Origin of the sequence: Burkholderia sp. MSMB1498 (genome assembly GCF_001526245.1) — a bacterium.
GTDB classification, from domain to species: domain Bacteria; phylum Pseudomonadota; class Gammaproteobacteria; order Burkholderiales; family Burkholderiaceae; genus Burkholderia; species Burkholderia savannae.
In genome coordinates, this window is sequence record NZ_LOYJ01000085.1 from 1 (window position 1) to 57,671 (window position 57,671).

Consider the following 57,671-nt stretch of genomic DNA (forward strand, 5'->3'; position numbering starts at 1 on the left):
TTCGCCGTTCGCCGTTCGCCGTTCGCCGTTCGCCGTTCGCCGTTCGCCGTTCGCCGTTCGCCGTTCGCCGTTCGCCGGACGATTATCCGCCGTTCGCGCGCTCGTTCAGGTGCGCGAACGCGTCCGCGAGAAAATCCACGCACACGCGCACCTTCGCCGACGCCGCAAGCCGCGCCGGATAGACCGCCCACACGTTCGCCGGCTGGATCGCGTCGGGCAGCACGCGCTTGAGCGCGCCGCTCGCGAGCAGCGGCCCCGCTTCCCAGATCGAGCGCAGCACGATCCCGCGGCCGGCGAGCGCCCACTGCACGGCGACCTCGCCGTGATTCGTCGACAGCGCGCCGCCCACCTTCACCGTCGATGTCTCGCCTCGCACCGTGAGCCGCCATACGCCGAACGGATGATCGCGCTCCTTGATCGCGAGGCATTGATGCGCGGCGAGATCCGCGAGCTGGCGCGGCATGCCGTATCGCGCGAGATACGCAGGCGAAGCGCACAGCACCCGGTAATTCGTCGCGAGCCGCTTCGCGATCAGGTGATCGGCGATCTCGTCGCCGATCCGGATGTCGAGATCGAAGCCTTCGCCCACGACGTCGATGAGCCGGTCGAACAGATCGAGCCGCACGTTGAGCTGCGGATAGCGCTCGTTGAACTCGAGCAGTGCGGGCGCGAGCACGTGCCGGCCAAAGCCGAAGCTGCTCGAAATCCGCAGCGTGCCGCGCGGGACGCTGCGGGTCGTCGAGACGTCCTCGACGAGATGGTCGACGTCGTCGAGGATCTTCTCGGTCCATGCGTAGACGCGCTCGCCCGCCTCCGTCACCCCGACGCGGCGCGTCGAGCGGTGCAAAAGCCGCGTGCCGAGCTGCTTTTCGAGCAGCGCGACGCGCTTGCTGACATACGCCGGCGACACCGCGAGCTGCTCGGCGGCCGCGCTGAAGCTCGCGAGCCGCACGACGATGCTGAACACGCGCAGGTCGTCGAGATTCGGCGAATTATTCACGATGCGTGGAAAGTCGATTAACCGGATGGCCGATTTTAATCCTTCCAGAAATAAATAGAATGCGTAAATCGACGACGGCGCGCGTCCCGAGCGACCGCGCCCGTCACACCGCCCATGCCGCCCGCGCCCGGCCCAGCCGACGCGCGCGGCTCGACACGAGACGAGGAATCCAGCATGAACGACAAGGCGTACAAGATCGCCGTCATCCCCGGCGACGGAATCGGCGTGGAAGTGATGCCCGAAGGGCTGCGCGCGCTCGACGCGGTGAGCCGCCGCTTCGGCTTGCGCTTCGAATACCAGCCGATCGAATGGGCGAGCTGCGAGTACTACGCGAAGCACGGCCAGATGATGCCGGACGACTGGAAAACGCAACTTTCCAGCATGGACGCGCTGCTGTTCGGCGCGGTCGGATGGCCCGACACTGTGCCCGATCACGTCTCGCTGTGGGGGTCGCTGCTGAAATTCCGCCGCGAATTCGACCAGTACGTGAACCTGCGCCCCGCGCGCCTGTTCGACGGCGTGCCGTGCCCGCTCGCCGGCCGCAAGGCGGGCGACATCGATTTCATGATCGTCCGCGAGAACACGGAAGGCGAGTATTCGGCCGTCGGCGGCGTGATGTTCGAGGGCACCGACCGCGAATTCGCCGTCCAGCAGGCGGTGTTCACGCGGCTCGGCACCGAGCGCGTGATGAAGTTCGCGTTCGAGCTCGCGCGGCGCCGCGCGAAGCGGCTCACCGTCGCGACGAAGAGCAACGGCATCGCGATCAGCATGCCGTGGTGGGACGCGCGCGCCGCCGAGATGGCCGCGCACTATCCGGACATCGCGTGGGACAAGCAGCACATCGACATCCTGTGCGCCCGCTTCGTGATGCAGCCGGACCGCTTCGACGTCGTCGTCGCGTCGAATCTGTTCGGCGACATCCTGTCCGACCTCGGCCCCGCGTGCACCGGCACGATCGGCATCGCGCCGTCTGCGAACCTGAACCCGGAGCGCAACTTTCCGTCGCTGTTCGAGCCGGTGCATGGCTCCGCGCCGGACATCGCGGGCAAGCACGTCGCGAATCCGATCGCGATGATCTGGTCGGCCGCGATGATGATCGACTTCCTCGGCGAAGGCGCCGGCCGCGCCCGCGAAGCGCACGACGCGATCGTCGCCGCGATCGAGCACGTGCTGAAGCACGGCCCGCGCACGCGCGACCTGGGCGGCCAGGCGTCGACGAGCGAAGTCGGCGACGCGATCGTCGCGCACCTGCTCGGCTGATCGCCTTCGATCGCCGCGCGCCGTTTCAACCGCATCGTTTCGTCAGGATTCGCACCATGCCGCTCACGCTGTCCCGCACCGAACTCCTCCGCACCGGCAACCTGATCGACGGCGAATGGCGCCCCGCCGCGTCGGGCAGCCGCTATGCCGTGTCCGATCCGGCCGCGCTCGACGTGATCTCCGAAGCCGCCGACAGCGGCGCCGACGACGCGCGGGCCGCCACCGACGCCGCCGCCCGCGCGCTGCCCGCGTGGCGCGCGACGCCCGCGCGCGAACGCGCCGCGATCCTGCGCGCGTGGCACGCGGCGATCGTCTGGCACACCGAAGACCTCGCGCGCCTGATGTCGCGCGAGCAAGGCAAGCCGCTCGCCGAGGCGCTCGGCGAAGTCGCGTACGGCGCGTCGTACGTGCAGTGGTTCGCCGAGGAAGCGACGCGAGCGTACGGCGACGTCATCCCGCAGCAGCACCACGGCAAGCGGATGAGCGTGGTGAAGGAGCCGATCGGCATCGTCGCGGCGATCACGCCGTGGAACTTTCCGCTCGCGATGATCGCGCGCAAGATCGCGCCGGCGCTCGCGGCGGGCTGCACGGTCGTCGCGAAGCCGGCGGAGGACACGCCGCTCACCGCGCTCGCGCTCGCGTTCCTCGCGATGGAAGCCGGCGTGCCGCCCGGCGTGCTGAACATGATCTCGGCGTCGCGCGAGCGCGGCGTCGAAGCGGTCGGCGACTGGCTCGCCGATTCGCGCGTGCGCAAGATCACGTTCACCGGCTCGACGCCCGTCGGCAAGTTCCTCGCGCGCGAATCGGCGGCGACGCTGAAGAAGCTGTCGCTCGAACTCGGCGGCAACGCGCCGTTCATCGTGTTCGACGACGCCGATCTCGACGCGGCCGTCGGCGGCCTGATGGCCGCGAAATTCCGCAACGGCGGGCAGACCTGCGTGTGTCCGAATCGCGTGTACGTGCAGGAAGGCGTGTACGACGCGTTCGCGGCGCGCGTCGCCGAGCGGGTGGGCGCGCTGCGCGTCGCGCCGGCGACCGATTCCGCGGCGCAGATCGGCCCGATGATCAACGCGCGCGCGGTCGACAAGATCGCGCGCCACGTCGACGACGCGGTGACGCGCGGCGCGCGCGTGCTGACGGGCGGCCGGCGTCTCGCCGAGATCGGCCCGCACTTCTATGCGCCGACCGTGCTCGCCGACGCCGCGCCCGGCATGCAGCTTTGCGGCGAGGAGACGTTCGGACCGGTAGTTGCGTTGTTCCGATTCTCGACCGAAGACGAAGCCATCGCCGCGGCGAACGACACGCCGTACGGCCTCGCCGCCTACTTCTACACGCAGAACGTGCGGCGGATCGCGCGCGTGTCGTCGCGGCTCGAGGCCGGCGTCGTCGGTGTCAACGAAGGTGCGCTCGCGAGCGAGGCCGCGCCGTTCGGCGGCGTCAAGGAATCGGGCTACGGCCGCGAAGGATCGCGCTACGGGCTCGACGACTATCTCGCGATCAAGTATCTGTGCGAAGGCAATCTCGATTGACGCCTTTCACGATGAAACGTGCGCGCGCACGCATGAAATCGCTCACCGAACGGCGCCGTATGCGCGGCGCCGGCCAGGTTCGCGATCGCGCGCGCACGTGATCCGCCGCGACATTTTCATCGACTCCCGAAAAAGCTCACCATGACCGAATCGGCTCCCGTATTTCCTCACTATTCGATCGAGGTCGACTTTCCGAACCTCGATGCGCATCGTGCCGGCAACGCCGGCGTCGACTACGTGCATCGCTTCGATTCGGGCGCGCCCGGCCCGCACGTGATGATCAATGCGCTCACGCACGGCAACGAAGTGTGCGGCGCGATCGTCGTGGATGCGTTGTTGAAGATGAGGTTGCGGCCGCGCCGCGGCGTGCTGACGCTGTCGTTCGCGAACGTCGCCGCGTACGAGCGCTTCGATGCGGACAAGCCCGACGCTGCGCGCTTCGTCGATCAGGATTTCAATCGCGTATGGACGCCCGCGGTGCTGGACGATCCGTCGAAGCGCTCGGTCGAGCTCGATCGCGCGCGCGCAATGCGGCCGTTCGTCGACGAAGCCGACTGGCTGCTCGACCTGCATTCGATGCACGAACGCAGCGCGCCGCTGATCGTCGCCGGGCCGCTCGACAAGGGCACCGCGCTCTCGCTGCGGATCGGCGCGCCGGCAACGGTGATTCGCGACGAAGGCCATCCGGAAGGCAAGCGGATGCGCGATTACGGCGGCTTCGGCGATCCGGCGAGCGCGAAAAATGCGCTCCTCATCGAATGCGGTCAGCACTGGGAGGCGCGAGCGGCGGCCGTCGCGCGCGACAGCACCGCGCGCTTTCTGGTCGCCTCGGGCATCGTCGACGGACAGGATCTGCCCGTCGACTGGTTCCTGCCGCTGGCAAAGACGATGCGAGTCGTGCAGGTGACGGAACCCGTCGTCGCGACGAGCCACGACTTTCGTTTCGCCGATGCATACACCGGCCTCGAGCATTTCGCGAAAGCGGGCGAAGTGATCGGCTGGTCGAACGGCGAGCCCGTCACGACGCCGTATCCGGACTGCGTGCTCGTGATGCCGTCGCTGCGCCAGTTGCGCCCGGGCGTGACGGTCGTTCGGCTCGGCCATCTGGAGCGCGAGGTGCCGCAGCGAGGATGATGCGAACGGCACCGGGCGCCGCCGTTCGGGGCGCCGCCGAAGCGGCGCCCGATCGCATTCGACGCTCGCGACAGGCGGTCGTCGCGCTATGTTTAGCGTTTGGCGTTTGGCGTTTGGCGTTTGGCGTTCGGCGTTCGGCGTTCGGCGTTCGGCGTTCGGCGTTCGGCGTTCGGCGTTCGGCGCTCTACGCGCGGCGTCCAAACATCGCACGACGCAACGCCCCGACGCATCGCAACCACCCGCGCTACCCATGACGAATCGCGCGACGCTTCGGCAACGCACGCCGCTCGATGGCGGCGCGACGTCGCGCGCCGCGCGCCGTCGCTCAAAGCCCGAGGTCCGACAAGCCCGGATGATCGTCGGGCCGGCGGCCGAGCGGCCAATGGAACAGGCGATCCGATTCGCGAATCGGCATGTCGTTGATGCAAGCGTGGCGATGCGCCATCAGCCCGTTCTCGTCGAATTCCCAGTTTTCGTTGCCGTACGAGCGGAACCAGTTGCCCGCGTCGTCGCGCCATTCGTACGCGAAGCGCACCGCGATCCGGTTGCCCGTGAACGCCCACAATTCCTTGATCAGCCGATAGTCGAGCTCGCGCGTCCACTTGCGGCGCAGCAGCGCGACGATCTCCGCGCGGCCCGTGGCGAACTCCGCGCGGTTGCGCCACTTGCTCTGCGGCGTATAGGCGAGCGACACGCGCTCGGGGTCGCGCGTGTTCCAGCCATCTTCAGCAGCCCGAACTTTTTGAATCGCGGTTTCGCGCGTGAACGGCGGAACGGGCGGGCGGATTTCGGTTGAATCGGACATCGTGTTCTCCAGATTGAGGACGTGAAAGGGCCTGCCCGGCTCGCCGACGGACGGCGGGCAGGTCGAGGTACGGCTATTCGAGTGAAGGAAAAGGGGGAGCGTCAGCCGGACCGGCTCGGCAACGTCGCGTCGAGCAGCAGCTCCGCCGCCGCGCGCGCGTCGCGCGCCGCCGATGCATCGCCGCTCACGAGCGCGACGCCGATCGCGCCGTCGATCAGCACGAGCCACTGGCGCGCGAGCCGCGCGACGTGCCGGCGATCCGCGCCGGCCTCGGCCGCATGCGCGTCGAGCTGCTCGCGCACGAACGCGCGCAGGCGTTCCTTGTGCTCGCGCGCGACGACACGCACCGGATCGTCCGGATGCTCGATCTCGCCCGCCGCGTTCAGGAACGCGCAGCCATGAAAATCCGCCTGCTCAAACCATTCGCGCAGCACGTCGAACATGCCGACGAGCCGCGCGCGCGGCGTCTTGCCGCGTTTTTCCGTCGCGTCGACGAACCACGTCATCCAGCGTTCGTCACGACGTTCGAGCGCGGCGGCGACGAGCGCCTCCTTCGATTCGAAGTGCGTATAGAAGCTCTTGCGCGCGGCGCCCGACAGCTTGACGATCGCGTCGACGCCCGTCGCATGAATGCCGCCCGCGTAGATCAGCGTCTCGGCCGCGTCGAGCAAGCGCTCGCGCGCGCCGGCTGCGGCGGGGGAAAGGTCAGGTTTCGTGTTCATGCGTTTACGGTAGAACGATCATTCTCCTTTGTCAACCTCGAATCGATGCGCTATCGTCTTTCGACGCGTTCGACAAACGAGGTTCGGATGAAACCGGCGAGATGGGCGGGATGGATCGCATGCGCGGTTGCGCTCGCGGGCGCGACGGCGAGCTGCACGCCGCTGCGGGTCGTCACGCACAGCGTGTCGACGGCGGAAGCCGCCGTTCCGGCCGGCCGCTACACGCTCGATCCGCACCACTGGAGCATCGTGTTCGACGTCGACCATTTCAAGTATTCGCGCTTCACGATGCGTTTCGATCGCGCGAGCGCGCAGCTCGACTGGCGCGCGGGCGGGCTTGCCGACAGCGGCGTGACGGCGTCGATCGACGCGGCAAGCATCGACACCAACGTGCCGCTGCTCGACAAGCTCGTCGCGGGCGCCGACGCGCTCGACGCCGCCCGCTATCCGCAGATCCGTTTCGACGGCGCGCACTTCACGCGCACGAGCGCGACGCAAGGCACGTTGGCCGGCAACCTGACGATCCGCGGCGCGACGCGCCCCGTCACGCTCGCCGTCACGTTCAATGGCTACGGCCGCAATCCGTTGACGAAGCAGGACACGCTCGGCTTTTCTGCGAGCGGCACGTTCAGCCGCGCGCAATTCGGCGTGACGAGTTGGTTTCCGGCCGTCGGCGACGACGTGCGCGTGCGCATCGAGGCGGAATTCGTCAAGGAAGGCGTAGCGCCGGCGCAATGACGCGCCGATGACGTACCCTCTCACGGCGCTCGCGATCCGCGACGATACTCGATCCTCATGCACCGCGACTCACGTCGCCGTCACGAAAATTTTTTACGACATTTTTTCTTGAAAGGCGCGCTCGCGCCTCCCTACACTTCGGGCAACCGTCGAGGTTTGGGAGGTGTCATGCAACAGCAACGAGCGAAGAACGAACGAGCAATGCATTTCGCATGCGCGAAGCGCGTGGAAGGCCGTGTCGTGCTGAGGCGTTTCGATCCGGCGCACGACTCGTACGAAGAGCTGACCGCGCTGCTGCATCGCGCATTCGCGCGGCTCGGCCAAATGGGACTCAATTGCCCTTGCGTCGATCAGCCGGCCGCCGTCACGCGGCAGCGCGCGCTCGCGGGCGAGTGCTTCGTCGCCGTCTGCAACGGCCACCTGGTCGCGACGATGACGCTTCATACGCGCGATTTGTCGTCGCCGTGCGAGCTCTATCGCCGCGCCAACGTCGCGACGCTGCGCCAGTTCGGCGTCGATCCGGTGTGGCAAGGGCGCGGCATCGGCTGCTCGATGCTCGCGTTCGCCGCGCATTGGGCGGCCGCGCGCGGCTATCGGCGCCTCGCGCTCGATACGCCGCAACCCGCCGCGCATCTCGTCGAGTTCTATACGCGTCAAGGATTCCGAATCGTCGACGTCATGCATTTTTCCGGCAAAGGCTACGACAGCGCGATCCTCAGCAAGTCGACGGACGCATCGCCTTCGTATGGATGGAAAATGCGCGAACTGCCGCTGATACCGACGCCAACGCCGACACCGCTCGGTCGCGTCGCATGAGCGCCGACGACGAAACGCACCGGCGCGACCGCACGCACGATTCGGGCGATTCTGGCGATCCGAACGCGCGCAAGCCGGCCAACGTGCGAGCCGCGATGCGCGCGCGCGGGCTCGCCAAGGTCGTGTGCATCACGATCGCGGTGAGCCAGGTGTTGACGACGGCATTCGCCGGCCTCGCTCACGCATTCGGCCACGACGTCGAACCCGGCCCGCTGCTGCTCTTCAATTTCGTCACGTGCGCGCTCGTCAGTTTCTGGCTGCAATCCGATGCGCAGCGCGCCTATCTCGATGCACGAGCAAGCGGGCGCCTGCGCAAGGCCCCGACCGTCGATACGCTGCCCGACGTTCCGACCGGTTGCCCGAAACGTTGGCTAGTCATCCTGAACATTGAATTGAATCCGCATTTGCTCGACGAAGCGAAATAGAGCACGTGCGCATGGCGTGAAATCGCGGAGCGTCGCTTGGAAATATTGATGCGATGTTTACTCCCGCCACCCGAGTCTTTCGATCGATTTGACACGTGCCGCGCTGCAATGGAGACATGAAGCGCGGCCGAACCGACTGCCGAAGCGGGAGAATCGATGGACAAGCACGCGTATCTGCAAATCAGCCTTTTCGTCATCGTGCTGACGCTGCTCGTCAAGCCGCTCGGGCGCTACATCGCCCGCGTCGCAAACGACGATCCGCCTTGGCCGATGCGAATGCTGCGGCCCGTCGAGCGATGGACGTATCGCGCGGCGGGCGTCGATCCCGAACAGGGGATGAGCTGGAAAACTTACGCGGTCGCGTTGCTGTCGTTCAGCGTGCTCGGCACGATCGCGCTCTACGCGTTGCAGCGTCTCCAGCACAGGCTGCCGCTCAATCCGCAGTCCCTGCCGGCCGTCGGTGCGGATTCGGCATTCAACACGGCCGTCAGCTTCGTCACCAACACAAGCTGGCAGGGCTACGCAGGCGAAACGACGCTCAGCTATCTGAGCCAGATGGGAGGCATCGCCGTGCAGAGTTTCCTGTCGGCCGCCGCGGGCATCGCCGTCCTGTTCGCGCTGATCCGCGCGCTCGCGACGCGCGGCACCGGCTCCGTCGGCAATCTATGGGCCGACCTCACGCGCGCGACGCTGTACATCCTGATTCCGTTGTCCGTGCTGTTCGCCGCCGCGTTCATCGCGCAAGGCACGATCCAGAACTTCTCCGCCTATCGCGCCGTTCACATCGCGCAAAGCGTCACCTGGCAGCAGCCCGCGCTCGACGCCAGCGGCACGCCGTTGCGCAGCGCCGCCGGCCAACCGGTCGTGCGCACGATCACGAGCCGCGAGCAGCTTCTGCCGATGGGGCCCGTCGCGTCGCAGGAATCGATCAAGCTGTTGAGCGGCGACGGCGGCGGCTTCTTCAACGCGAACTCCGCGCATCCGTTCGAGAATCCCACGCCCTTCAGCAACTTCCTGCAAATGCTCGCGCTGCTGCTTCCGGCCGCGCTTTGCTACACGTTCGGCGCGATGGTCGGCGACACGCGGCAGGGCTGGGCGATCTATGCGGCGATGCTCGCGATGTTCGTCGCCTGCGCCGCGGCAACGATGCGTGCGGAGCAGGCGGGCAGCGCGATGCTCACGGCGCCCGGCATCGACTCGCGCGCATCCGTAGCGATGCCGGGCGGCAACATGGAAGGCAAGGAGACGCGCTTCGGGATCGCGTCGTCCGCGCTCTACGCGGCGATCGCGACGGCGAGCGGCGACGGAGCCGTCGACTCGATGCACGATTCGCTGACGCCGATCGGCGGACTCGTGCCGATGGCGTTGATGCAGACGGGCGAAGTGGTGTTCGGCGGCCCCGGCTCGGGACTCTTCGGCATGCTGGTGCATGCGATGCTCGCCGTGTTCATCGCGGGATTGATGATCGGCCGCACGCCCGAATATCTCGGCAAGAAGATCGATCCGCACGACATGAAGCTCGTCTCGATCGCGATCCTCGCGACACCGATCGTCGTGCTCGTCGGCACGGCCGTATCGGTGCTGCTGCCGGACGGCGTCGCCGGCATCGCGAACCCCGGCGCGCACGGCTTCAGCGAGATCCTCTACGCGTTCACGTCGGCCGCGAACAACAACGGCAGCGCGTTCGCCGGCCTCGCCGCGAACACGCCGTACTACAACACGGCGCTCGCGGCGGCGATGTGGCTCGGCCGCTTCGCGACGATCGTGCCGGTGCTCGCGCTCGCGGGCTCGCTCGCGCCGAAGGTGCGGCGCGCGGCCGGCCCCGGCACGCTGCCGACGCATGGCCCGCTCTTCGTCGTCCTGCTGATCGGAACGGTCTTGCTGATGACGTTGCTCACGTATCTGCCGGCGCTTGCGCTCGGGCCGATCGTCGAGCAGGTGACGATGGGCGCCGCGCATTGAATGCCGCGCGAGGCTCGACATGCCGCCTCGCGCGGTTTTCGGATCATCGTTCGCAGTCCGTAGCGCGGCGTGACTCGTGACTCCCGGCCCGGCGTCACACGGTCCAGTCGAGAATCACCTTGCCGCTCTCGCCCGACAGCATCGCCGCGAAGCCCTTCTCGAACTCGTCGACCGGAAAGCGATGCGTGAGGATCGGTGACAAGTCGAGCCCGCTCTGCAACATCGCGACCATCTTGTACCAGGTCTCGAACATTTCGCGCCCGTAGATGCCCTTGATCTCGAGGCCCTTGAAGATCACCTGATTCCAGTCGATCGCGGTCTGCGCGGGCGGAATGCCGAGCAGCGCAACCTTGCCGCCGTGATTCATCGATTCGAGCAGCGACGTGAACGCGCTCGGCACGCCCGACATCTCGAGCCCGACATCGAAGCCTTCGGTCATGTGCAGATCGGCCATCACGTCGCGCAGCGATTCGCGCGACACGTTCACCGCGCGCGTCGCGCCCATCTTGCGTGCGAGATCGAGGCGATAGTCGTTGATGTCGGTGATGACGACGTTGCGCGCGCCGACGTGCTTCGCGATCGCCGCCGCCATCACGCCGATCGGCCCCGCGCCCGTGATCAGCACATCCTCGCCGACGAGGTTGAACGACAGCGCGGTGTGCGTCGCGTTGCCGAACGGATCGAAGATCGCGGCGAGATCGTCGGAGATCTCGGGCGGAATCTTGAACGCGTTGAACGCGGGAATCGCGAGATACTCGGCGAACGCGCCTTCGCGATTCACGCCGACGCCCACCGTGTTGCGGCACAGATGGCGCCGCCCCGCGCGACAGTTGCGGCAGAAGCCGCACGTGATGTGGCCTTCGCCGGATACGCGATCGCCGATCGAGAAGCCGCGCACTTCCTGGCCCATCTCGACGATCTCGCCGACATACTCGTGGCCGACGTGCATCGGCACCGGAATCGTCTTCTGCGCCCAGTCGTCCCACTTCCAGATGTGGATGTCGGTGCCGCAGATCGCGGTGCGGCGAATCTTGATCAGCACGTCGTTGTGACCGACCTCGGGCTTCTTCACGCGGGTGAGCGTAAGGCCCGGGCCGCGTTCGAGCTTGGCAAGCGCTTTCATCGCGAGCCTCCGTCTAAATGACGCCGAGCGTCTTGCCGACGCGCACGAACGCGTCGACCGCGCGATCGATCTGCTCGGGCGTATGCGCGGCGCTCATCTGCGTGCGAATGCGTGCACGGCCGCGCGGCACGACGGGATACGAGAAACCGATCACGTACACGCCTTCGGCGAGGAGCGCGTCGGCCATCCTGGATGCGACCTGCGCGTCGCCGAGCATCACCGGAATGATCGGGTGCTCGCCCGGCACGAGCGTGAAGCCCGCCGCGCTCATCTTCTCGCGGAAGTGCGCGCCGTTCGCGCGCACGCGCTCGCGCAGCCGCGCGCCCTCGTCGCTCGCGAGCAACTCGAGCACCTTCAGCGACGCGGCCGCGATGCTCGGCGTCAGCGTGTTCGAGAACAGATACGGGCGCGAGCGCTGCCGCAGCAGTTCAACGATTTCGCGCCGCGCGGCGACATAGCCGCCCGACGCGCCGCCCAGCGCCTTGCCGAGCGTGCCCGTGATGATGTCGACGCGGCCCTCGACGCCGCAATGCTCGGGCGTGCCGCGCCCGTGCTCGCCGATGAAGCCGACCGCATGCGAATCGTCGACCATCACGAGCGCGCCGTAGCGATCGGCGAGATCGCAGACGCCTTTCAGGTTCGCGATGATGCCGTCCATCGAGAACACGCCGTCGGTCGCGATCAGCTTGAAGCGCACGCCCGCGGCGTCGGCCTCGCGCAGCTTCGCTTCGAGATCGGCGAGATCGTTGTTCTTGTAGCGAAAGCGCTTCGCCTTCGACAGGCGAACGCCGTCGATGATGCTCGCGTGGTTCAGCTCGTCGCTGATGATCGCGTCGTTTTCGTCGAGCAGCGTCTCGAACAGGCCGCCGTTCGCGTCGAAGCAGCTCGAATACAGAATGCAGTCGTCCGTTTTCAGGAACGCGGAAAGCGCCGCCTCCAGCTGCTTGTGCACGGTCTGCGTGCCGCAGATGAAGCGCACCGACGCCATCCCGAACCCGTCCTGCTCGAGCGCCGCCTGCGCGGCGGCGATGAGGCGCGGATCGTCCGCGAGCCCCAGATAGTTGTTCGCGCAGAAATTCAGCACGTGCGCGCCGCCGGCAAGCCGGATGTCGGCCGCCTGCGGGCTCGCGATCTCACGCTCGGTCTTGTAGAAACCGTCCGCGCGAATCTGCTCGAGGGTGCCGCGTAGATGGGCGAGATAGGCATCACGCATCGCATAAGCTCCTGATATGGGCTGCAAGCCTCGGCGCTCGGCCGCGCTCGTGGCGGCGGCAAAGCAGCTTGCTACTGTTATAGTCGGCCGTCGGGTTCAGCGTATTTTTCCTGTATTCCGAACTAAAATTCGAAATACCGAACAACTCTAAGCGAACGGAATTCAAATGGCAAGCTCTTCCGGCGCGCGGCGCACAGCCGCGCCCGCTTCCGCCGGCGTCGCGCCGCCGCGGGTCGGCGAGCAAATTCAGCGCCTGCGCAACGAGCGCAAGCTGACGCTCGACGATCTGTCGCGCGCGGCGGGCGTATCGAAATCGATGCTGTCGGAAATCGAGCGCGACAAGGCGAATCCGACGATCGCGGTTGCGTGGCGGCTCACGAACGCGCTTGGCATCAGCCTCGACGAGTTGTTCGCGCAGCCGAAGGCGCCGGAGACGATCCGCGTCGACGGCCCGCACGACATCCCGACGCTCGCCGGGCACGACGCGCAATACCAGTTACGCGTCTGGGGGCCGATCGAGCTCGCGGGCAAGTTCGAGTGGTATGAGTTGACGCTGCCGGCGCACGGCGCGCTCGTGTCGAATCCGCACGAGCCGGGCACGCGCGAGCATCTGACCGTGCTGAACGGCACGATCGAAATCGAAGCGGCGGGCATCGCGCGGCGCCTGAAGGCGGGCGACACCGCGCGCTACGCGGCCGACGGGCCGCACGCGATCCGCAACGCGGGCAAGAGCGAAGCGAAGGCGCTCCTCGTCGTGATCCATCGGCAGCACGGCGTCTAGCCGGCTCGTCAGCCAGTTGCGCAAAATACTGTATATTCGTACAGTATACGCAAAACAGGAGCCCGCGATGACCGAACAGGATCTGGCCGCGCTCAGCTTCAAGGCTGCGGCGCACGATATGGAAACGATTGTCCGCCACATTGCCGAGCGCTATATCCGGCAAGGCGTGCCGCTGACGTGGCGGCTCCTGCACGCGGTCGAGGCCGAAGCGCTCGCCGATCTCGGCTTCGCGAGCCGGCACGATTCGATGGTGCGCTGCCTGTTCGACCGCCCGGCCGAACTGTGCTTTCCCGAAACCGACGATCTCGTCGACTTCGGGCGGTCGAACGCGCTGCCTGCGGTGTTTTCGTTCGCGGTCGCCGCGTACGAGCGGGCCGCGAACGCGCGGAACGACGCGACGGAAGCGCCGGCGCGCCCCATGCGCGTGTCGCGCGCGTGGGGCGACTGACGCCACCGCGCCCAACCCAAGCCGTCGAGCGGCTCGCGCCTCGCACGCAGACAGCTGGCTTCCGGCGGCACGATGGCTGCCGAATTTGTTCGGCCGCTGACTCGAAACACTTTATCGAGCGAATGCGACACGCTATGATGAATTGCAACTAACGGGATAATAGACATGTCGCTGCCCACCTTGACGAGCCCCGCATCGCCGCCCGACATTCCGAGCGATCTGTTTGATCGCGACACGTCGGATTGGCTCAACCGTCCGGACACCGCATTCGACGCATGGCTGGCCGCCCAGGAATTTCGCCGTTCGTCGGCCGACGTCTATCGCGCGCAGTGGGGCGCGTTTCTCGGCTGGCTCGCAAAACGACAGAAAAACCTCGCGACGGTCGACACCGAGACGATCGCCCACTTCGTCGGCGAACTCCCGATCAAGAAGACGCAAAGAGTCCGCTATTTGAGGCTGATCGAGCGCGTGCTCGACCACGTGCGCAAGAGCGAGCTGGGCTCGACGAATCCTGCTCGCTTCATCGCTCAGGATGGCGAAGCAACTTGGCGTAGCGCGCGAGACAATGAACCAACCAGTTTCCTTGCGCCGGCCGAACGCGCGGCGCTGCTCGCGTATCTGTTTTCCCCGCTGCCGGCGATGGGCGCGGCGCTCTGGAAGGAGCGCCGCGATCGCGCGCTCATCGCCGCGTTCCTCGGCGGCGGATTGAAAACCGGCGAGGCGCGCACGCTCACGATTAGTTGCGTGAAACTTGGAACGACGATGCTGACGATCCCGGCGACCCAGCCGGAATTCACACGCGAAACACATCTTGCATCGTTCGCGATCGCGCTGTTCGACGCGTGGCTCGTCGAACGCCAACGCTGCGGCATTCCGGGCGAACTCGTCTTTCCCGCATCCCAATCCGGCCGGCCAATGCACAAGGCAACGATGCTGCGTGCGGTCGACGCGATCATCGACGCGGCGGACATCGCGCAATCCCGCACCGCGCGCGCCAGTCCGCAAACGCTGCGCAACACGTTCGCGGCCGAGTTGTTCGAAAACGGCGTCGATCCGGAGAAAGTCGGGCAGTGGCTGGGATTCGCGCAGCCGATATCGTCGAACCGGCTGCACCGCGCATGGAGAAACTGGCGAGAGAACCTCGCAAGTGCGCTGCCCGACGCCGAGCCGCTCACCGATGATGCGCCTGCCGCGTCAAGCCAGGCTTGAAGCCGGGATTTTTCACCCCCCGAAAACGCTCACCTTTCGACTCCCGAATTTCCTCACGTTTGAGAAATCCGGACGCATGCCGTCACCGCTTCCGGGCGAAATACGCGGCCGCCGCAAAGCGCGACGACCGCGCTCCCGACGTGTGCTCGCATTCTGGGCAGAGCAATTCGTAGCCGCGTGCGTCGTGTGACAGCTCGGGTTCGCCGTCGCCGCAATTCGGACAGCGCGCCGGCAGCGACACGTGCTGATCCAGTGATGTGCCGATCGCGTCGAACGCCGCTGCATCCAGACTCCCGGCGTCAGCCAGACGCTGAATCAGAGCGGCAATCTCGGGCGTCATGCCCTGACTGGCCCGCAATACCTCGACTTCCTTGACCGCGTCGGCCAATTCGTCGCCTTGCTCTTTCAACTGCGCGTCGAGCCGGTCCGCGCGCGCCTTGGCGGTACTCAATTGCTGCAGGAAATCGAATTCCTTGCGGTTGACGTCACGCAACCCCTGCTGGTAAGTCGACGCCATGCTGCGCAAGGAATCGAGCTCGACGAGCATCGGCTTCACGCGCCGCTCGGCTTCCGCGATCGCGTCCTTGATCTGCTGTGCGTAGTGCTCGGTGTTCTCGCGCAGCTCCGCGTGCAGCGCGTCGATGCGCTCGCGCAGCGCGGCGTTTTGGCCTTGCTCGGTTTCGAGGCGCTGATTCAGCAGCGCGTTTTCGTTTTCCATTCGATGGATCAAGCCCTGCAGCGAATCCTGATGGACTAGGCCTTGCGTCGACGCGGACGCCAGCTGCACCTCGACTTCGGTCAACCGATTCTGTAATTGCTCGGCGCGCGCGTCGCTCCGGCCAAGCGCGTTTTCAAGCGCTTCCTGGCGAATCAGCGCGTCGCGATATTTCTGTTCAGCGGCGGCTACGTCCTCGCTAGCCTGCTGCCGCTCGACATCGAGACTCTCCCGCGCCTGCTTCAATGCCTCTTCATATAGCGTGCCGAGCAGTGCCCCGGCCTTTTCTTCGAGGGCCTTCGGCAAAGCAGCGCCCTCGAGCCTGACTTTGGACGCCGCACGAATGCGTTCCCAAAAGTAGTCGATGTCCTTCGGGATGTCGCTCGCGCTGCCGGTCTGGGTCAGATCACGGACGTTCGCGGCGGACGGGCGGATGCCGAGATCGAAGAACAACCGCTTGCATGCGTGTAGCGACAGTTCTTGCCGACGGGCGCCGGATGCGCGCAACGCATCGAGTTCTTCGCGAATGGTTTGCCGGATCTCATCGAGCGTCATGGTCGTTGTGCTAAATCAAAACGTATCAATCATAACGAAACACGTTTGTTTCAATACGTTTTTGATCTGCTTGTTGTACTTTTGCTACTGCTGAAGCGGGGTTGGGAAATCTCGAGTCCTTTTGCTCACGTTGATGTCCTACATCCGTGAAACAAAGCGAAGAATCGTCATTAAGCCCATGTTTTTAAAAGATTACCGGATAGGGCCCGAATAACGGCAATTGTTTCACGTGCTGGGCGCTGCGGTTCTCGAGGCTTTTCTGGAGGCTCAAGGGGGTTCTGTGGAAAACTCGTCGGGGGCGTCTTGAGAGTATTAGAAGTAAACACCCTTGAACCTTCGTTAAAAACGTTAACGCCACGGGGAAGCCTTGCCCAGCAAGGGATTGCGGCCGATAAGGTGAAGTTATACGGGATATGAGGTGAAAATTTTCGGGAGCCGACGTGATGGGGTTCGGGGATCAGCGTGAGCCGATGCAGGAAAGATCGTGAGCGGGTTCAGGACAGTTTCCCACAGAAGAAATTTCCGAAGGTGAGGTTTTTCAGGGGCTCTGCGATGGTGAAGCCGCGTGGAGCCTGATTCGATCTGTCCACAGTTGGGTGGCCACAGGTGAGGCTTTTCGGGATGGGTGCGAGGTAGCGATTCTGCCCTTCTTTTAAGCAAAGTTGGGGCATAGGTGAGATTTCTCGGGATTCCAGCCTGTTTTGATGTGAGCGTTTCCGGGAAGGAGCGCCTGTAAAGGCCCGTCCGGCGGGGCTTCCGAGCCTGAAATGTGCCAAAGGTGAGGTTTTTCGGGAAACCTTCGTCGACCCAGGAACTAGGGTTGCCGCCAAAGGTGAGGGTATTCGGGCGTTTGATGCGATGGCGTCGATTGAACTCGAGGTGAGCTTTTTCAGGACCAGGAATGCTCCCGAGATTTGGTAAAGGTGAGCTTTTTCGGGAGAAGTTGACGCCTACTTGGTCGCGAACGCCCGTGGATATTGGCGGGCGAGCGCTGTTCACGTGCCCGCTTTTCATCAAAGGTGAGGATTTTCGGGAAATGGCGTCGCGCGAGCGGCATCAGCCCGCTTTGGTAAAGGTGAGGGAATTCGGGAGAAGAAGATTTCGACTGGCGTCTCAGCCATGTTTCGTAACTACTTGATGTAGTTATGTTTTTTGCCATTCGAATGCGATGGTGAGGCTTTTCGGGAGTATCCGGTGCGTTATCTAGTCGGACGAAAGTCGGCTTGAGGTGAGACTTTACGGGGGCTGAATGCCGTCGATCGCCCATGTGCTGGTCCTGTGGCAACGATCGTCGATGAGCTCGATGGATTTGAACGGTGAGCTTTTTCGGGAATAGGCCTGAATGGCGGGACCGGCGACGAGGGAAATATCTCTTTCAGATCCGTTCGACGGGCCTGCCGAAGGGCGGCGGGCGGTAGAAAACGACGACGTTTGGGGCGGTGAGGCGAGTCAAATGCGGACGTTCGCTTTGGCTGCCTGCGGCGCACAGTGAGTTGGTCGCTGCGAGGCGGTGTTTGGGTTTGGGCGAGTCGGAGCGTGCTTGCTCGAGCTATTTCTTTGGCGGGAGCGCCGCGAGCAGGACGTTGCCGCGGGTTGGTTCGGGGGAGTCGATTCGGGTGAGGACGAATGGGCGCCGGCAGTTCATGCCGCATTTCGGTGTCGTACGTCTGCGGCTGATGTGGATCGGTATCGTTTGGTTCGATGCTGCGTGGAAGAGCACCGCCGGTGCCGATGGTGAGCCACTGCGGCAAGGCGAACTCACGTCGCCTGGCGGGCGCCAACGAACGGTGGAATTGACCGTTCGCGTTGCCCAGCTTGGGCAGCGGCAGTCCGGCGGCGGGATTATTCGGATATCGATCGACGTGCTCCGAGACCGGCTTGGGGTGAGGCGCATCGGTTGCTGGTCGCTCACGTCGCGCGTCTTGGATGGTAATTGCCGGTCTCGACGTCTGCCGGCGGACGCCGCCCCATTCGCCGGCGGCTGCGTCCTGCTGATCTGTCGGTTAGTCGAAGCAACCCGTTGCGGCTCACGTTTGGCCCTCGTAGGGCTATTCGGTTAGTTCGAAACGTCCGATCCGCTCACGTTTGCCGGGATTTCGGGTGAGTCGATTCGGTCTGGAGGCGCTCACGCTCACGGCTTCGGGCTGATTGCAGCGCGGACGAAGAGGCTTGCGTTCGTGACGCCGGCGGCGGCTCGTATATCTCTTGGATGGCGCTTTTTCGTGCATGTCGCATTGCGAGGGGTGAGGCGAGCGAAGACGTGCACGCTCACGTTGTCGACCTGCGACGTCCTAACGTGTGCCATGCGTTGACGGACGTCGTTTGCATCGGCGGTGGCTGAGCGTGGTGACGTGCCATGCTCGAGGTCACGCGCGATCGGCTGAGGTCACTTGTCCGATCGCACGGGCGCTCGCGTGATTGCGGTGAGTCAAATCGTCTTCAGCTGCTCACGCGTCAGTCATTTACGTCGAGGGCTGGCGCCGATGCCCGTTCCGTACGGGCGGGCTCGGCAAAACCGCTCAAGCGCGTCGCTTGGGCGGGCTCCGCGTCGTCTGCCGGCGTCAGTCGGACCTCAACGCCCAAAGATCCGAGGCTGACGTCCTGCGAGTCCGCATATGCACATACATGACGCCTGAACTCTTCGGTAGCCGTTTGCCCGACGGATGGTCCGGCGCCATCCCGGGCGGTGACTCGGCCGACATCGAAGCCGGCCGCCTGTGCGCTGCTTTCCGATTCGGCACCGCGCGCCGGCCGCGGAAACGCGCGCGCACAGAAAATTCGTCGTAGCAATTTCGCGACAGGATTTGAGGTGAGACGATACGGGAACAGCCGCGCCGCGAAACGTGCGCGAGAAAAAGCCGGCATTCTCGGTGCCTGCCGCGGCGCGCAAAGGTGAGTCGGGGATGATCGAATTTTGGACCGGTGAGCCTATACGGGAGCTCGCTCGGGTGAGCGAGCGCAAATCGCCGAGCTTCACCGCATATGGTGAGCAAGCCGTTCTGGACGCACATCACCACAGACGCTATCCTTCCGGAAACTTCTCCTCCGACCCGACGCATGGCCACCAAGCGCGCCAAGAAAACCGATGTGGATGTGGTGAGTGCTAGTTCCGCCGAATTGCGTAAGGCCGTCGAGGCAATCGCAATTCAGCCGAAGAACGGCAAGATCACCCTGCTGACTCGCAAGCTGTTCAACGTGCTGCTTGCGGTCGCCCAGCAAGCCGACGATTCCGGCGACACTTATCGCGCGCTGCTGTCGGACATCGTCGCCAACTCCGCGTTCGACTCCAACGACACGGCGCTCGTCAAGGAGCACTTGCGGCGCATGGTGTCGGTGCAGGTCGAATGGAGTACCGGCACATCGAGCCAGAAGCCCGGCCGGAAATGGGGGATCTCCACGCTGATCGCCGACGCCGAAATTCTCGAAGATCCGGCGACGCGGCGCGTGTGGGTTGAATTCTCGTTCGCGCCGAAGATCAAGAAAAAGCTGCTCGACCCGGTGCAGTACGCCCGCCTGAGCCTGCAATTCCAGAGCCAACTGCGCAGCAGCGCGGGGCTTGCGTTGTACGAAATCTGCGTGCGCTATCTGACGAACCCGAGCCATCTGACGATGCGCGAGCCTTGGGAATGGTGGCGGCCGATTCTGTCGGGCACGCCGGATACCGAAGCGGGCGACGAGGCGAAGCGCGAATACAAGTATTTCAAGCGGGACTACCTGCGTCCGGCGATCGCCGAGGTGAACGCCGTGACGAACATCTTCGTCGAACTGGTCGAGCATCGCGAAGGGCGCCGGGTCGCCGAGATCCAGTTCCGCGTGTCGGAGCGAAAGCAGCCGATGCTCGCCCTCGACGAGCATCCGAACGTGTTCGACAGCACGCTCGTCGACCGCATGGTGAAGATCGGCATTCCACTGAAGGAAGCGCAAACGCTTTACGCAGACAACGAGGAAAACCGGATTCGCGCGGCGCTCCAACTGACCGAGCAGCGGGTGCGCAGCACGACGTTGCCGCCTATTCGCAGCGCGCCCGCCCTCTTCAAGGACGCGCTGAAGAAGGGATATGCGCCGCCCGTCGATACGGTCGAAACGCCTCCGCTCGGAGGCAGCGGCAAACTGGCCGCTGCTGCGGCGGCGGCCAACGCCGGGCAAGCGGACGATCCGAAGGCGCGTCTGCGCAGCGAGTACGACGCGTACCGGCGCAAGGAAGCGAAACAGCTGTACGAGGAGCAAGGCGACGCGGAGCGGGAGGTTGCGCGCGAGTCGTTCGAATCCGACGTGTTGCCCGCGCTGGGCTCGCATCTGCGCGACGATTGGCGCCGGCGCGGGCTCGAGTCGAAGCTCGTCGAAACGGCCTTCTTCGACTGGCTCGCTCAAAAGACTTGGGGCGAACCGACCGACGGCGATCTGCTTGCCTTTACGCTCAGCCAATCTCGCGCGGCTTGAGCGATTGTCGATCGATTCGCGGATTCGACTTCTTCGGTAACGAGCAACAAAAAACGGGGCCCGCTGGGCCCCGTTTCTTTTTGACTCACGCGTTCAGTTCGACAACAGCATCTGCTCGAGTTGCTGAAGGATTTCGTCCCGCTTTTCTCGCGTCAGGCCGCGCAGCCGCAGTTCCAGTCGATCTTCGCCGTACGACTTCAGATCGCCGACCGATACGCCGTTTAGCTTGATCTCGTGCCGTTGCGCATATCGTTGCCGGCTCGCGGGCTTCGGGCTTTCCTGCGAGGTCGCCCTTCCCTTCACGATGTCGGCCACCTGGCGGGTGCTGAGATCATCGGACAGGATCTTGTTGATGAGGCGCAGCGTTGAGTCGGTGCCTCGCGCCGTATGGTATCGGCCGACTTGATACGCCATGTTCGAACCAAAGCGATCCGGTCGCGCGACCATCTCCTGCATCACGGCCTCGGGCAGTTTGCCGATCGAGAGCGCGACGGCGACCGTCGATTCGTCGAGTCCGAGATGCTCGGCCAGTTCCTTCTGGCTCTGAAAATACTTTTCCTCGAGAAAGCGCTTCCAGACGATCGCATTGTCGAAGACCGTTTGCGAGTCGCGCTGGACGTTGAGGTCGTAGCCGAGCTTGTAGCTCTGAATGCCGATCGGCAGATCGATGACGATTGCCTTGACCGATTCCTTGTTCGCTTCCTTCAGCGCACGGACGCGGCGGCCGCCATCGCTGACGAAGTAGGAGCCGGGATTGTCGTAATCGGGGATGACGTGAATTGCTTGCTGCTGCCCTTGCTTTGCCAGATTGACGGCAAGTTCCGCGATCGACGATTTCAGATAAAAGTGCCGAGGATTGAAGGGGCTCGGCTTGATCGTCTTGAGCGGCAGTTCGATCACCTGGCCGGGCTGATAGCGATTCTCGATTCGCCACGTGCGATAGTGGCTCGATTCGTCGGCCGGATCGGTAGGAGGCGTTTCGACGATGGTGACAGGAATGTTTTTCTTCGATGATTTGCTGGCGGGAGCAGCGGGTGCGGCTGAGTCGGACTTGACGAGACCATCGATCGCGTTGAGCCGGTCGAGCGCCGTGCGCTTTTCGCTGGTTGTGATGTCGGGGCGCGCTTGGAAGCCTTTGGCGAATTGAGAGGGTTTCATTCAGGGTCCTTTATGCGCATAAAGTCAGGGCAGCATCGCGCCGATCTCGTCGGCACATGCACGGATTTCCGCCGCTGCGAGCTTTGCGCCGCGGTCGTTCATTTGCAAGACGGTTTGGCCTAGCGCCATCGCTTGTTTATAGGCTTCTCGCGTGGGAATTTGCGTCCTGAGGAGCGGGAAGCCGAGTTCTTCGAGTGCACGCTTCAATTCGCGCGTGAGCATCCGCTTCTCTTCGGTCTTGTTCAGCAGAAACACGGCGCGAAGATCCTCGTTCATCACCTGCGCTTGCTGAATCAGTTTGACGAGGCCGACGCTCGACCAATAGTCGGCCGGCGACGACGAAGTCGGGATCACCGCGATCGTCGCGGCGAGCAGTACGACACCGGACACCTTCTCGGTGATCGACGGCGGGCAGTCGACGATGATGACGTCGTAGTCGTTGATGAATTTCTTGATTTCGCGGTGAATCTGGCTGCCCGCTTCGGCGAGGTTGACGACGGGGAACGGGATGCCGGTGTCGCTATCTGCGGAGGCGCTGGACCAGTGAACGAGGGTGTTTTGGCCATCGGCGTCGATTACCAGAACGCGTCGCCCTTTTTCGTGGAATGCGGCGCCGAGGTGCATCGCAATGGTGCTCTTGCCGACACCGCCCTTTTGCTGAGTGACTGCAATGATTTCAGCTGCCAATTTTCACTCCTATTTTGATCGGGAGAATTCTACCGGACGAATTTTTTATTTCAATGAATTTGTTGTGAACTGACCACGCGCTAGCCATTTGGCCGATGGTTTATGCGCATAAAGCCGAGGCGGAATCGACGGGGTGCGGTCGTGATGGGCGGCCGATCGATAACGCAGGTTCGACACTGCGATCTGAGTTGGTGGGCTGTAGCGCGTCGAGGGAGATCAAACTTGTGCGCGAAGCGGCCATCGTTGTCGCGCAGATGCTGATGCGATGATGTTCGAAGCCGAAGCCGAAGCCGAAGCCGAAGCCGAAGCCGAAGCCGAAGCCGAAGCCGAAGCCGAATGTCATCGCATTGCGTCGGACTTTATGCGCATAAACTGGCGCCGCCGCGATATCGTCTGTTGCGTCCGTAGCCTACGATGCGCGTCGATTCAACCGCCATGGGTCAACGACAACTAAGCACTTGACGCCTAGACCTACCGGCGATTCGCCCGCAATCCCCAGCGCCCAGCCGCCTAATGCCACGGCCGCTACAATACCCGCGTCATTCACCCACTTTCATCCGCTGACCGATGATCACGATCTATCACAACCCTCGCTGCTCCAAATCGCGTGAAACGCTGGCGTTGCTCGAAACGCTCAACCAGGCCGGGGACGCCATTCATGTCGTCGAGTACCTGAAACAACCGCCGACCGTCGCGCAATTGAAGGCGCTCCATCGGCAACTGGGGCGCCCGGTGCGCGAAATGATCCGTGACAACGAGGTGCCTTACAAGGACCTCAATCTTGATGATCCCGCCATATCTGATACGCAGCTGTATGACGCGATCGCGGAGCACCCGGTCCTGTTGCAGCGCCCTATCGTCGTGTACGGCGATAAGGCAGTGATCGGTCGCCCGCCTGAAGTAGTGAAATCGTTGTTCGAATAATTATTGAAAAAATAAACTTTCGAAGAGAGTGTCGGTCCGGCAGCTTTCTTTGCTACGGATGCAGCCGGCCTGAGGCTTATCAGGTCAGCTATCGTGGTTGTCCAAGCGCAGCGTGGCAGAAGCGGTTTGAGCGCGCGTAGTTGCTCGCCCGATCCCGAGCAATTTCAGGCGAACGTCGAATTTGCCGCGCCGATTGTAGATCGGCTGACCTGGCATTGAACGATCCACGCGGTTCTCCACCGCCCCGGCCACGCGCGATTCGTGCGCATCGAGGAACGAGGAGCGCTCACTCGCCCTGTTCCGTCCCGCGCCCGCCTGACACGCGCGCCGCCTCCCGCAGCAAGCGAATCTGCATGCGATAGTTGCGGCAGCCGGAGCAGGCCGGCAGATGCACGCGCACCCGGAGCCGTTCGTCGAGCGACAGCGAACGATCGAGTTCGTCCGACAATAGCCGCGTGATGTCCTTACATTTCCCCAGTAGCATCTTCGGTCGTCAGGCCTTTTTCGGTGAGACAGGTGCGCAGCCGGGTTCGTGCGCGGTATAGCAGGACGCTGCAATGATTCGCCTTCAACTCGAGCTCCATGCAGATGTCCTCGATGGCGAAGTCGAGGAATTCGCGCATCATGAACACGCGGCCGATCTGCTCCGGCAGATGATCGAGACACATCTCGAACAGCATCCAGAATTGCCGCTGCTGCAGGACGGTTTCCGGCTTCGGCCACGGACGCGGCTTCGCATGCGGCGCCCAGTGGCCATTGTCCGCGAACAGTTCGCGATCGAGAAGTGCTTCGCCGTCGAGTTCGGCGTCGAGCGCCGACGCATTGATCGTCCGCCGGCGCGCCCGCATCGTGTCGATCAGTTTGTTGCGCAGGATGCCGAACACCCAGGTCTTGTGGCTCGACTGTCCGTCGAAGCGCCCGGCCTGAGCCCACGCGGCCGCAAGCGCTTCCTGGACGGCGTCTTCGGCTGCATCGGCATCGCGCAATTGCAGGCGCGCGAAGCGGAGTAAATCGTGGCGCAATTGCGCGAGATAGGCGGGATCGTCGTGCGCGGGGCGCGCGTGCTGCATGGGATGGCTTCCGGTTCGTGCCCGCGCACACGGCACGCGCAGGCGGCAGCGCAAGATTATCCATGCGACGCGCGTCGTTGCAAGGGTGTTGCAAGCGATGCGTGTCGTTGTCGGGCGCGTTCGCGTTTCTCGACGCGCCGTCGCGCGCTATGCTCTCATCGTAGACCATGCCGCCAATCGGCAACATACGCGCTGAACTGACATCGGCGATATAAATGGAACGGCTATACATATTCACAAAGTTATCCACATTTTCTGTGGATAACTTTGTGGAAATCCGATCCGAAGCCCCGATCTACCGGGATTCAAGCTGGCTTGCTCATAAAAGGGCCAATTGATGCGAAATCAGAAACAAAACAGATTGATTACCTACTGAACGGAAGGAGAATCAGATGGCTTATCGAATTGCGGTGATTGTCGGCAGTCTGCGGCGCGAATCGTTCAATCGCGCGCTCGCGCAGGCCGTGATTTCGCTTGCGCCCGCCGATCTGTCGTTCGAATCGATCGATATCGGCTCGCTGCCGCTATATAGCCAGGACTACGACGCGGATTTCCCCGACGTCGCGAAGCGTTTCAAACAGTCGATCGAAGCCGCGCAGGGGCTGCTGTTCGTCACGCCCGAGTACAACCGCTCGATGCCCGGCGTGCTGAAGAACGCGCTCGACTGGGGGTCGCGTCCGTGGGGCAGCAATTCGTGGACGGGCAAGCCGGCCGCCGTGCTCGGCACGTCGCCGGGCGCGACCGGCACGGCGCTCGCGCAACAGCACCTGCGCAACGTACTCGCGTATCTCGACGTCCCGACGCTCGGACAGCCCGAAATCTTCATCAAGCACGACGCGTCGAAGATCGACGCGCAGGGCAACCTCGTCAACGACGACACGCGCAAGTTCCTGCAAGGTTTCGTCGATCGCTACGCGGACTGGGTGCGCCGGCACGCGAAGCCGGCCTGAGCGATTGGCGGCGCGATCGGGACATACGGATGTCGAGGCGCGCGCGCGTTCAAGCGTTCGTCTTGGCATCGACTGCCACGGAAGGGTGACGGCTTGGCCGACGCCATCGCGGCCCGATGCTGCCCGCCAACCGCCAACCGCCAACCGCCAACCGCCAACCGCCAACCGCCAACCGCCCACCGCCCACCGCCCACCGCCCACCGCCCACCGCCCACCGGCTCACTCGCGCATCGCCCCATCCTTCATCGACCAACGGGCAGCCGGCGCGCCGCCGCTCACCTCAATCAGCACGCCCCGCGTGCCCCATATCGCGCTCGTGCTGAATCTTCAGCAGCAAGTCGTCGAGCAGCGCGATGTCGAACGGCTTCGACAGCAGGCGCGCATGCACGCGCCGCGTCCGGTCGAATTCCTCCGCATAGCCGGTGATGAGAATCACCGGCAGCTTCGCGTCGCCGCGCTCGATCGCCTCCGCAAGATCGATTCCGTTCATCGTGCCCGGCATGTGGATGTCCGAGATCACGAGATCGAATGCGCCGGGCGCGGTCGGCTCGGCGCCTGCTTCGTTCAGCATGCGCAGCGCGTCGTCCGCATTCGGCGCGTGCGTGACCTGGTGGCCAAGCAGCTCGAGCAGCGCCTCGGTGCCCGCCGCAACTTCGCCGTTGTCTTCGACGAGCAGGATTCTCAAGCCCGCCGGCGTCGATGCGGCCGGCTTATCGATCGCGTCCGGCGCGGCGGCGGGCGGCGCGAGCTCCATCGTGCGCGGCAGATAGAGCCGTACCGACGTGCCGGCGCCGACTTCGCTCTCGATCGTCGCCAGGCCGCCCGAACGCTCGCAAAACGCGAACACCTGCGGCAGCCCGAGGCCCGTGCCCATCCCCTTCGCCTTCGTCGTGAAAAGCGGTTCGAACGCGCGCGCGAGCACGTCGGGCGGCATGCCCAGCCCCGTGTCCTCGACCGAGATCCGCACGAAGTCGCCCGTCAGCGGAAAGCCGTCCTCGCGGCGAAACGTGATGTTGTGCGCGCTGATCTTGAAGCGGCCGCCCTGAGGCATCGCGTCGCGGGCGTTGACGGCGAGATTGATCACCGCGAGCTCGAGTTCCGCGACGTCGACGCGTACGGGCCACAAGTCGAGCTGCGCGTCGACGGCGAGCGTCGATTTCGAGCCGAGCGATGTCTTCAGCAATTCGCGGCACGACGCGAGCCATTGCGCGATGTCGATCGTCTCGCTGCGCAGCGGCTGCTTGCGCGCGACGCCGAGCAACTGGCGCGTGAGCGACTGGCCGTTCTTCAGCGCGCGCTCGATCGCGGCGAGCTCCGTGTCGAGATGCTGGACGCCGCGCCGCCGCGCGATCTGCACGTTGCTCGAGATGATCATCAGCAGATTGTTGAAGTCGTGCGCGACGCTGCCGACCAGATTGCCGAGCGCTTCCATCTTGCGCGATTGCCGGTACGCCGATTCGATCGAGCGCCGCATCGACGCCTCCGCCTGCCAGCGCTCCCACGCCTCCTCCTCCGCGCGCAGCCGCTTGAGCGACAGCCAGATCACGCCCCACAGCGCGGCGGACGGCGCGAACATCGAGATGAACAGGACGCTCAGGTGTTCGTACCAAGCGCTGCGGATCGCCGACGTGCGGTACGCGCACGACACGAACACCGGATAGCTGCCGACCTGCCGGTACGCGACGATCTCGCTGTCGCCGTCGCGCTTCACGCGCACGACGCCCGCGTGCTGATCGCCTTGCGCGCCGCCGAACGGCGTCGCGCTGTCGGCCTGCGCGGCGGCGTCGCCCGGCGCGCCGCGCGGCGCGGGCGGATACGACGCGAGCACGGCGCCGTCGCTGCGCGTGAGCGCCATCGACATCGGCGCGTCCGCGCCGCCGAGCAGATCGCGATAGAACGCATTGAAATACGCTGATTTCAGCGCGATCGACACCATTCCCGCGAACGTTCCGTCGCTGTGACGCCGCGCGACGCCCGTGTTGAACACGGGCCCCGGATTCGCCGCCTTGAGCGGCCCCGGCATCACGCGCGAGATGTGCTCGATCACCTTGCCGTCGCGGATGCCGACGAAATCGTCGCGATTCGCGATCGACGCATACGGCGCCGGGTAATAGAGGCTGTTTGCGAGCAGCATCCCGCTCGCGCCGAAGATCGACACCGACGCGACCTGCGGATAGCCGCCGCCGATCGTGTTGAGCGCGTCGTGGATGTCGGCTTCGGCGTTGCGGACCGCGGCGTCGTCGAGATCCTGAACGAGATCGACGATGCGCGCGTCGAGCGTCTCCGACAGGTCGAACACCTTCAGCGCGTGTTCTTCCGCGACGCGCACGGTGCGCATCGTCACGTCGCGCGCGGTCGCTTCGCGCGTGCGCATGTCGTTGTACGCCATCACCGCGACGTAGACGCACGGCAGCACGATCGCGGCGACGAGCATCACGATGAGCGTCACGCGCCGCACCGCGAAGTCGTGCTCCGGCGCGCCGGATGCGAACGACGCATCGTCCTCCCAATCATTGTCGGGCGGTGTCGAGCGTGAGGCGTCGGGCCGTTCGGGCGTCATGGTTGGCGAACGAGTGCAAGAGGATTGATCGGCATCATAAACGAGTCGCGCGTGCGCGCCCCGATGCGGCGCGGGCATTGCGCAAGCCCGGATTTCCTTCGCTTGCGGCGGCTTCGCGCAAACAGCGACGAATTCAAAAGCGCAAACGTAAGCAAAGGAATAATTTGCGTGCTTATCGCGAAAACAACCCGAGCTATTCCCGGATTCGAATTCGGGCTAATCAATTCTGTTCGAACCCGCAAAAATGGCGAGTTGCAACGCACGGGGTTTACTCCCAGAATCCCGCATCGCTTTCCTATGCGGAAAATGCCCGCGATGCCCGGGCGCGGCCTCGGCGAGGTTCATCCGCGGGCGGGCGCATCCGGCGTGTCGAGCCGGTTCTTGCGAGCCGAGCGGTTCGCGCGTGGTTCGTCCCTCGTATCGCCCAGTCGCACCTTGCCTAAAGAAGCGCGGCGAACCGTCGTTAACGCGAGACACACGACTCCGTTTACCGTTACGACAGCCATGCCCCTGCCGATTGTGATCGCCGATGATTCCTTGCTCGCTCGCAAGCTGCTGACGAAGGCGCTGCCGGCGGATTGGGACGTCGACGTGAACTATGCGTCGAACGGTCGCGACGCGTTGATGCTGTATCGCGACGGCAAGGCATCGGTGATGTTCCTCGATCTGACGATGCCGGACATGAGCGGCTACGAAGTGCTCGAGACGTTGCGCGGCGAGGATCTGAACACGTTCGTGATCGTCGTGTCCGCCGATATCCAACCGATGGCGCAGGCACGCGTGCGCGAGCTGGGCGCGGCGGCTTTCGTCGCCAAGCCCGTCACCTCGGAAGCATTGCTGCCCATTCTCAAGGAGTATGGGTTGTATGTCTGAGACGGTGTTGACGGCGGAGCAACGCGACGCCTTGCAGGAGATCGCCAACCTCGCGATGGGACGCGCGGCGGCGCGCCTCGCGCTTCTCCTCGGCACCTTCATCGAGCTGTCGGTGCCGCGCGTGCGCGTCGTGCGCGCGGCCGACGTCGGGCGCGTGCTGCGCGACATGACGGGCATTCACGACAACGTGACCGCCGTGCGTCAGGGCTTCCGCTCCGACATCAAGGGCGAGGCGCTGATGCTGTGCCGCAGCGCGGGCGTCGGCCAGCTCGTGTCGCTCGTCGACGATGCGTACGCGGACGGCGAGTTCGGCACCGTCACGCAGGCCGAGCTGATGTTCGACATGGCGAACGTGCTGATGGGCGCGTGCGTGTCGTCGATTCTCGACGAACTCGGGCGCACGCCGGTGTTTTCGCCGCCGGGGCTGCTCGGCGAAGACATCGCGCTCGACGACGTGTTTCAGCCCGACGTGCTCGCGTGGAGCGAGACGCTCCTGCTCGAAGTGAATTTCGGCGTCGCGGACGACGGTGCCCGCACGCATTTCGTGATGCTGCTCGCGGAAGACTCGATTCGTCACATGAGCGACGCCCTCGATACGTTGCTGTCCAGCTTATGAACCTGCTTGCTTCGCTGAGCGATCTCGTCATCGAACGGGTCAGCTTCGGTATTTTCGTGCTCGACCGCGAGATGAAGGTGCTCATGTGGAACCGGTTCATGCAGGACCACAGCGGCGTCGCCGCGGCCGACGTGATCGGCCGCAATCTGTTCGACTGCTTTCCGGAGCTGCCGCGCGCGTGGCTGTCGCGCAAGATCGAGAGCGTGTTTCAGCTCGGCAGCTTTGCGTTCAGCTCGTGGGAGCAGCGCCCGTATCTGTTCCGCTTCGATCATGACCGACCGATCACGGGCGGCGTCGACTTCATGCAGCAGGACTGCACGTTCGTGCCGATCGCGCGCGCACGCGAAGTGGAGGCCGTCTGCGTGACGATCTCCGACGTCACGCACGTGAGCGTGATGCAGCGCGAGCGCGAGGAGGCCGTCGCGAAGCTGCAGGAATATGCGAACCGCGACGGCCTGACGGGCATTGCGAACCGGCGCTTCTTCGAGGCGCGGCTGCGCGACGAGTTCTCGCGCTGGCAGCGTTACGGCGGCAATCTGTCGGTGCTGCTGTTCGATCTCGACCACTTCAAGACGATCAACGATCGCTTCGGCCATGTCGTCGGGGACAACGTGTTGCGCGTGATGGCGCAGCGCGTCGCGGACGTCGTGCGTTCGCAGGACACGTTCGGCCGCTTCGGCGGCGAGGAATTCGCGCTGCTGCTGCCGTGCACGTCGCTCGACGAGGCGATGCAAGTGGCCGAGAAGATCCGCCAGACGATCGGCAGCACGCCGATCGAAGCGGAAGGCGCGCGGGTGCCGGTGACGGCGAGCGTGGGCGGCGCGGCCGCGCACGTGGGCGCGCTCACGCACGAGACGCTCGTCAACGAAGCCGATGCCGCGCTTTACCGCGCGAAGCGGCAGGGGCGCAATTGTTCGGTTGCGTTTGGGTGAGGTGGTGGGTTGGGAGGGGGCGATGCGCTTGCTTTGGGGGCAAATGATTAGACTGCCCGATCGCCCGATCGCCCGATCGCCCAATCGCCCAATCGCCCAATCGCCCAATCGCCCAATCGCCCAATCGCCCAATCGCCCAATCGCCCAATCGCCCAATCGATCAATCGATCAATCGGGCAACCAGCATACGCTCGAGAAACGCTTCAGCGCGCACGAAGCGAGGCGATCGGCGCGCCGCACCGCTTCGGCGCGTGAGCGGCGAGGCGGCGAGCGTCAGCCGCGCGCGATCGCGGCGAGCGTATCGGCGACGGCGTGCGGCTGCGCGATGAACGGCGAGTGGCTGCTGTCGAGCGTGTGCACGCGCGTGCGGTTGCCGGGGGCGAGCGCGTCGGCCTCGTCGACGAAGCGCTGCTGCAGCGCGGGCAGCAACACCCGGTCGCGCAGGCATTTGATGTAGTGACGCTCGATCGAGCCCCACCGCGCGGCCGTTGTCTCGATGCGCGTCGCGAACGGCGCCGCGGGCACGTCGCAACTGAGCAAATGGCCGATCGCCGTGTGGTCGGCGTCGCTGGCGTCGTCGCAGAGCGCGCGCTTCGCCGCCGCGCGGTACGCCGGGTCTTCGCTGCGCGGGTCCATCCGCAGCGCGCCCGTCGCCTTCGGGCTCGCCATCATCAGCGGCGCGAGCATCTCGCCCTGGTTCTCGGGCGCGCGCACGTAGTCGAGGCCCGTGGTGCCCGCGGTCGGCATGAACGCAGCCAGGTAGACGAGCTTCGCGATTTTCTCGGGCGCGCGCTCGGCGGCCATCGTGATCGCAATGCCGCCCATGCTGTGGCCGACCAGCACGACCTGTTCGTGACCGAGCGCGCGAGCCTGATCGACGGTGCGCAGCACGTGGTCGACGTAGTCGTCGAGCGTCGTGCCCGCGACGGGCGACGGCTCGCTCGCGAACGCGGCGGCGTCGAGCGGGCGCTGGAAGAACGATGCGGGAAAGCGGGCGTTGATGCCGTGCGCGGGCAGATCGCGCGCGAGCGCCGCGTGGCCGTGCGCGGCGAGCGCGGGAATCACCCGTTCGTAGGCCCATGCGCCGTGCCACGCGCCGTGCACGAGCACGAAAGGCAGAGGGGACGAGGCCGCGGGGTCGCGGCGGTCGGCGGTGGTGTCGCGCGGTTCGGTCGGCAAGTCTGTCTCCTGTCGGTCATGGTTCTTGTGGCTGATCGTAAGCCAGCGCCATCTTAGTGAGGAATCGGCGCGGTGTCGCGTTTGATCGAGCCCCGAGAAAGTATCTTGTTGCGGGCATATGGCATGCGGGCGCCGACGGCGGATCGTTCGGCGCCGCGCGGATTGCGGGCTACCGAGCACCGTGTGCCGGATGGCGTACGCTCAACGCCGAAGCCGAAGCCGAAGCCGAAGCCGAAGCCGAAGCCGAAGCCGAAGCCGAAGCCGAAGCCGATGCCGATGCCGATGCCGATGCCGATGCCGATGCCGAAGCCGACGCCGACGCCGACGCCGACGCCGACGCCGACGCCGACGCCCAAGCCCAAGCCCAAGCCCAAGCCCAAGCCCAAGCCCAAGTCAACGGCAACGGCAACGGCGATCGAAATGCAACAGACGGCAGAAAGGCACGGATTCCGCCGAATAATGATGGGGGCGGACCATATCCGCCAAAGAGGGCGTCAACTAAATTCGAACAGCCATTAATCCATATCCAATCCGACGATTCGAGGCCGTCGGAAAACGAAATCCGCCGCCACCGCCCAGCCATCGTCGCGTTTGCGCCCCCTATTCCATCAAGCCATCCAGTTCCGCATCGTCAACGAAAACGAACCACTGGCCGCACTATTGACAAGAACCCGCCACGAACCCGCCGCACGTCGCCGCCCGCCCGTATTCGACAGCCGAACCGCGCGGCAGCGACCCTTAAAGATTGCTATACTCTCGCCCAATTCCGGTTTCCCGCCGGTAATTTGTGCCTGTCTGCGCCGATCGTTCGCGCATCTCGCACGCATTTACCATCCCAGCCGGGCATGGCTTCTTCAATCGCCCCGCAAGGGCGCCATAGCGGAGCTCGTCTTGGCCGTTTCCAATCCCGTCGTGGACGATAACGAAACCGACGCCGCTGCCGCCACATCGGGCAGCTCTTTCTATCTCGCGATGCGCATCCTGCCCGCGGAGCAGCGCGACGCGATGTTTCAGGTCTATGCGTTCTGCCGCGCGGTCGACGACATCGCCGACGAAGGCGGCCCGCGCACCGAGCGCGCGGCGCAGCTCGACCGCTGGCGCGCCGACATCGACGACTGCTATGCGGGCAAGCCGCGCGCGTCGCTCGCACCGCTCGCGCGCGAGATCGGGAAGTTCGGTCTGCATCGCGAAGACTTCCACGCGATGATCGACGGCATGGCGATGGACGCCGCCGAGGACATCTGCGCGCCCGACGAACAGACGCTCGACCTGTATTGCGACCGCGTCGCGAGCTCGGCCGGCCGGCTATCGGTGAGGATTTTCGGGATGCCGGACGAGCCCGGCCGCGTGCTGTCGCACCACCTCGGCCGCGCGCTGCAATTGACGAACATCCTGCGCGACATCGACGACGACGCGGCGATCAACCGCTGCTACCTGCCGCGCGAGCTGCTCACGCGCGAAGGGATCGCGATCACCGATCCGCAGACGATCGCGCGCGATCCGAATCTGCCGCGCGTCTGCACGACGCTCGTCGAGCGCGCGCGGCGGCACTTCGCGCAGGCCGATGCGGTGATGGATATGTCGCGGCGCGCGCAGGTTCGCGCGCCGCGCATCATGTCGGGTGCGTATCGTCTGATTCTCGAAGCCGCGGTGGCGCGCGGCTTCGCGCCGCCGCGCGCGCCGCTGCGCAAGCCGCGCGCGCGGATGCTGCTGCTCGCGGCGCGCTACGCGCTGTTCTGATTCGATGCGGGACACCGTCGATGCGGGCCGCGCACGCCCGTCGGGCCGCATCGCGACGCTCGAACGGCGGCGCGCGCCGCGCACCGCATTGCCATTTGCCGCCGCACACGGGTGGCGCCGATCCGATCGCACACAGCGCATGACGATCGGATGCGGCGTGCGCATCGTGCCGACGGTTCGCCGTGCGGCTCCCGCGCGGCGGATGCAAACCCCCGGCACGCGTACGCGCGTGTCGAACCAGGTGCTCGCGGGCGCTTGGACGGCCGCAGGCCGGCCCGCGACGAACGGGCGCGCGCTTCGACCGGGCAAGATCGCCGGGCGCGCGCGCCGTCAATAAGAGAGGGACCGATGAACGACATGACCGAAATGCAGACGCTCGACGCAGCCGCCGCGCCGGCCGCCGCCGCGCCCGCCGTGGCGGAAGGCCTCGATGCCGCCGTCGCGCGCGCGACCGACGCGCTTCTTGCCGCGCAGAACGCGGACGGCCACTGGGTCTACGAGCTCGAAGCCGATTCGACGATCCCGGCCGAATACGTGCTGCTCGTCCACTATCTCGGCGAGGAGCCGAACGTCGAGCTGGAGCAGAAGATCGCGCGCTATCTGCGTCGCATCCAGCAGCCGGAGGGCGGCTGGCCGCTGTTCACCGACGGCGCGCCGAACATCAGCGCGAGCGTGAAGGCGTACTTCGCGCTGAAGGTGATCGGCGACGACGAAAACGCCGAGCACATGCAGCGCGCGCGCCGCGCGATCCACGCGATGGGCGGCGCGGAGATGTCGAACGTGTTCACGCGGATTCAGCTCGCGCTGTACGGCGTCGTGCCGTGGTACGCGGTGCCGATGATGCCGGTCGAAGTGATGCTGCTGCCGCAGTGGTTCCCGTTCCATCTGTCGAAGGTGTCGTACTGGGCGCGCACCGTGATCGTGCCGCTGCTCGTGCTGAACGCGAAGCGCCCGGTCGCGAAGAACCCGCGCGGCGTGCGCATCGACGAGCTGTTCAAGAGCGCGCCCGTCAACACGGGCCTGCTGCCGAAGCAGCCTCACCAGAGAACCGGCTGGTTCGCGTTCTTCCGCGTCGTCGACGGCGTGCTGCGCCTCGTCGACGGCCTGTTCCCCCGCTACACGCGCGAGCGCGCGATCCGGCAGGCGGTCGCGTTCGTCGACGAGCGCCTGAACGGCGAGGACGGCCTCGGCGCGATCTATCCGGCGATGGCGAACGCGGTGATGATGTACGCGGCGCTCGGCTATCCCGAAGATCATCCGAACCGCGCGATCGCGCGCCAGTCGATCGAGAAGCTGCTCGTCGTCGGCGAAGAAGAGGCGTATTGCCAGCCGTGCCTGTCGCCCGTCTGGGACACGTCGCTCGCCGCGCACGCGCTCCTCGAAACGGGCGACGAGCGTGCGCGCGAAGCGGCCGTGCGCGGCCTCGACTGGCTCGTGCCGCGCCAGATTCTCGACGTGCGCGGCGACTGGATCTCGCGCCGTCCGCACGTGCGTCCGGGCGGCTGGGCGTTCCAGTACGCGAACCCGCACTATCCGGACGTCGACGACACGGCAGTCGTCGTGATGGCGATGGACCGCGTCGCGAAGCTCGATCAGACGGATGCGTATCGCGAGCAGATCGCGCGCGCGCGCGAATGGGTCGTCGGCATGCAGAGCAGCGACGGCGGCTGGGGCGCGTTCGAGCCGGAGAATACGCAGTACTACCTGAACAACATTCCGTTCTCGGATCACGGCGCGCTGCTCGATCCGCCGACCGCCGACGTGTCGGGCCGCTGCCTGTCGATGCTCGCGCAGCTCGGCGAGACGAACGCGTCGAGCGAGCCCGCGCGCCGCGCGTTCGACTACATCCTGAAGGAGCAGGAACCGGACGGCAGCTGGTACGGCCGCTGGGGGATGAACTATATCTACGGCACGTGGACCGCGCTGTGCGCGCTGAACGCGGCGGGCCTCGGCCATGACGACCCGCGCGTGAAGCGTGCGGCGCAATGGCTGCTGTCGATCCAGAATCAGGACGGCGGCTGGGGCGAGGACGGCGAAAGCTACAAGCTCAACTATCGCGGCTACGAGCGTGCGTCGAGCACGTCGTCGCAGACCGCGTGGGCGCTGCTCGGCCTGATGGCGGCGGGCGAAGCCGACAATCCGGCCGTCGCGCGCGGGATCGACCATCTGCTCGGCGCGCAGCGCGAGCACGGCTTGTGGGACGAGACGCGCTTCACCGCAACGGGTTTCCCGCGCGTGTTCTACCTGCGCTATCACGGCTACCGCAAGTTCTTCCCGCTGTGGGCGCTCGCCCGCTATCGCAACCTGAAGCGCGCGAACACGACGCGCGTGACGGTCGGGATGTAACGGACGATGGCAAGTTCCGGCCGGTCGGCCGCGCCCGTGATCGCCGTCGCCGGGATGGCGTTCGAAGCGCGCATCGCGCGCGGCGCGGGCGTCGAGGCGGCCTATGCGGCGCGCGCCGATCGGCTCGAGCGCGCGCTCGCCGAAGCGGCCGACGCGCACGGCTGCGCGGGCATCGTCAGCTTCGGAACGGCGGGCGGGCTCGCGCCCGATCTCGCGCCGGGCGCGCTGATCGTCGCCGATGCGGTCGACGGGCCGTTCGGCGTGCTCGACACCGATTCCGCGTGGAGCGCGCGCATCGTCGCCGCGCTCGCGGGCACGCCGGTCGCGTCGCGCACGCGGCGCGGCACGGTCGCGGCGGTCGGCGCGCCCGTCGTCGACGCGCGCGAGAAGGAAACGCTGCATCGGGCGAAGGGCGCGCTCGCGGTCGACATGGAATCGCACATCGCCGGCGCGTTCGCGGCGGCGCGCGGCGTGCCGTTCGCGGTGTGCCGCGCGATCGTCGACCCGGCATGGCGCACGCTGCCGAAAGCGGCGACGGCCGGGCTGCGCGACGACGGCAGCACGGCGATCCTGCCGATCCTGCGCGAGCTCGCGAAAGAGCCTTCGCAACTCGGCGCGCTGCTGCAGGTGGCGGGCGATGCGCGCGCGGCGCGCTCGACGCTCGCGCAAGCGCGGCGGGCGTTCGAGCGTGCGGGGGCGTGGCGGATCGGTTGAGCGCGGTGCGCGGCGGGCTTCGGTGCGTCGCGCAGCGGCTTGCGATGGGGCGCGTCTCTCGCGCGAGCGCGACGTGAATCGGTTCGCCGTTCGAAATGATTGCGGCGCGCCGTCTCGGCGTCGATTTCGCTTGGCACGGCGGCGATGTCGAGTTTAGGCTGCCGCTTTCCGCTTTCCGCTTTCCGCTTTCCGCTTTCCGCTTTCCGCTTTCCGCTTTCCGCTTTCCGCTTTCCGCTTTCCGTCTCGCGCTTTTCGTCTTCCTATTCGATCTGAATTCCGAGGCCGCAACGAGCGATCCGTACCCTCATGGCCATCCGTCATCGTCGGCACGGCGGGCCGCCTCCGCGGCCTCATGTTCCATGTGCGGCTGCTCGTGCTTGCCGCGCCGTTGCGCCGCCTACGCTGAGCCAAATCGCTCCGACCCCGACCCCGACCCCGACCCCGACCCGAATCCCCCGGTCCCGCGCACGCATCGGCGGGCGCGCCCGGCCATCGGCCCGCTCTTCCTGCCGAGCCAGCCAGCCTCCCCGCAAACCTAGGGTTTCTCGCGACGCAAATTCCTGTTGCATTCTTTTTTGGCGGCTTAGCATCCGTCGTGACAACACATGTTGCACGATTTACAATCACGACATCGCGTGTTGCGGTGCGGCTGGTGTTCGTCGCCAATCCCCGATCGGATCGGGGCATCGCCACTCACTGCGGAGAAGAGAAATCATGGGACGCCGTTCGTTCATCAAGACAGTCGTCGCGGTTGCGCTTGCCGGCGCGAGCCTCGCGAGCGCGCATGCGAAGGAGCTCGTCGTCGGCACCGATACTTCGTTCATGCCGTTCGAGTTCAAGCAGGGCGACAAGTACGTCGGCTTCGACCTCGATCTGTGGGCCGAGATCGCGAAGGACGCGGGCTGGGCCTACAAGATCCAGCCGATGGACTTCGCCGGCCTGATCCCGGCGCTGCAGACGCAGAACATCGACGTCGCGCTGTCCGGAATGACGATCAAGGAGGAGCGCAAGAAGGCGATCGACTTCTCCGATCCGTACTATGACAGCGGCCTCGCCGCGATGGTCCAGACGGGCAACACGACGATCAAGTCGATCGACGATCTGAACGGCAAGGTGATCGCCGCGAAGACGGGCACCGCGACGATCGACTGGATCAAGGCGCACCTGAAGCCGAAGGAAATCCGCCAGTTCCCGAACATCGATCAGGCGTATCTCGCGCTGGAGGCGGGCCGCGTCGATGCCGCGATGCACGACACGCCGAACGTGCTGTTCTTCGTGAACAACGAGGGCAAGGGGCACGTGAAGGTCGCGGGCACGCCGGTGAGCGGCGACAAGTACGGGATCGGCTTCCCGAAGGGCAGCCCGCTCGTCGCGAAGGTCAACGCGGAGCTCGCGAAGATGAAGGCCGATGGCCGCTACGCGAAGATCTACAAGAAGTGGTTCGGCTCCGAGCCGCCGAAATCCTAAGCGATGAATCGCGCCGGCGCGGCGCGCCGCGCCGCGTCGATCGGAACTCAATCGGGAGCTGGATGTGCAATTCGACTGGTCAGCGATATGGGCTGCATTGCCGGACTTGATGGACGGCGTGCGGCTCACGGTTTTCATCGCGTTCTTCGGGCTGGCGGGCGGTTTTCTCGTCGGCATGATCGCGGGCATGTTTCGCGCGTACGGCCCCGCCGCGCTGAACGTGCTCGCGCAGGTATACATCGAACTGATCCGCGGCACGCCGATCGTCGTGCAGGTGATGTTCCTCTATTTCGCGCTGCCGCTGCTCGCGCACATTCGAATCGACGGGCTGACGGCCGCGGTCGTCGCGATCACGCTGAACTCCGGCGCGTATCTCGCCGAAGTCGTGCGCGGCGCACTGCTTTCTATTCCTAAAGGATTGACGGAAGCCGGGCTCGCGATGGGATTGCCGATGCCGCGCGTGCTCGTGAAGATCGTCGGGCCGCTCGCGTTCCGGCGGCTCATTCCGCCGCTCGGCAATCAGTGCATCGTCAGCCTGAAGGATACGTCGCTGTTCATCGTGATCGGTGTCGGCGAACTGACGCGCAAGGGGCAGGAGATCATCGCCGGCAACTTCCAGGCGGTCGAGATCTGGACCGCGGTCGCCGCGATCTATCTCGTGCTTACCGGCGTGATGACGCTCACGCTTCGCTTCGTCGAGAAAAGGATGCGTATCCTATGAGCATGGTCGAATTCCGCAGCGTGTCGAAAAGCTTCGGCCACGTGCCGGTGCTGAAGGACATCAACCTGCGCATCGACGCGGGCGAGGTCGTGGTCGTCGTCGGGCCGTCGGGCTCGGGCAAGTCGACGATGCTTCGCTGCATCAACGCGCTCGAGAAGATCACGGGCGGCGATCTGCTCGTCGACGGGCAGAGCGTGAAGGGCAAGGCCGCGGTGATCCACAACATCCGGCTCGAAGCCGGCATGGTGTTTCAGCAGTTCAATCTGTTTCCGCAGATGACCGCGCTCGAGAACGTGATGTTCGGGCCGATCCAGGTGCGCGGCGCGTCGCGCGCGCAGGCGCGCGATCAGGCGGTGGCGCTGCTCGCGAAAGTCGGCCTCGAGGCGCGCGCGAACCACTATCCGTCCGAGCTGTCGGGCGGCCAGCAGCAGCGCGTCGCGATCGCGCGCGCGCTCGCGATCAAGCCGAAGCTGATGCTGTTCGACGAGCCGACGTCGGCGCTCGATCCCGAGCTGCGCCACGAAGTGCTGAAGGTGATGCGCGATCTCGCGAACGAGGGCATGACGATGATCGTCGTCACGCACGAGATCGGCTTCGCGAAGCAGGTCGGCACGCGCCTGCTGTTCATGGACCAGGGCGGCATCGCCGAGGACGGCGATCCGAAGACGCTGATCGATCAACCGCCGACGCCGCGCCTGAGGGAATTTCTCAAACACGTTTCGTGATCAGGACAACCGATGAAGTTTCTCACGCCCGCCGTCGTGACGGGTTCGCCGCATGACATCGGCCGGCAGCTCGGCGAGCTCGCGCGGCCGGCGATGGACGCGTATTTCTCGCAGAGCAGCGCGTGGCGCGCAGTGGCGCGCTGGCGCGGCCATCCGTTCGTCGCCGAGCTGCGCCGTGCGGCCGAGGCGGCGTTTCCGGCGCTCGTCGCCGAACTCGACGGGATCGCGGCCGGGCTCGGCTGGCGTGCGGAAGACGTGTTCGTCTGGAACTGCCGCGGCGAGCTGATCCACAACGCGCCGGACGGCTGCACGACGCTCGCGGTGCGCACGCCGCGCGAGCGGATGATCGCGCACAACGAGGACGGCGATCCGCATCTGCGCGGCAAATGCAGGCTTGTCGACGTGCGGCCCGACGGCAAGCCGGGCTTCGTCAGCTTCTACTATCCGGGCTCGCTGCCGGGCCATACGTTCGCGGTGAATCGCGCGGGGCTCGTGCAGACGATCAACAACGTGCGCATCCGCCGCCCGGCGGCGGGCGTGCCGCGAATGATCCTCGCGCGCGCGGTGCTCGACGCGGTGTCGCTCGACGGCGCGCTGCGCGTGCTGCGCGATACGCCGCGCGCGAGCGGCTTCCATCACACGCTCGGCTGCGCGGGCGACGCGCGCGTCGTCAGCGTCGAGGCGAGCGTCGCGCGCACGTCGACGCTCGACGTCGACGGCGTGTACGGCCACGCGAACCATCTGATCCATCCGGGCTGCGACGGCGAAGCGCAGATCGTCACCGCGTCGTCCGCCGATCGGCAGGCGCGGCTCGCTCAGTTGCTGCCGCCGCTCGGCGGCGCGGCCGACGCGTCCGCGCTGTGGCGCGTGCTTGCCGATCGCGCGGGCGACGGCCTGCCGATCTATCGCGACGATCCACGCGATCCGGACGACGAGAACACGCTCGCGACCGCGCTGTTCTCGATCGGCGACGACGGCGTCGCGTTCGAGGTGCGCGAGCAAGGCTCGGTGCGCTTTCAGCAATTCGTGCCGCGGGACCCGCAGCATCCTTCGGCGCTTCGACACGGACAAGGACACGCATGACCACCGTATTTCATCGCGCGCCGCGCGCGAACCTGCCGGTCGCGATCGCGGGCGACGGCATCGAGATCATCGATTCGACGGGCAAGCGCTACATCGACGCATGCGGCGGCGCTGCCGTGTCGTGCCTCGGGCACGGCAACCAGCGCGTGATCGACGCGATCAAGCGGCAGGCGCAGCAACTGCCGTACGCGCACACGTCGTTCTTCACGACGCAGCCGGCCGAGGAGCTCGCGGACAGGCTCGTCGCGGCCGCGCCCGCCGGGCTCGAGCATGTGTATTTCGTGTCGGGCGGGTCGGAGGCGATCGAAGCCGCGCTGAAGCTCGCGCGCCAGTACTTCGTCGAGCGGGGCGAGCCCGCGCGCCGGCACTTCATCGCGCGCCGGCAGAGCTATCACGGCAACACGCTCGGCGCGCTCGCGATAGGCGGCAACGCATGGCGGCGCGAGCCGTTCCTGCCGCTCTTGATCGAAGCGCATCACGTGAGCCCGTGCTACGCGTATCGCGGGCAGCGCGCGGACGAAACCGAAGAGGCATTCGCGCAGCGTCTCGCCGACGAGCTTGAAAGCAAGATTCTCGAACTCGGGCCGGACACGGTCGCGGCGTTCGTCGCGGAGACGGTCGTCGGCGCGACGGCGGGCGCGGTGCCGCCCGTGCGCGAATATTTCCGCAAGATCCGCGCGGTGTGCGACAAGTACGGTGTCCTGCTGATTCTCGACGAGATCATGTCGGGGATGGGGCGCACCGGCTACCTGTTCGCGTGCGAAGAGGACGGCGTCGCGCCGGACATCCTGACGATCGCGAAGGGGCTCGGCGCGGGCTATCAGCCGATCGGCGCGACGCTCGTGAGCGACGCGATCTACCGGACGATCGTCGACGGCTCGGGCTTCTTTCAGCACGGCCACACGTACATCGGCCACGCGAGCGCATGCGCGGCGGCGCTCGAAGTGCAACGCGTGATCGCCGAGGATCGCTTGCTCGACAACGTGAAGGCGCGCGGCGAGCAATTGCGCGCGCGGCTGCGCGAGCGCCAGGCCGATCATCCGCACATCGGCGACGTGCGCGGGCGCGGGCTGTTCGTCGGTGTCGAGCTCGTGCGCGAGCGCGACACCAAAGCGCCGTTCGATCCGAAGCTGAAGCTGCATGCGCTCGTGAAGCGCGAGGCGATGCAGCGCGGGCTGATGGTGTATCCGATGGGCGGCACCGTCGACGGCAATTTCGGTGATCATATCCTGCTCGCGCCGCCGTTCATCTGCACCGCGCCGCAGATCGACACGATCGTCGAGCGGCTCGGCGACGCGATCGACGCGGCGCTCGCGTCGATCGGTGCGGCGGCGCGCTGATGCGTGATTGCGTGCGTTTGCACGGCCCCAATGAACCGACATGACGAAAGCGAAGATGAGGCTTCCTGAATTCCACCGCGAGACTGCAACCGACGAGCAGAAGGCAGTGCTCGACGAAATCCTGAGCGGGCCGCGCGGCAACCTGAACGGGCCGTTTCTCGGCTGGATCGCGAGCCCCGAGCTCGCGCAGCACGCGCAGCGGCTGGGCGCGTTCTGCCGGTATCGAACGGGGCTGCCGCTGCGGCTGTCCGAGCTCGCGATCCTCGTGACGGCGGCGCGCTGGCGCTCGCAGGCGGAATGGCACATCCATCATCCGATCGCGCTCGAAGCAGGCGTGCCCGCCGCGGTTGCCGAAGCGATCCGCACCTGCACGGCTCCGGCGTTCGACGAAGCGGACGACGCATTGATCTTCCGCTTCGCGACCGAGCTATACGAGACGAAGCGCGTGTGCGATGCGACATACGACGAGGCGGTTGCGCGTTTCGGGCATCAGGTGGTCGTGAATCTCGTCGCGCTGCTCGGCTACTACGCGCTTGTCGCGATGACGCTGAACGTGTTCGCGATGCGCGCGGACGGGCAGACGGTGCTGCCGTTCGCGGAGTGAGCGGCGGGAAGAAGTGCCGATGAGGCGGACAATGCGCGCGCCGCGTTCGGTTCGTGTGACGGCCGAAGGCCGAAGATCGATGGGCGCACGGCGTTGCCGCACGCCGGCTGATCGGCGGAAAGACGAAGCGCGAAGGACATGGTGCGGCGCGCGTGCGTGCCTGATCCGGATAAGACAACGGCGGCCGTTTCGGATTCGACGCGGCCGCCGTGTCGTTGCGCAGCGCGAGCGTCAGTTCGTCTTCGGCGAGGCGTTCGCGGCGGGCGCGGATGCAGGCTCCGCCGGCGCAGCCGCCGATGCGGGCGTGGGAGCCGTTGCGGATGCCGCAGCCGGCGCCGCGCCGCTTGCACCCGCGTCGCCCGGGTCCTGATACCGCGGCAGCCCGGCCGGCTCGCGTGCGTCGCCTTGCGCGCCGCCGGACGGCATGCCGCCCGCGCCCTCGCCCGGGTCCTCGTACTGCGGCAAGCCGCCCGGCGCGTTGCCGCCCGCGCCCTCGCCGCCCGGTTCGTTGTAGTTCGGCAGCGATTCTTCCTCGCTCTTGCCGTGATACGTGAGCGAGCGGCGCTGCTGCACGTACGCGTCGCGCACGAACGAGTATTTGTCGAGCGCCGCCTGCTGCAGCAGGTCGGTCGCGCCGAGCAGATCCGAGCGCGCGCTGATGAACTGCGCGATATACATCGGATTGCGCGCGGCGGGCTCGATGTAGTTGAGCAGATTGAAGCGGACGTCCACCGCTCGGCCGACGCCGTCGCGGATCGAGCTCGGCCCGAAGATCGGCAGCACGAGATACGGGCCCGCCGGCACGCCCCAGCGCGCGAGCGTAAGGCCGAAGTCCTGGTGATGCTTCGGCAGCCCGGCGAGCGTCGCGACGTCGATCAGCCCGGCGACGCCGAACAACGAGTTCATCGCGACGCGCATCACGTCCTCCGTTGCATCCGTGATCCGGAGCTGCAGCAGGTTGTTCGCGATGTTGCCGAGATCGCCGAGGTTCGAGAAGAAATTGCTGATCGCCGTGCGCAGCGGCGTGGGCGTCACTTTTTGATAGCCCTTCGCGATCGGCACGGCGATCGTCGAGTCGACCGCGTCGTTGAACTTGAAGACGGCGCGGTTCATCGGCTCGAGCGGATCGCCCGGGTGCCGGTTGGGGCCGGTCGCGCAGCCGCTTGCAAGCAGGCAGACGGCGAGCGCCGACGCGGTAATTCGCATTTTATTCATCGATTCCTTGCGATTGATTCGTCACACGCTTCGTGCGCGGCTTGCCCATCAGCACGGGCTGGAAGACGACGGCGCCGATCAGCGTGCACGACAGCGCGAGCGCGAGCAGCCGCCCCATGCTCGCCGTGCCCGGATGATGCGACAGCCACAGGCTGCCGAACGCGGTGGCCGTCGTCGCGGCGCTGAACAGCACCGCGTGCGTGAGGCTCGACTGCAGCAGGCCCGTCTGGCCCGCGCGCCACGCCATCACGAAATACACCTTGAACGCGACGCCGACGCCGAGCATCAGCGGCAGCGCGATGATGTTCGCGAAATTCAGCGGCATGCCGAACAGCACGCACAGCTCGAGCGTCACGACGCCCGACACGAGGAGCGGCACGAGCGTGCGCAGCACGTCGCCGAAGCGGCGCAGCGTGATCCACAGCAGCGCCGTGATCGATATGACGGACAGCGCGGCCGCCTGCAGGAATGCGCGGATGATCGTGTCCGCCGAATGCAGGATCGAGATCGGGCCGCCGATCGCGCCCGGCTCCGCCGCCTTCACGGCCTTCGCGAAACGGCGCAGCATCGCGTCGTCGCCGGGATCGACGCCCTTGGGCACCTTCGGCGAGATCTGCACGAGCGCGCGGCCGCCCGGCGCGATCCAGTCGCGCGCGATCTGCGGCGGCAGGTTCTCGCGCGTGATCTCCGACGGCTGCAAGAGCATCGCGAGCTGGTTCAGCGCGATCCGCAGCGGCGCGGAGAACGCGTGCTCCGCGCGGTCGCGCGTCGCTGCGTCGGCGGCGGCGAGCTTCGCGAGCGATTCGGACAGATGCTTCGCGGCCGCCGCGCCCGGGCCCGGGTAATCCTCGGACGCATATTCGAGCAGGTTCGACGCGCGCTTCAATGCCGCGACGCGCTGCGCGTCCGAAGCGGGCGCCGCGGCCGGTTGCGTGAGCGCGGGCAGCAGGTCGCGCGCGGCCGCCGCGATCGTCGCGAGCTTTTGCGGCTGTGCGTCGGGGATGAACGTCGACAGCGTCGTCGTGCGGCCGACCTCGGGCAGCGCGTCGAGCCGCTTCGCGGCGGCGTCGGCGGCCGCGAGCGACGGCGCGAGCATCGACACGTCGTTGACCGACGCTTCCGGCGAATCCTTCAGTGCGAGCAGCGTCGCCATCGATTCGCTGCTCGGGTCCTTCAGATGCAGCGGGTTGAAATCGAAGCGCAGATGCGCGAGCAGCGGCAGCGCGCCGATCACGACGGCGAGCGTGCCGATCAGGATCGGCTTGCGATGGTGGTCGAGATAGTCGTCGACGGGCGCGAGGCGCGGAAAGCCCGGCGGCTTGCGCTCGCCGGGCGGCGCGAACAGCCTGAGCAGCGCGGGCAGGAGCGTGAGCGTCGTGAAGAGCGCGACGAACATCCCGACGCCCGCGATCAGGCCGAGCTCCGACACGCCGCGATACGCGGTCGGCAGGAACGAGAAGAAGCTCGCGGCGACGGCCGCCGTCGCGAGCGTGAGCGGCATGCCCATCGCGTGCGCGGCGCCGACGAGCGCGTGATCGAGATTCGGATAGCGGTGGCGCTCCTCGCGATACTTGACGCCGTACTGGATCGCGAAATCGACGCCGAGGCCGACGAACAGCACCATGAACGCGACCGAGATCATGTTCAGCGAGCCGACCATCATCAGCCCGAGCGCGGCCGTGACGACGAGGCCGACGAACAGCGTGACGAACACCGCCGCGATCATTCGCTTCGAGCGCAGCGCGATCCACAGGATCACGAGCACGATCGCCAGCGTCGCGATGCCGTTGACGAGCGCGCCGTCCTGCACCGACGCGAATTCCTCGTCGGCGAGCGGCTGCTCGCCCGTCAGCCGCACGGCGGCGCCGAAGCGCTTGTCGAGCTCGAGCGCCCGCGCGGTCGCGCGGATCGTCCGCGACGCCTGCTCGCCCGCCTTCAGCGCGCCGTAGTTGACGACGGGCTGCACGGTGACGAACGCGCGCGCGGGTGCGCGGGCGGCGTCTGCATCGACGAGCGCGCGCCACGAGAACGCGGCCGGCTTGCCGGCGAGCACGTCGTCGACGGTCGCCGCGCTGCGCGACAGCAGCTTCGCCATCCCCGAGAGCTTGACCTGGCCCGACTGCAGCGGCACGCCGAGCGTCGTCGACAGCGTCGTCGCGAGGCCCGCGATGCTCGGGTCCTTCGCGAGCACGTTGACGAGCGGCCGCGCGCTCGCGAGCTGCGCGGTCGTCGTCGCGACGTCCTGCTCGGGCAGGAACAGCAGCCCGTTGTGCTCGAAGAGCGGCCCGCCCGCGGGCTCCGACACCTGGCCGATGCGGCCCGCCTCGGTTTCGCGGCGCAGGCCCTCGGCGAGCGCATCGGCCGCGGCGGTCGCGAATTCGGGCGCGGGCGCCTCGACGACGGCGAGGATCGTCTGGCTGCGCTGCGGGAACGCATCGTCGATCGCGTTGCCGAGCGCGGCCCATTGCGGGTCGTTCTCGACGAGCTTGCTGATGTCTGTGTTGATCTTGAAATGGTGCGCGACGTACACGCCGCTGAGCGCGGCGGCGACAAGCGACAGCACGACGACCCAGATCGGGCGCCGCACCGACCAGGCGACGAGTCGGACGAGGACGGAAGTCAGCATGAGGCGGCGGGTTGGGGGCTGCGAAAAGGCAAAGTAGCCAAGTATACCGGCGCGCGGGTTTGAGAGTCGGCTAGGTTCGGGCGCGTGCGAATCCCGCCGGATTGTTGCGAACCGGGGTTGGAATGCGGCGGAAAAAAGGCGGGGACACATCGAACGCGGGCCGGGGCCGGAGCGCGATGCGAATGCGGGCAGAGGGAAACGCGGGAATTCCGCGCGTGCGCCCGCCCGCAATCGCACCGATTCGTTCGCGACGGCCGCCAATCTGGAGTGCCGCGCGCGAATATCGATTTTCAGTCGGTTAATTCAAGATTTTTAACAAATATTGTCGTGAATCTGACTTTAAGATCGGGCCCGCGCGACGCGGCGCCATGCATATTCGATGCGTAAATGGGCACAGAAGATGTGTAGTTTGGCGAACATAGGTGTGTAAGCACGTATGTTACTTTACGCCAATGCATTAATGGATTTAAGGATTGCATATCGCCCCGCGATGCGTAATCGAATAAATGGACGGCAGGAGGCTGGGGAGACAGATTCTCGACCGATCGACATCGGGCTGTTTGGCATTGGTGGTGGGTAAAGGCAATCACATGGCGCAAGTTGCATTTCTGTTTCCCGGGCAAGGCGCATTCTATGCGGGCGCGACGCGGGCGTTGAGCGGCGCGTACCCCGTGGTACAGCGGGCCATGCAAGCCATCGACGCCGTTTCCGTGCGGCGGCTGCGCCGCCCGCTGCTCGCGACCGTGTGGGACGAGCACATCGGCGTGGAGGATCTCCTGCAATACGCGCCGGACCTGCTGCAGCTCGCGATCTACGCGACGTCCGTTTCGTACTTCGAAGCGCTGCGCGCGCGCGGCGTGCGGCCCGACGTGCTCGTCGGGCACAGCTTCGGCGAGGTCGCCGCGCTCGCGTGCGCCGGCGCGTTCTCGTTCGAGCAGGGCGCGGACATCGTCTGCGACCGCATCGACGCGCTGCGCGAAGCGGCGCCCGCCGACGGCCGGATGGCGGCCGTCGGCGCATCGCCCGACGCGGTGCGCGCGCACCTCGCCGCGTGCTTTCGCGGCGCGCCGCAAGGGCGCCCGGGGCGCGTGCAGATCGCAGTCGAAAATCATTCGTCGCAGACGGTCGTGTCGGGTGCGCGCGAATATGTCGACGAATTCACGGCCTATTGCGCGCGACACAATATCTCCGCGCAAATATTAAATTCGCCTTACGCATTTCATCATGACGATCTGGAAAATGTGCGCATCGAATTTGGACGGCGTCTGAAAGCTTATAAAAATAAAGCGCTCGAATATCCGGTTTATTCGCCGATATTGAATCGCTATTACGCGGCGGCCGACGATCTCGGCGCGTGTCTCGCGCGCCACCTGGTGCTGCCGGTCCGGTTCGGAGATGGGGTCGCAAGACTGAAAGCCGCCGGCATCGGCGCGCTCGTCGAGTGCGGGGCGCTGAACGCGCTCAGCAGGATCGCGGTGCGCGCGCTGGGGCCCGGCGCCATCAAGACCTTTTCGGGCGCGTCGAGCGTGGGAGGCGAACTCGGCGGCCTGGAGAACGTTCTCGCATATTTCAATGGGGGTAGTGTCATGAACGACGACATTCGCGCAAGCAATCTGCAACTCGATTTCGACGAGTTCTGGCGCAACAGCGGTCCGGGGATCGTCGAGAAGATCAAGGGCGAGCTCAAGCGCTTCTTCGATGCGCGGGGGCTGCAGGCGACGCCCGCGCCGCACATCGTGACTGCTCGCGGCGCCGCGGCCGGTTTCGCGCCGGTTGCGCCGGTTGCGTCGGCTGCGCCCGCTGTGCCCACTGCGCCTGCTGCGCCCGTTACGCAGGCCACGCCGGCTGTCGCACCCGCGGCGCCGGCCGCGCCCGTTGCGCATGCAGCGCATGCCGCGCCGGTCATGCAAGCGCCGGCCGCGCCCGGCGCGGGCGCCGAACCCGCCGACGCGCCGGCCGCGCGCGTGCCGCGCGATCGGCTCTTCGCCGAGCTCGTCGCGATCTATGCGGAGGCGATGGAATACCCGGTCGAAGTGTTTACCGAGACTGTCGAGCTCGAAGCGGAGCTCGGCATCGATTCGGTCAAGCAGACGGAGATCATTCAGCGGATCAGCGCCCGCTACGGGCTGCCGCCGCTGCCGGCGAATTTCCGCGCCGGCGATTTCAAGGCGATGGGCCAGATCGTCGATTTCGTCTACGAGCATCAGGGCCAGGCGGCGGCGCTCGTCACGAGCTGAAGCGCCGCACACGCACCGCGCGCCACGAGAAGAACGAGAGGAGAGGGCCGGATCAGACGGAGAGTCTCGTCCGAATGTTTGGTAATCCTGACCACTGCGATTTATGTCGAATTCCTATCTGTTGGGGAAACGGGTTCTGGTGACGGGCGGGGCAAAGAATGTCGGCAAGGCGATCTGCCGCCGCTTTGCCGAAGAAGGCGCGCACGTCATCGTCAATTTCTTTCATTCGCTCGACGCGTCGAAAGAGACCGCGGCCGAGCTGCGCGCGCTGGGCGCGACTGTCGACGTCGTGCGCGCGTCCGTCGCGCAGCCGGCGCAGGTCGAGCGGATGTTCGACGAAATCGAAGCGAAGTACGGCAAGCTCGACATTCTCGTCAACAACGCGGCGTCGGGCGCGCTGTTGCCCGTCGACGACATCGAGGCCGCGCACTTCGACCGTGCGCTCGACACCAATCTGAAGGGCGCGTTCTGGTGCGCGCGCCGCGCCGCGCGGCTGATGGCGCGCGCGGGCGGCGGCGCGATCGTCAACGTGTCGTCGGTCGGCTCGACGCTCGTGCCGGCGAACTATCTCGTCGTCGGCACGGCGAAGGCCGCGCTCGAATCGCTGACGCGCTATCTGGCGGTCGAGTACGCGAGCCTCGGCATTCGCGTGAACGGGGCGTCGTCGACGCTGATCGACGGCGACGTGGCCGCGCAGTTTCCCGACCCCGACAACACGAAGCGCTCGAGCATCGCGGCGACGCCGCTCGGCCGCCTCGCGACCGCCGAGGATCTCGCGGACGTCGTGCTGTTCCTCGCGTCGGATGCGGCGCGCTGGATCACGGGGCAGGTGATCGTCGCCGACGGTGGGCTGTCGCTGTGCAGCGAGGCGCTGTCGCCGCGGCGCGAATGGAGCGGCGCGGCGAACGGCGTGCAGGGCGGCGGGCAGGGTGGCGACGCCGCGCCGTCGGCGGCCGCGTTTGCGAGCCGGGCGAGCGCCGGTGCGGCGGCTGCGCCGGTTGCGTCGCACGTTGCGGATGTCGGCGTCGCGACGGCGGCGATGGCCGGCGTTGGCGCTGCCGGTGCGGCGGCGGCGTCGGCGGCGTCGGCGATTGCGCGGAACGTCACGAGCGAGCGTGCGAGCGCGCCGTCGCACGATTCCGCTTCGGCGCATGCGCCGGTCGAGCCGAGCGCATCGGCGTCCGGCGGGCGCGCCGACGTTTCGGCATCGTCGACGGGTTCCGCGTTGCCGCGGGTTTCGAGCCCGGCTTCGGCTCAGGCGGGCGCAGGCATCGCCGTGCCGTCGTCTTCCGCGGTCGCGGCATCGCACGCGTTTGCTGACGCGAACGTCGCGGACGCGAACGGCGTTCGTCCCGCGACGCCGGCCGGCGAGATCGACGCGCCGCATGCCGAACGCGCATCCGACGACACCGAAGCCGACGACATCGCCGTAGTCGGCATGGGCGTCGCGCTGCCCGGCGCGAGCGACCCGGAAGCATTCTGGCAGGCGCTGCTGAACGGCCCCGAGCTGTTCGGCAACGTGCCGCCCGATCGTTGGGATTACAGATCGTTCTATTCGCCGGACTCGTCGGCGGAAGACAAGAGCTACCAGTCGCGCTCGGTGTTCATCGAGCGCTTCGAGCCCGAGGCGCGCCTGCGCGCCGAAATCGAAGCGGCCGCCGCGCCCGACGAGCTGACGACGCTGTGGCTGCGCCATTCGCTGCGCCAGGCGCTCGACGGCGTGCGCGTGCGCGCGGGCGATCGAACCTCGTTCCTCGTCGGTTACACGGCCGACGGCAGCCAGCATCTCGAAGAAGGGATGGTGCTCGCGGCGATGCGCGCACGGCTGCGCGACGCGCTCGACGAAACCGGCGCGTCACCCGACGAGCGCGAGAGCCGCATCGCGCAGATCGACGCGGTGCTGCGCGCGCGCTATGCGCGCGGCACGGGCGAGTTGTCCGAGTATTTTCCGCATCGCGTCGGCCTGAACGCGATGCGCGGCGTGCTGCCCGACGATGCCGAGTACATGATGGTCGACACCGCGTGCTCGTCGTCGCTCTATTCGGTCGATCTCGGCATCAAGAGCCTGCTCGCCGGCAAGCATGACGTCGTCGCGTGCGGCGGCGCGTTCGCGCTCGCGCCGCGCGGCTCGATCCTGTTCTCGAAGCTGCACGGGCTGTCGAAGAGCGGCGAAGTGCGGCCGCTCGACAAGGCGTGCGACGGCGTGCTGTTCGCCGACGGTGCGGGCGTCGTGATCCTCAAGCGCCTGAAGCGCGCGCTCGCCGACGGCGACCGCGTGCTCGGCGTGCTGAAGGCGTTCGGTTCGTCGTCGGACGGCAAGGGCAAGGCGATCTACGCGCCGAACTCGGCCGGCCAGAGCATCGCGATCGAGCGCGCGTATCGGCAGACCGACGTGCCGAAGGCCGCGGTCGACTGGGTCGTCGCGCACGCGACGGGCACGCCCGCGGGCGACCTCGCCGAATTCCAGAGCCTGCGCGACATGCTCAAGCGCGACCGTCCGGTGTACGTGACGTCGAACAAGTCGCTCGTCGGTCACACCGGCTGGGCGGCGGGCGTCGTGTCGCTGATCCAGGTGCTGCTTGCGCTCGAGCACGGCCGCATTCCGCCGCAGCATCGGTTCTCCGAGCCGCCGCGGGAATTCGACATCGGCGCGAGCGGCTTCACGATTCCGACGCGCGCGGTCGACTGGCCGCGCAAGGCCGATGCGGCGCGCGTCGCCGCCGTGTCGGGCTTCGGCTTCGGCGGCACGAACGGCCATCTGATCGTCGGCGAATACCGGCCGGACCTGGGCGCGTCCACGCCTGCCGCGCGCGTCAATCGCGAGCCGCTCGCGATCGTCGGCTGGTCCGCGAAATTTCCCGGGCTCGACGGCCGCGACGCGATCGCCGCGTGGCTGAACGGCGCGGGCGCGGCGCCCGGCGCGAGTTTCGGCCTCACCTATCCGCTGCCCAGCTTCGACCGCGTACGGATGCCGCCCGCGGTGCTGCGCGCGCTCGATCGTTGCCAGCTGATGGCGCTCGACGCCGCGCACGACATGCGCGAGCAGCTGCGCGACTACTGGAGCGGGCATGCGAACACGATCGGCGTCGTGATGGGCCACATGGGGCCGACGCGCAACGCCGCGCTGTACGCGAGCCGCTGCTATCTCGACGACATCGCGACCGCCGTGCGCGCGAGCTTCGACGACGCATCGCGCGCGCCGCTCGACGATGCGCTCGCGCGCGTCGCCGAGCACACGAAGCGCCTCGTGCCGCCGACGACCGAGAATTCGTTTCCCGGCATGATGCCGAACGTGATTCCCGCGCGCGTCGCGAATTATCACGATCTGCACGGGATGAACATGACGGTCGACGCCGGGCACGCATCGACGCTCGCCGCGTTCGAGGTCGCGTCGCGCTTCCTGAGAAGCGGCGAGCTCGACATGGTGATCGTCGGCGGCATCAACGGCAATTCGGCCGACGAAGTGCAGCCGGCGTTCGACCGGCCGCTCGCCGAGGGGATCGTGCTGTTCGCGGTGACGACGAAGGCGCAGGCCGACGCAGTCGGGCTGCCGGCGCTCGCGTGGATCGAGAGCGGCCGCGAGTTCGCGGACGCCGCCGCAGCGGCGCTCGCGCCGCGCGATGCGCAAGGCCGCGAAGTCACGTACGCGGGCGCCGACGGCGCGCTCGCGGTGCTGCGCGCGCTCGTCGGCCGCGAGGACGCCGCGTCGATCGCGTTCGGCAACGATCGCGATCGGGTGCGCTTCGGCCTGCGCGTCGATCGCAACGCGCCGCCGGTGAGCGGCGACGGCGTACGCGCACGCGACGCTGCGGACGCGAGCGGCTTGTCGACTTCGGCGCCGCTGCCGGTGCCGGCAGCGACATCGACATCGACATCGACATCGACATCGACATCGACATCGACATCGACATCGACATCGACATCGACATCGACATCGCCGGCTCCCGTTTCTTCTCACCTTTCGGAACCGTCGTCGACGCCCGCCGTTGCGTCGGCGCCGCCGGCGCATCTCGTCGCGCCGCTCGCAACGACCGTGCACGCGGAGCCGCCGGTGGCCGTCGCGACGGCCGAGCCGATTGCCGGCGCGTCGGCCGACAAGCGCGTGCCGATTCCCTCGACGCTGAAGGCGACCGACGTCGCCGCCGACGGCGAGCCGCTCGGCGTCGCCCGCTATCGGATCGATCTGCAGGAGACGCCGTGGCACGCGGGCGCGGGCGCGATCGCGTATCTGCCCGCGGGCAGCGTTGTCGTGACCGACGCGCCCGAGCTGCTCGACGGCATCGGCATGCTGCCCGCCGATCTGCTCGTGCTGTCGACGCGCGCGACGGCGTTCGCGCGCGCGCGGCTCGTCGTCGTCGATACGCTCGGCGAAGCCGCGTTGCAAGGGCTGATTCCGGCGGGCACGCGCCACGTGCGGCTGCTGACGTCGCTGCGCGCGGGCGCGCTCGCGCCGGACCGCTCGTCCGCGCCTGCGCCCGAGCGGCTGAAGCTGCACGACCTCGCGTTCCTCGCGCTCAAGCAGTGCTACGACGGCGTCGCGCAGCAGGGCTCGTTCATCGCGCTGCTGCTCGACGCGGTGAAGGACGACGTGCTGCATCCGGACGCGGGCATGTTCACGGGCCTCGTGAAGGCGCTCGCGATCGAGCTGCCGCATGCGCGCTCGCTCGCCGTGCTGACGGACGACGCGGACATCCGGCACGGCGTCGCGCGCGCCGAGCGCGAGAGCGGCGCGCAGCATCTGCTGCCCGTCGTCGCGCTGTGCGGCGGCCGGCGCCTGACGCCGCGCGTGACGCGCGACGCGGGCGAGCTGCCCGCCGACGGCTTCGCGCGGCTCGGGCCCGACTCGGTCGTCGTTGCGTTCGGCGGCGCGCGCGGGATCACCGCGGAGCTGATGAAGGCGGTTGCCGAGCACTTCCAGCCGACGATCCATCTGATCGGCAGCAGCGCGCTCGACGCATACGGCCCCGACGTGTTCTCGGGCAGCGACGAGGCGTTCGCGCGCCGTCGCCCCGACTACATCCGCGAGCAGAAAGCGCGCCATCCGCATTTGCCGCTGCCCGCGATCATCAAGGCGTTCGAGCGCCAGGTCGAGGCGCGCGCCGCGCGCCGCAACATCGACGTGATGAAGTCGTACTGCGGCCCGAACAAGGTGTTCTACCTGCGTGCCGACGTGCTCGACGCAGGCAGCGTGCGCGAGGCGGTCGGCCGGATCGCGGCGACGGGCCAGCCGATCGATCTCGTCGTCAACGCGGCGGGCCTGAACCGCTCCGCGTCGGTCAACGTGAAATCGTTCGACGATTTCGTCGCGGTGCGCGACATCAAGATTCGCGGCTACTGGAACGTGCGCGACGCGTTCGGCGCCGCGCAACCGCGCGCGTGGTGCAACTTCGGCTCGTTCATCGGCCTGACGGGCCAGGCGGGCGAGACCGATTACGCATCGGGCAACGATTTCCTCAACACGCAGGCCGCCTACCATCGCGCGGCGCTCGCGCGCGATGAGTTCACGATCGGCTGGACGCTGTGGCGCTCGGTCGGTCTCGGCGCGAATCCCGTCACGCGCGCGTTCCTCGAAAAGAGCGGGCTCTTCACGAGCATGCGGACCAACGAGGGCATTCATCACTTCCTGCGCGAGATCAATCTGACCGAGCGCGCGGCGAGCTCCGTGCATCTCGGCGCGGCCGAGCGGCGCGCGATCGAGACGCATCTGCCGACGTTCTTCGATGCGCCGCCCGCATCCGTGCGCGCCGCGTCAACGCAGCGGCCCGTGCAATCGGCGAGCGGCGCGGCCGACGCGCAAGCCGTCGTCGCCGCACATGCGGGGCACGCGGCTTGGCCGTCGCCGCAATCGCATCCGACGCCGCCGCCGCGCGAGCGCATCGCGCAGCCGCCGAGCCACGATTTCTATCTCGGCCGCGAAGTGCGCCGCACGAGCGACAGCGTGACGTTCGAGCGCATCTTCGATCTGCGCACCGACGCGTATTTGCAGCACCACGTCGTGAACCGCTTCGCGACGCTGCCCGGCACGTTCGTGCCCGAGCTCGCGGCCGAGGCGGCGATGAAGCTGCTGCCGGGCCTGCGCGTCGTCGGCTTCCGCGACGCCGCGTTCCGCCACTTCCTGCGCGTGTACGACGCGCAGCGGCCGAGCACGAAGCGCATCCACGCGCAGGTTGTCGGCCGCGAAGGCGACGCGGCGGTCGTGCAGGTGCGCATCACGGGCGACGTGCTCGCGCCGAACGGCCAGGTGCTCGTGCAGGACAAGCTGCACTTCGAGATCAAGGCGCTCGTCGCGCCGCGCCACGCGAGCGCGCCCGCCTGGCCGATGCGGCCGGACGAGCCGCGCACGCCGGTCGCCGATCCGTATCATTTCGAATCGGCGCCCGTGCGCCTGACGGGCATGTTCGTGTCGACCGCGGATACCGGCGTCACCGCGTCGGGCAAGGTCGCGCGCTACCAGCTGAACGTCGCCGCCGACGATCCGGTGTTCTCGCGTTTCATCGTCCCGAGCATCATGCTCGACGGCCTCGCGCGCGTCGCGGTGCTGAATTACGTGGCGGACGACTACATTCCGCTCGCCGCGCCGGTGTCGATCGGCAGGATCGAACTGTACGAAAGCGGCAACGACTGCGAGCTCGCGCGCCGCTACGAGCGGATCGATTTGTACGCGACGCCCCGCGCATTCGCGCTCGAGGGCGCGCACGGCGGCAACCGCTTCGCCGCGGTGCGGCCCGACGGCCGCATGCTGATGGAGATGAGCGACGTGTCGGGCGTCGTGATCGGCTATGTGCACCGGACGACGGGCGCGTACGCGACGAAGGCCGAGGTCGACGCGCTCGCCGCGCGCCTCGCAACCGAGCGGGAGACGGCATGAGCAAGCACCGCCAGGCGCCGGGGCCGCGCGGCAGCCTCGTGATGGGCAACCTCGCCGCGTACAAGCGCAATCCGATCACGATGCTGCTGCGCCTGCATCAGCAGTACGGCGACGTCGCGCGCAACCGGCTCGGACCGTTCGTCACGCATGCGCTCGCGCATCCGGACCACATCCAGTACGTGCTGCAGGAGAACCATCGCAACTACGTGCGCGGGCGTTTCTACGACAACTTCAAGATGTTTTTCGGCGACGGGCTGCTGACGACGGACGGCGAATTCTGGCGCCGCCATCGGCGCGCGGTGCAGCCGCTCTTCCACAAGAAGCAGGTCGATGCGCACACGGCCGCGGTCGGCGACGCCGCGCTCGCGCTCGCGAATCGCTGGAGCGCGCTGCCGCCCGGCAAGTCGGTCGACGTCGTCGAGGAGATGATGCATCTGAGCCTGAGGATGCTCGGGCTGATGGTGTTCAACACTGACGTGTCGTCGCACGCGGAGGCGGTCGGCCCGGCGGTGCGCTTCGGCATCGAAGCGATGATGCCGCAGGGCAACATGAACGACTTCGTCCCGCGCTGGGCGCCGACGCGCTTCAATCGTCGGATCGCGCACGCGCGCCGCGCGATCGACACGATCGTCGCGAAGATCATCGCCGATCACCGCGAAGAACGCTGCGAGCCGAGCGACGTGATCTCGCTGCTGCTGAACGCGCGCGATCCCGACACCGGCGCGCCGATGACGCAGCAGGAAGTGCACGACGAAGTGATGACCGTGTTCCTCGCGGGGCACGAGACGACGGGCGCGGGCCTGGCGTGGGCGCTGTACGCGCTCGCGCAGCATCCGGCCGTGCTGCGCCAGCTGCGCGACGAGCTCGACGCGCGCCTCGGCGGACGCGCGCCGACCATGCAGGACTTCGAACAATTGCCGTACCTGTCGCAGGTCGTCGACGAGGCGCTGCGCGTCTATCCGCCGATCTGGGGCTTCACGCGCGATCTCGTCGAGGACGACGAGATCGGCGGCTACCGGATTCCGGCGCGCACGTCGGTGTTCATGTCGCCGTACGTCACGCATCGCCATCCGGCGTTCTGGCGCAATCCCGACGCGTTCGATCCGGAGAACTTCGCGAGCGACGCGCCGGCGCGCCATCGCTTCGTCTATTTCCCGTTCGGCGGCGGGATGCGCAAGTGCATCGGCTTTCAGACCGCGCTCTTGCAGATGCGCGTGCTCGTCGCGGTGGTCGCGCAGCACTTCGATCTGAACGTGCTGCCAGGCCATCCGATCGAACTCGGCGCGACGATCTCGCTGCGGCCGGTGCACGGCATTCGTCTGATCGTGAAGCCGCGCGAGCGGCAGCAGAGCCATCTCGCGCGCGTGCGCGAGCAAGAATCGGTGCGCGCCCTGCGGCCGCTCGGCGATTCGGTCGAACCGACGGGCGCTGTGTGTCCGATGACGGCGGCGCACGAGATCGGCGCGAACGCGACCGCCGCCGCGGCGGCGGAGGCGGGCGCGCTCGCCTGCGCGCCTGCGGGCGGCGCGACCGTCGCCGCGGAGCACGAGCATGCGGCGGCCGGGCAGCCTGCCGATGCCGCGCGGCTGTCGCTGGCTACCGCGCCCGCGGCGGCGCCGCACGACGCGGCCGCCGACGCGAATGCGCGCGGCGTGCCCGCGTGGCGCTTCACGTGGAAGCCGGTGCCCGTCGATGCGGTGCCCGACGAGCCGTCGCCCGCGTTGAGCGGCAAGCGGATCGCGCTCGTCAACGGGCGCGGCGGCACGGTCGAGCGCGTCGCGGCCGCGCTCGCGCGGACCTGCGCGAAGGTATCGGTGTTCGCGCCCGCCGCGAGCGCCGATCACGCGGAAGCCGCGCGAACCTTCGTCAACGAAGCGGGGCCGCTCGACGGCATCGTCGATCTCGGGCTCGAAACGCCGTTCGCGCTCGACGACGCGAGCGCATGGGAAGCGCCGATGCGCCGCACGGTCGAGCTGCTGAAGGCATGCTACGGCGACTGGGCGGCGGAGGACGACACGTCGCGGCTCTTCTACGTCGCGCTCACGTGGATGGACGGGCAGATGGGCTACGGCGGCGACGCCGGCGCGCAGCCGCTCGGCGGCCTGTGGGCGGGGCTCGCGAAGACGCTGCCGCAGGAGCTGCCGAACTGCAACGTGCGCGT

At 66.7% G+C, this 57,671-nt stretch carries 45 protein-coding genes (1 of these 45 running past the window's edge); 29 read left to right on the top strand and 16 right to left on the bottom strand.

The window, feature by feature from the left end:
* Nucleotides 1-82: 82 nt before the first annotated feature.
* Nucleotides 83-1,000: a LysR substrate-binding domain-containing protein gene (locus WS91_RS18760; protein WP_038754599.1), complete on the bottom strand. Its 918-nt coding sequence runs from the start codon at nt 998-1,000 to the stop codon at nt 83-85.
* Between the two features lie 114 nt (nt 1,001-1,114).
* Between WS91_RS18760 and WS91_RS18765 the strand changes: the two genes are divergently transcribed.
* The 3 genes from WS91_RS18765 (at nt 1,115) to WS91_RS18775 (ending at nt 4,923) form a co-directional block, all read left to right on the top strand.
* Nucleotides 1,115-2,260, top strand: a complete 1,146-nt coding sequence (locus tag WS91_RS18765; protein ID WP_269434505.1) for a tartrate dehydrogenase — start codon at nt 1,115-1,117, stop codon at nt 2,258-2,260.
* 56 nt (nt 2,261-2,316) lie between these two features.
* Nucleotides 2,317-3,789 (top strand): NAD-dependent succinate-semialdehyde dehydrogenase, encoded by a 1,473-nt coding sequence (locus WS91_RS18770; protein ID WP_038754606.1) that lies wholly within the window; start codon nt 2,317-2,319, stop codon nt 3,787-3,789.
* Between the two features lie 141 nt (nt 3,790-3,930).
* A complete protein-coding gene (locus WS91_RS18775) occupies nt 3,931-4,923 on the top strand; it encodes a M14 family metallopeptidase (RefSeq protein ID WP_059645649.1) in 993 nt (330 codons plus the stop codon).
* A 325-nt stretch (nt 4,924-5,248) separates the two neighbouring features.
* Here WS91_RS18775 and WS91_RS18780 read toward each other — a convergent pair whose 3' ends face one another.
* Nucleotides 5,249-5,728 carry a nuclear transport factor 2 family protein gene (locus tag WS91_RS18780; protein ID WP_059578429.1) on the bottom strand — a complete coding sequence of 160 codons (480 nt, stop codon included), beginning with the start codon at nt 5,726-5,728 and terminating at the stop codon, nt 5,249-5,251.
* A gap of 101 nt (nt 5,729-5,829) precedes the next feature.
* Nucleotides 5,830-6,450, bottom strand: a complete 621-nt coding sequence (locus tag WS91_RS18785) for a TetR/AcrR family transcriptional regulator (RefSeq protein ID WP_038754614.1) — start codon at nt 6,448-6,450, stop codon at nt 5,830-5,832.
* An 87-nt stretch (nt 6,451-6,537) separates the two neighbouring features.
* Here WS91_RS18785 and WS91_RS18790 point away from each other — a divergent pair, with 87 nt between their 5' ends.
* The 4 genes from WS91_RS18790 to kdpA all read left to right on the top strand — a co-directional run bounded on the left by WS91_RS18790 (nt 6,538) and on the right by kdpA (nt 10,391).
* Nucleotides 6,538-7,188: a YceI family protein gene (locus WS91_RS18790; protein ID WP_038754617.1), complete on the top strand. Its 651-nt coding sequence runs from the start codon at nt 6,538-6,540 to the stop codon at nt 7,186-7,188.
* Nucleotides 7,189-7,356: 168 nt separating this feature from the next.
* Entirely contained in the window at nt 7,357-8,004 is a 648-nt protein-coding gene (locus WS91_RS18795) for a GNAT family N-acetyltransferase (protein WP_081990080.1), read from the top strand.
* The gene (locus WS91_RS18800) at nt 8,001-8,429 is read left to right on the top strand and encodes a hypothetical protein (protein WP_038754622.1); all 429 of its coding nucleotides are present in this window, start codon (nt 8,001-8,003) and stop codon (nt 8,427-8,429) included. Before WS91_RS18795 ends, WS91_RS18800 begins: the two co-directional genes overlap by 4 nt.
* A gap of 156 nt (nt 8,430-8,585) precedes the next feature.
* On the top strand, nt 8,586-10,391 hold the full coding sequence (gene kdpA, locus WS91_RS18805) for a potassium-transporting ATPase subunit KdpA (RefSeq protein ID WP_059670759.1): 1,806 nt from the start codon (nt 8,586-8,588) through the stop codon (nt 10,389-10,391).
* A gap of 94 nt (nt 10,392-10,485) precedes the next feature.
* On the opposite strand, the gene tdh is transcribed toward kdpA, so the two are convergent.
* Together tdh and WS91_RS18815 are read right to left on the bottom strand one after the other, a co-directional pair.
* Nucleotides 10,486-11,514, bottom strand: a complete 1,029-nt coding sequence (tdh, locus tag WS91_RS18810; RefSeq protein ID WP_038755439.1) for an L-threonine 3-dehydrogenase — start codon at nt 11,512-11,514, stop codon at nt 10,486-10,488.
* Nucleotides 11,515-11,527: 13 nt separating this feature from the next.
* Nucleotides 11,528-12,727 carry a glycine C-acetyltransferase gene (locus tag WS91_RS18815; RefSeq protein WP_059670760.1) on the bottom strand — a complete coding sequence of 400 codons (1,200 nt, stop codon included), beginning with the start codon at nt 12,725-12,727 and terminating at the stop codon, nt 11,528-11,530.
* Between the two features lie 166 nt (nt 12,728-12,893).
* On the opposite strand from WS91_RS18815, the gene WS91_RS18820 reads away from it, so the two are divergent.
* The 3 genes from WS91_RS18820 (at nt 12,894) to WS91_RS18830 (ending at nt 15,165) form a co-directional block, all read left to right on the top strand.
* Nucleotides 12,894-13,508 (top strand): helix-turn-helix domain-containing protein, encoded by a 615-nt coding sequence (locus WS91_RS18820; protein WP_038755443.1) that lies wholly within the window; start codon nt 12,894-12,896, stop codon nt 13,506-13,508.
* Nucleotides 13,509-13,575: 67 nt separating this feature from the next.
* The gene (locus WS91_RS18825; RefSeq protein WP_038755445.1) at nt 13,576-13,956 is read left to right on the top strand and encodes a DUF2471 family protein; all 381 of its coding nucleotides are present in this window, start codon (nt 13,576-13,578) and stop codon (nt 13,954-13,956) included.
* Nucleotides 13,957-14,121: 165 nt separating this feature from the next.
* Entirely contained in the window at nt 14,122-15,165 is a 1,044-nt protein-coding gene (locus WS91_RS18830; protein ID WP_059670761.1) for a tyrosine-type recombinase/integrase, read from the top strand.
* An 82-nt stretch (nt 15,166-15,247) separates the two neighbouring features.
* On the opposite strand, the gene WS91_RS18835 is transcribed toward WS91_RS18830, so the two are convergent.
* Entirely contained in the window at nt 15,248-16,435 is a 1,188-nt protein-coding gene (locus tag WS91_RS18835; RefSeq protein WP_059577577.1) for a DNA-binding protein, read from the bottom strand.
* 3,057 nt (nt 16,436-19,492) lie between these two features.
* On the opposite strand from WS91_RS18835, the gene WS91_RS18840 reads away from it, so the two are divergent.
* Nucleotides 19,493-20,875: a replication initiation protein gene (locus WS91_RS18840; protein ID WP_038755451.1), complete on the top strand. Its 1,383-nt coding sequence runs from the start codon at nt 19,493-19,495 to the stop codon at nt 20,873-20,875.
* 93 nt (nt 20,876-20,968) lie between these two features.
* On the opposite strand, the gene WS91_RS18845 is transcribed toward WS91_RS18840, so the two are convergent.
* The 3 genes from WS91_RS18845 to WS91_RS33670 all read right to left on the bottom strand — a co-directional run bounded on the left by WS91_RS18845 (nt 20,969) and on the right by WS91_RS33670 (nt 23,063).
* Complete coding sequence (locus WS91_RS18845; protein ID WP_059670762.1) at nt 20,969-22,033, bottom strand: ParB/RepB/Spo0J family partition protein; 1,065 nt, start codon at nt 22,031-22,033, stop codon at nt 20,969-20,971.
* 24 nt (nt 22,034-22,057) lie between these two features.
* Entirely contained in the window at nt 22,058-22,720 is a 663-nt protein-coding gene (gene parA, locus WS91_RS18850; protein WP_038755455.1) for a ParA family partition ATPase, read from the bottom strand.
* A 100-nt stretch (nt 22,721-22,820) separates the two neighbouring features.
* On the bottom strand, nt 22,821-23,063 hold the full coding sequence (locus WS91_RS33670; RefSeq protein WP_082758233.1) for a hypothetical protein: 243 nt from the start codon (nt 23,061-23,063) through the stop codon (nt 22,821-22,823).
* A gap of 224 nt (nt 23,064-23,287) precedes the next feature.
* Here WS91_RS33670 and arsC point away from each other — a divergent pair, with 224 nt between their 5' ends.
* Nucleotides 23,288-23,644 (top strand): arsenate reductase (glutaredoxin), encoded by a 357-nt coding sequence (gene arsC / locus WS91_RS18860; RefSeq protein ID WP_038755494.1) that lies wholly within the window; start codon nt 23,288-23,290, stop codon nt 23,642-23,644.
* A 286-nt stretch (nt 23,645-23,930) separates the two neighbouring features.
* Here the strand turns inward: arsC and WS91_RS18865 are convergent, their stop codons facing one another.
* Complete coding sequence (locus WS91_RS18865) at nt 23,931-24,128, bottom strand: zf-HC2 domain-containing protein (RefSeq protein ID WP_038755496.1); 198 nt, start codon at nt 24,126-24,128, stop codon at nt 23,931-23,933.
* On the bottom strand, nt 24,109-24,714 hold the full coding sequence (locus WS91_RS18870; protein ID WP_038755498.1) for an RNA polymerase factor sigma-70: 606 nt from the start codon (nt 24,712-24,714) through the stop codon (nt 24,109-24,111). Before WS91_RS18870 ends, WS91_RS18865 begins: the two co-directional genes overlap by 20 nt.
* A 392-nt stretch (nt 24,715-25,106) precedes the next feature.
* Between WS91_RS18870 and WS91_RS18875 the strand changes: the two genes are divergently transcribed.
* A complete protein-coding gene (locus tag WS91_RS18875; protein WP_038755500.1) occupies nt 25,107-25,664 on the top strand; it encodes an NADPH-dependent FMN reductase in 558 nt (185 codons plus the stop codon).
* 280 nt (nt 25,665-25,944) lie between these two features.
* Here the strand turns inward: WS91_RS18875 and WS91_RS18880 are convergent, their stop codons facing one another.
* Nucleotides 25,945-28,224, bottom strand: coding sequence for a hybrid sensor histidine kinase/response regulator (locus tag WS91_RS18880; protein WP_038755502.1), 2,280 nt, complete (start codon nt 28,222-28,224; stop codon nt 25,945-25,947).
* Between the two features lie 504 nt (nt 28,225-28,728).
* On the opposite strand from WS91_RS18880, the gene WS91_RS18885 reads away from it, so the two are divergent.
* The 3 genes from WS91_RS18885 to WS91_RS18895 are packed head-to-tail and all read left to right on the top strand — an operon-like array spanning nt 28,729 to nt 30,645.
* A complete protein-coding gene (locus WS91_RS18885; protein ID WP_038755504.1) occupies nt 28,729-29,097 on the top strand; it encodes a response regulator in 369 nt (122 codons plus the stop codon).
* Nucleotides 29,090-29,713 carry a chemotaxis protein CheC gene (locus tag WS91_RS18890; RefSeq protein ID WP_038755506.1) on the top strand — a complete coding sequence of 208 codons (624 nt, stop codon included), beginning with the start codon at nt 29,090-29,092 and terminating at the stop codon, nt 29,711-29,713. Before WS91_RS18885 ends, WS91_RS18890 begins: the two co-directional genes overlap by 8 nt.
* The gene (locus WS91_RS18895; protein ID WP_038755507.1) at nt 29,710-30,645 is read left to right on the top strand and encodes a sensor domain-containing diguanylate cyclase; all 936 of its coding nucleotides are present in this window, start codon (nt 29,710-29,712) and stop codon (nt 30,643-30,645) included. Before WS91_RS18890 ends, WS91_RS18895 begins: the two co-directional genes overlap by 4 nt.
* 273 nt (nt 30,646-30,918) lie before the next feature.
* Here WS91_RS18895 and WS91_RS18900 read toward each other — a convergent pair whose 3' ends face one another.
* Together WS91_RS18900 and WS91_RS36015 are read right to left on the bottom strand one after the other, a co-directional pair.
* The gene (locus WS91_RS18900) at nt 30,919-31,824 is read right to left on the bottom strand and encodes an alpha/beta fold hydrolase (protein ID WP_038755509.1); all 906 of its coding nucleotides are present in this window, start codon (nt 31,822-31,824) and stop codon (nt 30,919-30,921) included.
* A 53-nt stretch (nt 31,825-31,877) separates the two neighbouring features.
* Nucleotides 31,878-32,192, bottom strand: coding sequence for a hypothetical protein (locus tag WS91_RS36015; RefSeq protein WP_156432393.1), 315 nt, complete (start codon nt 32,190-32,192; stop codon nt 31,878-31,880).
* A gap of 523 nt (nt 32,193-32,715) precedes the next feature.
* Between WS91_RS36015 and hpnD the strand changes: the two genes are divergently transcribed.
* From hpnD to WS91_RS18955, 10 genes are all read left to right on the top strand, one after another.
* Nucleotides 32,716-33,564 (top strand): presqualene diphosphate synthase HpnD, encoded by an 849-nt coding sequence (gene hpnD / locus WS91_RS18910; RefSeq protein WP_059670764.1) that lies wholly within the window; start codon nt 32,716-32,718, stop codon nt 33,562-33,564.
* 4 nt (nt 33,565-33,568) lie between these two features.
* Nucleotides 33,569-33,901, top strand: a complete 333-nt coding sequence (locus WS91_RS37415; protein WP_059670765.1) for a hypothetical protein — start codon at nt 33,569-33,571, stop codon at nt 33,899-33,901.
* A gap of 11 nt (nt 33,902-33,912) precedes the next feature.
* Nucleotides 33,913-35,910, top strand: coding sequence for a squalene--hopene cyclase (gene shc / locus WS91_RS18920; RefSeq protein WP_059670766.1), 1,998 nt, complete (start codon nt 33,913-33,915; stop codon nt 35,908-35,910).
* A 6-nt stretch (nt 35,911-35,916) separates the two neighbouring features.
* Nucleotides 35,917-36,624, top strand: coding sequence for a phosphorylase (locus WS91_RS18925; protein ID WP_059579756.1), 708 nt, complete (start codon nt 35,917-35,919; stop codon nt 36,622-36,624).
* A 714-nt stretch (nt 36,625-37,338) separates the two neighbouring features.
* Nucleotides 37,339-38,091, top strand: a complete 753-nt coding sequence (glnH, locus tag WS91_RS18930; RefSeq protein WP_038748990.1) for a glutamine ABC transporter substrate-binding protein GlnH — start codon at nt 37,339-37,341, stop codon at nt 38,089-38,091.
* A 64-nt stretch (nt 38,092-38,155) separates the two neighbouring features.
* Nucleotides 38,156-38,812 (top strand): glutamine ABC transporter permease GlnP, encoded by a 657-nt coding sequence (gene glnP / locus WS91_RS18935; protein WP_038748993.1) that lies wholly within the window; start codon nt 38,156-38,158, stop codon nt 38,810-38,812.
* Nucleotides 38,809-39,537: a glutamine ABC transporter ATP-binding protein GlnQ gene (gene glnQ / locus WS91_RS18940; RefSeq protein WP_038748996.1), complete on the top strand. Its 729-nt coding sequence runs from the start codon at nt 38,809-38,811 to the stop codon at nt 39,535-39,537. Before glnP ends, glnQ begins: the two co-directional genes overlap by 4 nt.
* A 12-nt stretch (nt 39,538-39,549) precedes the next feature.
* On the top strand, nt 39,550-40,620 hold the full coding sequence (locus tag WS91_RS18945) for a C45 family autoproteolytic acyltransferase/hydolase (protein ID WP_038748998.1): 1,071 nt from the start codon (nt 39,550-39,552) through the stop codon (nt 40,618-40,620).
* Entirely contained in the window at nt 40,617-41,960 is a 1,344-nt protein-coding gene (locus WS91_RS18950) for an aspartate aminotransferase family protein (RefSeq protein ID WP_059670767.1), read from the top strand. Before WS91_RS18945 ends, WS91_RS18950 begins: the two co-directional genes overlap by 4 nt.
* A 40-nt stretch (nt 41,961-42,000) precedes the next feature.
* Nucleotides 42,001-42,564, top strand: a complete 564-nt coding sequence (locus tag WS91_RS18955; RefSeq protein WP_059579765.1) for a carboxymuconolactone decarboxylase family protein — start codon at nt 42,001-42,003, stop codon at nt 42,562-42,564.
* A gap of 231 nt (nt 42,565-42,795) precedes the next feature.
* On the opposite strand, the gene WS91_RS18960 is transcribed toward WS91_RS18955, so the two are convergent.
* Complete coding sequence (locus WS91_RS18960) at nt 42,796-43,770, bottom strand: MlaA family lipoprotein (protein WP_059670768.1); 975 nt, start codon at nt 43,768-43,770, stop codon at nt 42,796-42,798.
* 1 nt (nt 43,771) lies between these two features.
* Nucleotides 43,772-46,405, bottom strand: coding sequence for an MMPL family transporter (locus WS91_RS18965; RefSeq protein WP_059670769.1), 2,634 nt, complete (start codon nt 46,403-46,405; stop codon nt 43,772-43,774).
* A gap of 590 nt (nt 46,406-46,995) precedes the next feature.
* Here WS91_RS18965 and WS91_RS18970 point away from each other — a divergent pair.
* The 3 genes from WS91_RS18970 to WS91_RS18980 form a co-directional block, all read left to right on the top strand.
* Nucleotides 46,996-48,642, top strand: a complete 1,647-nt coding sequence (locus WS91_RS18970) for an acyltransferase domain-containing protein (protein WP_059670770.1) — start codon at nt 46,996-46,998, stop codon at nt 48,640-48,642.
* A 103-nt stretch (nt 48,643-48,745) separates the two neighbouring features.
* Nucleotides 48,746-55,510, top strand: coding sequence for an SDR family oxidoreductase (locus tag WS91_RS18975; RefSeq protein WP_059670771.1), 6,765 nt, complete (start codon nt 48,746-48,748; stop codon nt 55,508-55,510).
* Nucleotides 55,507-57,671 carry the 5' portion of a cytochrome P450 gene (locus tag WS91_RS18980; RefSeq protein ID WP_059670772.1) on the top strand. Its footprint extends 1,963 nt past the window's final position, so only the first 2,165 of its 4,128 coding nucleotides appear in the window; it begins with the start codon at nt 55,507-55,509; the stop codon falls past the right edge of the window. Before WS91_RS18975 ends, WS91_RS18980 begins: the two co-directional genes overlap by 4 nt.

Bases quoted from the DNA above. Each gene is read 5' to 3' on its own strand.
- WS91_RS18765 (WP_269434505.1), top strand. From the start codon at position 1,115: ATGCCGCCCGCGCCCGGCCCAGCCGACGCGCGCGGCTCGACACGAGAC.
- WS91_RS18770 (WP_038754606.1), top strand. From the start codon at position 2,317: ATGCCGCTCACGCTGTCCCGCACCGAACTCCTCCGCACCGGCAACCTG.
- WS91_RS18775 (WP_059645649.1), top strand. From the start codon at position 3,931: ATGACCGAATCGGCTCCCGTATTTCCTCACTATTCGATCGAGGTCGAC.
- WS91_RS18780 (WP_059578429.1), bottom strand. From the start codon at position 5,728: ATGTCCGATTCAACCGAAATCCGCCCGCCCGTTCCGCCGTTCACGCGC.
- WS91_RS18785 (WP_038754614.1), bottom strand. From the start codon at position 6,450: ATGAACACGAAACCTGACCTTTCCCCCGCCGCAGCCGGCGCGCGCGAG.
- WS91_RS18790 (WP_038754617.1), top strand. From the start codon at position 6,538: ATGAAACCGGCGAGATGGGCGGGATGGATCGCATGCGCGGTTGCGCTC.
- WS91_RS18795 (WP_081990080.1), top strand. From the start codon at position 7,357: ATGCAACAGCAACGAGCGAAGAACGAACGAGCAATGCATTTCGCATGC.
- WS91_RS18800 (WP_038754622.1), top strand. From the start codon at position 8,001: ATGAGCGCCGACGACGAAACGCACCGGCGCGACCGCACGCACGATTCG.
- kdpA (WP_059670759.1), top strand. From the start codon at position 8,586: ATGGACAAGCACGCGTATCTGCAAATCAGCCTTTTCGTCATCGTGCTG.
- tdh (WP_038755439.1), bottom strand. From the start codon at position 11,514: ATGAAAGCGCTTGCCAAGCTCGAACGCGGCCCGGGCCTTACGCTCACC.
- WS91_RS18815 (WP_059670760.1), bottom strand. From the start codon at position 12,727: ATGCGTGATGCCTATCTCGCCCATCTACGCGGCACCCTCGAGCAGATT.
- WS91_RS18820 (WP_038755443.1), top strand. From the start codon at position 12,894: ATGGCAAGCTCTTCCGGCGCGCGGCGCACAGCCGCGCCCGCTTCCGCC.
- WS91_RS18825 (WP_038755445.1), top strand. From the start codon at position 13,576: ATGACCGAACAGGATCTGGCCGCGCTCAGCTTCAAGGCTGCGGCGCAC.
- WS91_RS18830 (WP_059670761.1), top strand. From the start codon at position 14,122: ATGTCGCTGCCCACCTTGACGAGCCCCGCATCGCCGCCCGACATTCCG.
- WS91_RS18835 (WP_059577577.1), bottom strand. From the start codon at position 16,435: ATGACGCTCGATGAGATCCGGCAAACCATTCGCGAAGAACTCGATGCG.
- WS91_RS18840 (WP_038755451.1), top strand. From the start codon at position 19,493: ATGGCCACCAAGCGCGCCAAGAAAACCGATGTGGATGTGGTGAGTGCT.
- WS91_RS18845 (WP_059670762.1), bottom strand. From the start codon at position 22,033: ATGAAACCCTCTCAATTCGCCAAAGGCTTCCAAGCGCGCCCCGACATC.
- WS91_RS33670 (WP_082758233.1), bottom strand. From the start codon at position 23,063: ATGACATTCGGCTTCGGCTTCGGCTTCGGCTTCGGCTTCGGCTTCGGC.
- arsC (WP_038755494.1), top strand. From the start codon at position 23,288: ATGATCACGATCTATCACAACCCTCGCTGCTCCAAATCGCGTGAAACG.
- WS91_RS18865 (WP_038755496.1), bottom strand. From the start codon at position 24,128: ATGCTACTGGGGAAATGTAAGGACATCACGCGGCTATTGTCGGACGAA.
- WS91_RS18870 (WP_038755498.1), bottom strand. From the start codon at position 24,714: ATGCAGCACGCGCGCCCCGCGCACGACGATCCCGCCTATCTCGCGCAA.
- WS91_RS18875 (WP_038755500.1), top strand. From the start codon at position 25,107: ATGGCTTATCGAATTGCGGTGATTGTCGGCAGTCTGCGGCGCGAATCG.
- WS91_RS18880 (WP_038755502.1), bottom strand. From the start codon at position 28,224: ATGACGCCCGAACGGCCCGACGCCTCACGCTCGACACCGCCCGACAAT.
- WS91_RS18885 (WP_038755504.1), top strand. From the start codon at position 28,729: ATGCCCCTGCCGATTGTGATCGCCGATGATTCCTTGCTCGCTCGCAAG.
- WS91_RS18890 (WP_038755506.1), top strand. From the start codon at position 29,090: ATGTCTGAGACGGTGTTGACGGCGGAGCAACGCGACGCCTTGCAGGAG.
- WS91_RS18895 (WP_038755507.1), top strand. From the start codon at position 29,710: ATGAACCTGCTTGCTTCGCTGAGCGATCTCGTCATCGAACGGGTCAGC.
- WS91_RS37415 (WP_059670765.1), top strand. From the start codon at position 33,569: ATGCGGGACACCGTCGATGCGGGCCGCGCACGCCCGTCGGGCCGCATC.
- shc (WP_059670766.1), top strand. From the start codon at position 33,913: ATGAACGACATGACCGAAATGCAGACGCTCGACGCAGCCGCCGCGCCG.
- WS91_RS18925 (WP_059579756.1), top strand. From the start codon at position 35,917: ATGGCAAGTTCCGGCCGGTCGGCCGCGCCCGTGATCGCCGTCGCCGGG.
- glnH (WP_038748990.1), top strand. From the start codon at position 37,339: ATGGGACGCCGTTCGTTCATCAAGACAGTCGTCGCGGTTGCGCTTGCC.
- glnQ (WP_038748996.1), top strand. From the start codon at position 38,809: ATGAGCATGGTCGAATTCCGCAGCGTGTCGAAAAGCTTCGGCCACGTG.
- WS91_RS18945 (WP_038748998.1), top strand. From the start codon at position 39,550: ATGAAGTTTCTCACGCCCGCCGTCGTGACGGGTTCGCCGCATGACATC.
- WS91_RS18950 (WP_059670767.1), top strand. From the start codon at position 40,617: ATGACCACCGTATTTCATCGCGCGCCGCGCGCGAACCTGCCGGTCGCG.
- WS91_RS18955 (WP_059579765.1), top strand. From the start codon at position 42,001: ATGACGAAAGCGAAGATGAGGCTTCCTGAATTCCACCGCGAGACTGCA.
- WS91_RS18960 (WP_059670768.1), bottom strand. From the start codon at position 43,770: ATGCGAATTACCGCGTCGGCGCTCGCCGTCTGCCTGCTTGCAAGCGGC.
- WS91_RS18965 (WP_059670769.1), bottom strand. From the start codon at position 46,405: ATGCTGACTTCCGTCCTCGTCCGACTCGTCGCCTGGTCGGTGCGGCGC.
- WS91_RS18970 (WP_059670770.1), top strand. From the start codon at position 46,996: ATGGCGCAAGTTGCATTTCTGTTTCCCGGGCAAGGCGCATTCTATGCG.
- WS91_RS18975 (WP_059670771.1), top strand. From the start codon at position 48,746: ATGTCGAATTCCTATCTGTTGGGGAAACGGGTTCTGGTGACGGGCGGG.